Annotated in this window: 36 protein-coding genes and 1 pseudogene; 8 read left to right on the top strand and 29 right to left on the bottom strand. The window is 62.8% G+C overall.

What is annotated here, in order from left to right; translation table 11 throughout:
• The first annotated feature begins 487 nt into the window (after positions 1-487).
• Positions 488-1,516, top strand: coding sequence for a transporter (locus GY725_16835; protein ID MCP4005858.1), 1,029 nt, complete (start codon positions 488-490; stop codon positions 1,514-1,516).
• A gap of 12 nt (positions 1,517-1,528) precedes the next feature.
• On the opposite strand, the gene GY725_16830 is transcribed toward GY725_16835, so the two are convergent.
• Together GY725_16830 and GY725_16825 are read right to left on the bottom strand one after the other, a co-directional pair.
• A complete protein-coding gene (locus GY725_16830) occupies positions 1,529-2,431 on the bottom strand; it encodes a fatty acid desaturase family protein (GenBank protein MCP4005857.1) in 903 nt (300 codons plus the stop codon).
• An 18-nt stretch (positions 2,432-2,449) separates the two neighbouring features.
• Positions 2,450-3,319, bottom strand: coding sequence for a PaaX family transcriptional regulator (locus tag GY725_16825; GenBank protein ID MCP4005856.1), 870 nt, complete (start codon positions 3,317-3,319; stop codon positions 2,450-2,452).
• A 158-nt stretch (positions 3,320-3,477) separates the two neighbouring features.
• Between GY725_16825 and GY725_16820 the strand changes: the two genes are divergently transcribed.
• On the top strand, positions 3,478-4,344 hold the full coding sequence (locus GY725_16820; GenBank protein ID MCP4005855.1) for a class I SAM-dependent methyltransferase: 867 nt from the start codon (positions 3,478-3,480) through the stop codon (positions 4,342-4,344).
• Positions 4,345-4,497: 153 nt separating this feature from the next.
• Positions 4,498-7,221, top strand: a pseudogene (locus GY725_16815) (hypothetical protein).
• 379 nt (positions 7,222-7,600) lie between these two features.
• Here GY725_16815 and GY725_16810 read toward each other — a convergent pair.
• Positions 7,601-8,146: a hypothetical protein gene (locus GY725_16810; protein MCP4005854.1), complete on the bottom strand. Its 546-nt coding sequence runs from the start codon at positions 8,144-8,146 to the stop codon at positions 7,601-7,603.
• A 331-nt stretch (positions 8,147-8,477) separates the two neighbouring features.
• Here GY725_16810 and GY725_16805 point away from each other — a divergent pair, with 331 nt between their 5' ends.
• Complete coding sequence (locus GY725_16805) at positions 8,478-9,311, top strand: trypsin-like serine protease (protein MCP4005853.1); 834 nt, start codon at positions 8,478-8,480, stop codon at positions 9,309-9,311.
• Positions 9,034-9,663, top strand: coding sequence for a trypsin-like serine protease (locus tag GY725_16800; protein MCP4005852.1), 630 nt, complete (start codon positions 9,034-9,036; stop codon positions 9,661-9,663). Before GY725_16805 ends, GY725_16800 begins: the two co-directional genes overlap by 278 nt.
• Before the next feature lie 208 nt (positions 9,664-9,871).
• Here the strand turns inward: GY725_16800 and GY725_16795 are convergent, their stop codons facing one another.
• On the bottom strand, positions 9,872-12,958 hold the full coding sequence (locus GY725_16795) for an AAA family ATPase (GenBank protein ID MCP4005851.1): 3,087 nt from the start codon (positions 12,956-12,958) through the stop codon (positions 9,872-9,874).
• A gap of 146 nt (positions 12,959-13,104) precedes the next feature.
• Between GY725_16795 and GY725_16790 the strand changes: the two genes are divergently transcribed.
• Entirely contained in the window at positions 13,105-13,467 is a 363-nt protein-coding gene (locus GY725_16790) for a histone (protein MCP4005850.1), read from the top strand.
• Here the strand turns inward: GY725_16790 and GY725_16785 are convergent.
• From GY725_16785 to GY725_16680, 22 genes are all read right to left on the bottom strand, one after another.
• Positions 13,464-13,841 carry a MerR family transcriptional regulator gene (locus tag GY725_16785; protein MCP4005849.1) on the bottom strand — a complete coding sequence of 126 codons (378 nt, stop codon included), beginning with the start codon at positions 13,839-13,841 and terminating at the stop codon, positions 13,464-13,466. The genes GY725_16790 and GY725_16785 overlap by 4 nt on opposite strands.
• A complete protein-coding gene (locus GY725_16780; protein ID MCP4005848.1) occupies positions 13,841-14,143 on the bottom strand; it encodes an integration host factor subunit alpha in 303 nt (100 codons plus the stop codon). The genes GY725_16785 and GY725_16780 overlap by 1 nt, the downstream gene beginning before the upstream one ends.
• Before the next feature lie 24 nt (positions 14,144-14,167).
• Complete coding sequence (locus GY725_16775) at positions 14,168-16,576, bottom strand: phenylalanine--tRNA ligase subunit beta (protein MCP4005847.1); 2,409 nt, start codon at positions 16,574-16,576, stop codon at positions 14,168-14,170.
• Positions 16,573-17,565: a phenylalanine--tRNA ligase subunit alpha gene (pheS, locus tag GY725_16770; GenBank protein MCP4005846.1), complete on the bottom strand. Its 993-nt coding sequence runs from the start codon at positions 17,563-17,565 to the stop codon at positions 16,573-16,575. The genes GY725_16775 and pheS overlap by 4 nt, the downstream gene beginning before the upstream one ends.
• A 13-nt stretch (positions 17,566-17,578) precedes the next feature.
• Entirely contained in the window at positions 17,579-17,932 is a 354-nt protein-coding gene (gene rplT / locus GY725_16765) for a 50S ribosomal protein L20 (protein MCP4005845.1), read from the bottom strand.
• Between the two features lie 12 nt (positions 17,933-17,944).
• Positions 17,945-18,142, bottom strand: a complete 198-nt coding sequence (rpmI, locus tag GY725_16760; GenBank protein ID MCP4005844.1) for a 50S ribosomal protein L35 — start codon at positions 18,140-18,142, stop codon at positions 17,945-17,947.
• Positions 18,135-18,860 (bottom strand): translation initiation factor IF-3, encoded by a 726-nt coding sequence (locus GY725_16755; GenBank protein ID MCP4005843.1) that lies wholly within the window; start codon positions 18,858-18,860, stop codon positions 18,135-18,137. Before GY725_16755 ends, rpmI begins: the two co-directional genes overlap by 8 nt.
• A complete protein-coding gene (thrS, locus tag GY725_16750) occupies positions 18,847-20,781 on the bottom strand; it encodes a threonine--tRNA ligase (protein ID MCP4005842.1) in 1,935 nt (644 codons plus the stop codon). The genes GY725_16755 and thrS overlap by 14 nt, the downstream gene beginning before the upstream one ends.
• 273 nt (positions 20,782-21,054) lie before the next feature.
• Positions 21,055-22,242 carry a hypothetical protein gene (locus GY725_16745; protein MCP4005841.1) on the bottom strand — a complete coding sequence of 396 codons (1,188 nt, stop codon included), beginning with the start codon at positions 22,240-22,242 and terminating at the stop codon, positions 21,055-21,057.
• Entirely contained in the window at positions 22,227-25,709 is a 3,483-nt protein-coding gene (dnaE, locus tag GY725_16740; protein MCP4005840.1) for a DNA polymerase III subunit alpha, read from the bottom strand. The genes GY725_16745 and dnaE overlap by 16 nt, the downstream gene beginning before the upstream one ends.
• 307 nt (positions 25,710-26,016) lie before the next feature.
• Positions 26,017-27,573: a glutamine-hydrolyzing GMP synthase gene (guaA, locus tag GY725_16735; protein ID MCP4005839.1), complete on the bottom strand. Its 1,557-nt coding sequence runs from the start codon at positions 27,571-27,573 to the stop codon at positions 26,017-26,019.
• Complete coding sequence (guaB, locus tag GY725_16730) at positions 27,574-29,043, bottom strand: IMP dehydrogenase (protein ID MCP4005838.1); 1,470 nt, start codon at positions 29,041-29,043, stop codon at positions 27,574-27,576.
• Positions 29,044-29,162: 119 nt separating this feature from the next.
• Positions 29,163-29,600, bottom strand: a complete 438-nt coding sequence (locus GY725_16725; GenBank protein ID MCP4005837.1) for a cyclic nucleotide-binding domain-containing protein — start codon at positions 29,598-29,600, stop codon at positions 29,163-29,165.
• Positions 29,597-31,138 carry a DUF4388 domain-containing protein gene (locus GY725_16720; protein MCP4005836.1) on the bottom strand — a complete coding sequence of 514 codons (1,542 nt, stop codon included), beginning with the start codon at positions 31,136-31,138 and terminating at the stop codon, positions 29,597-29,599. Before GY725_16720 ends, GY725_16725 begins: the two co-directional genes overlap by 4 nt.
• Position 31,139: 1 nt before the next feature.
• Positions 31,140-32,951 carry a response regulator gene (locus GY725_16715; protein MCP4005835.1) on the bottom strand — a complete coding sequence of 604 codons (1,812 nt, stop codon included), beginning with the start codon at positions 32,949-32,951 and terminating at the stop codon, positions 31,140-31,142.
• Between the two features lie 113 nt (positions 32,952-33,064).
• Positions 33,065-34,444 (bottom strand): tRNA (N6-isopentenyl adenosine(37)-C2)-methylthiotransferase MiaB, encoded by a 1,380-nt coding sequence (gene miaB, locus GY725_16710; protein ID MCP4005834.1) that lies wholly within the window; start codon positions 34,442-34,444, stop codon positions 33,065-33,067.
• 581 nt (positions 34,445-35,025) lie between these two features.
• Complete coding sequence (locus GY725_16705) at positions 35,026-36,438, bottom strand: VWA domain-containing protein (protein ID MCP4005833.1); 1,413 nt, start codon at positions 36,436-36,438, stop codon at positions 35,026-35,028.
• A 50-nt stretch (positions 36,439-36,488) separates the two neighbouring features.
• Positions 36,489-37,475, bottom strand: a complete 987-nt coding sequence (locus GY725_16700) for a MoxR family ATPase (protein ID MCP4005832.1) — start codon at positions 37,473-37,475, stop codon at positions 36,489-36,491.
• A 3-nt stretch (positions 37,476-37,478) separates the two neighbouring features.
• The gene (locus GY725_16695) at positions 37,479-38,072 is read right to left on the bottom strand and encodes a hypothetical protein (GenBank protein MCP4005831.1); all 594 of its coding nucleotides are present in this window, start codon (positions 38,070-38,072) and stop codon (positions 37,479-37,481) included.
• 1 nt (position 38,073) lies between these two features.
• Positions 38,074-39,360 (bottom strand): bifunctional 3,4-dihydroxy-2-butanone-4-phosphate synthase/GTP cyclohydrolase II, encoded by a 1,287-nt coding sequence (locus GY725_16690; protein MCP4005830.1) that lies wholly within the window; start codon positions 39,358-39,360, stop codon positions 38,074-38,076.
• A 77-nt stretch (positions 39,361-39,437) separates the two neighbouring features.
• Positions 39,438-42,755 (bottom strand): AAA family ATPase, encoded by a 3,318-nt coding sequence (locus tag GY725_16685; GenBank protein MCP4005829.1) that lies wholly within the window; start codon positions 42,753-42,755, stop codon positions 39,438-39,440.
• Positions 42,756-42,849: 94 nt separating this feature from the next.
• On the bottom strand, positions 42,850-46,251 hold the full coding sequence (locus GY725_16680) for a carbamoyl-phosphate synthase large subunit (protein MCP4005828.1): 3,402 nt from the start codon (positions 46,249-46,251) through the stop codon (positions 42,850-42,852).
• Between the two features lie 104 nt (positions 46,252-46,355).
• On the opposite strand from GY725_16680, the gene GY725_16675 reads away from it, so the two are divergent.
• Positions 46,356-47,183, top strand: coding sequence for an SDR family oxidoreductase (locus GY725_16675; protein MCP4005827.1), 828 nt, complete (start codon positions 46,356-46,358; stop codon positions 47,181-47,183).
• A 15-nt stretch (positions 47,184-47,198) separates the two neighbouring features.
• Complete coding sequence (locus tag GY725_16670) at positions 47,199-47,600, top strand: DUF1330 domain-containing protein (GenBank protein ID MCP4005826.1); 402 nt, start codon at positions 47,199-47,201, stop codon at positions 47,598-47,600.
• 33 nt (positions 47,601-47,633) lie between these two features.
• On the opposite strand, the gene GY725_16665 is transcribed toward GY725_16670, so the two are convergent.
• From GY725_16665 to GY725_16655, 3 genes are all read right to left on the bottom strand, one after another.
• Entirely contained in the window at positions 47,634-48,311 is a 678-nt protein-coding gene (locus GY725_16665) for an MglA protein (protein MCP4005825.1), read from the bottom strand.
• A gap of 128 nt (positions 48,312-48,439) precedes the next feature.
• Positions 48,440-49,441 carry a methylmalonyl Co-A mutase-associated GTPase MeaB gene (meaB, locus tag GY725_16660; GenBank protein ID MCP4005824.1) on the bottom strand — a complete coding sequence of 334 codons (1,002 nt, stop codon included), beginning with the start codon at positions 49,439-49,441 and terminating at the stop codon, positions 48,440-48,442.
• On the bottom strand, positions 49,438-50,657 hold a 1,220-nt coding region (locus GY725_16655), incomplete at its 5' end, for a methylmalonyl-CoA mutase (protein MCP4005823.1). The genes GY725_16655 and meaB, both read right to left, overlap by 4 nt.

Here is a 50,657-nt window from a genome sequence, read left to right as displayed (position 1 = left end):
GCGAGAAGCGGGAGTCGCCGCCTGAGCAAGAAGCGTGATCCGATCGCAGATCCGTAGATCTGCAGAGGGTCGCGCGACGCAGCGCAGGCGGATGCATCGCGCTTCGCAGCCGCAGCCTCCCTGTGCAGAGGTTCCCTAGCTCGCAGTTCTTGCCATGGTTGCGTGCGGGTCGCTGCAGATTCGCACTTTCGCAGGAGAAACCGTCGTTCGGAGCGGCTGGCGTAGCTAACGCCAGGTCGAGGACCGGGCGGTGATTCCCCTTGCAAGAGTGTGACGGGAGGCCACCGCCGTAGCCCCGTGGTGAAAAGTGCGGGCTCGCGGTCTGGCCTCTGGCCAACCGCTGGCGAATTCACCGCTGTCGAGTTTCCACCTACTGAATCGGAAACCGGCAGACGTGCTCGATCAGAACGGGTCCATGGCCGTATCCGAGGATACGCCCGTGGGTTCCCATGGCGCGAGATCTCTGCATCTCGCGGAAGAAGGAAGCATGAAGATCTACAGATTCCTCTCGTACCGGACAGCCTTGCTGACGGTCCTTCTGAGCCTTTCCCTGACACCGACCCTGGCCCACGCGGCCGTTCACGCCCATCACTCCAATGACCACGGACCGATCGGAGTGATGGGCGATCACCTGCACCACACCGGTGAGCTGATGGTCTCTTATCGCTACATGCGCATGAGAATGTCCGGAAACCTCGACGGAACCGATCGCGAGAGCACGAGTCAGGTACTTGGCGACTACATGATCGCACCGAGAAGCATGACGATGGAGATGCACATGCTAGGGGCCATGTACGGCCTGACACCGCAAGTATCGCTGATGGCGATGTTGCCCATGGTCCGGCTTGAAATGGACCACGTGCGCAGGATGGGTGCCGGATTCAAGACGTCATCCGACGGTCTGGGAGACATCAAGGTGAGTGCGCTCTACCAACTCTGGGTGGATGATGACCACAGCGCTCACCTGCATCTCGGACTGAGCCTCCCGACCGGCTCGATCACTCACAAGGATCGCACTCCGTCGGGCCGGGTTCGGCTTCCCTATCCGATGCAGATCGGTTCCGGAACCGTCGATCTGCTTCCGGGAATCACCTATCGCGGAAAGCGCGACGAACTCTCATGGGGCGGACAGGCTCAACTCACGGGTCGACTCGGAACCAACAACAAGGACTACCGTCTGGGCAACGCCTACGAGGTCACAGCCTGGCTCTCGCGCCGATTGATCCACACGGCGAGTGGCTCCGTGCGCCTGGCCTGGCGCGAATGGGACGACATCCACGGCCGCGATAGCGCACTGACTTCCACGATGGTTCCAACCGCAGATCCGCGACATCGCGGAGGCTCCCGGCTCGATCTGCTGATCGGCACGAACATCGCTCTTCAGGGCGCACTCGAAAACCATCGTCTGGCAATCGAGGTCGGACGTCCGATCTATCAATCCCTCGACGGTCCCCAATTGGAGACCAAGTGGATGTTCACGCTCGGATGGCAGTATTCGTTTGGAAAGGGACTCTGACTCCGGCTTCCCCTACGCAACCACCACCTTTGACAGGAGCGCGTCGTAACCGCGAGGAAACTCCATCGCGTCGTAGGCCCCCTTGGCCTTCAAGAACTGATGAAACTCCTCCAGGTGATAACACGGAACACCCGCGTGAAAGTGATGCTCCAGGTGGTAGTTCAAATGAAAGGGAGCGACGAACAAGCGCTCCCAGGCGCGCACGTAGGTCGTGCGAGTGTTCTGGCGCGGGTCCAGATCGAATAGATCCGGGACCCCGCCGTGCTCGGCGACCTGGCGCAAGCGGGCGATCAACATATAGGAGGTCAGATACGCGACCGGCCACATCAGATAGAGCAATCCGTGGCCCAGAGCGTAGAGCACGCCAAACATCGCCGAGTGGACCAGCACATGACCCAATAGCGCGTTGCCATTCCATGGCGCACGCAGGATCCCTCCTCGGCCGCGACGCCAGGTTGCACGCAGCGCCTTCCAACCCGTCTGGCCGGTCAGGTCTCTCGCGACCTTGCGCAGGAAGCTTGTTCGCGAGATCGGATAACTTTGATAGTTGGGCAGATCCGGATCCTTGTCTGTACCCGCAAACGCGTGATGTCGCTGGTGCCCCTGGGCGTAACGCGGTAGATCCGAAAGGATCGGATAGGCACAGAGCCACTGGCCGATGATCGCATTGGCCCGGGGGCCCGAGAACAAGATCGAATGCCCACAGTCGTGCATCAACGCGGCAAATGCGAGCTGGCGCCCGCCGAGCAGGGCGATGCCGATCAGAACCGTGAGTGCAGAGGGCCAGAGCGCAACGCCGGTGAAGATCGCCGCGATGAAAAGCCAGTTGAAGGCAATTGCACCGGCCGCCTTCCAGCTGCTCCGCGCGGTGAATCGCTCCAGATCCTCGGGGGTAGCTACGTCGCTGATCTTCATCTTGTTCTTCTCCTATACCTATACGGGCGAAAGGCCCGACGCCATCTGCCCGACCGCCGCCGGGCTCCGTTCAAGTTCAACCGATTCCCCGGCCCAGGCACTCCAGTAGCGGCGCCCGAGGCGGTCGTAGCGCTGCATCGCTTTGACCAGAGCACGCCGTGCCTTCGTATCGATAATCGGAGTCGGCAGTAGCGGGTCGAGAACGATCTGACGAACCGCTTCACCGCCCAGGCGGAAGGACTCCGACATGGCCTCCTCATTCGACAGGCCGGGCATTCGCTTTGCGCTCGCCTCGAGCGACGCACAGGTCTTCCGGTAACCGACCTCCAACGCTCGAGCGTTCCAGAGTTCGCGTGCGAGCGTCTCGGTCTCGGCATCGAACTCCGAAAGCTGAAACACCGGACCGTGCCCAGCACCGAGCGTATCGAGACGCTGGCGCATCGCATCGACGCCACCATTGAGGTTGTTCGGGCGAACGTGAAGCGTTCGCGTGAGCGGGCGAAAGCCGATCAGATGCAGCGCCCTCTGGCGTCGGCGTGTGGCGCCCCGATCCGCAGAACTCGACGCCGCTTCGAGCGCAACCCACGAGCCGTCCCAGGGGCCAATCTGCTCTTCGATCGAACGCCACGAAAGAACGTGCCGATTGACAGGGCCTGCGCTTGCTCCAAGCCTGTAGAGCCCGCGTTCATCGGACTCCACGAGTCCGCGCTCTCGCAATCGGACCAGAGCAACGCGCATGCTGTTCTCGGCGATCCCGAGAATTCCGGCGGCGTGAATCAAGGAACCCACGGGCACGGGATAGCGGGCGGGCATGGTCGAGAGGAGATCGATCGCGAGGCTTTTCGCGGAGATCACCGCGCGTGAGGCTTGCTTCGATCGCTGGACCATGGTTGTCCGGAATATTACATACCAGGACCGCTTTTGTCAATTGCTGTAATATCCAGCCACCGGACCGAGTATCTGCCTTCCGGAGACGCTAGTGTGCTCCCACAGCGATCCCTCGCTTTCTGGCGGCGGGAACTTCACGACCCGCCAGCGATAGAGCCATGCCCGAGTCTCACACCTGCCCACTCTGCACGAACCACGCCCTGCCCATTTTTCGCAAGGGAGAATTTTCGATTCTCGAGTGCGGTCGTTGTGAGCATCGCTTTGCGGATTTCGCTGCCCCATCGAGCCACGTCTCGTCCGTGTACGACGATGACTACTTCACGGGTGGTGGCGTGGGTTATCCCGACTATCTGAGCGAACGACGCTCCCTGACCCGTCGGGGCAAACGCTATGCGCGATTGATGAAATCACTGGGGCCACCGGGGAGTGTCCTCGACGTCGGCGCCGCCGCGGGCTTCATCCTCGACGGCTTTCGCGCCAACGGATGGACGGCGAAGGGAATCGAGCCTAATCGCAGGATGGCGCAGTTTGCTGTGAGCGAACTCGGACTCGACGTGCAAGCCGCGAGTCTGGAATCCTTCGAAACAAACGAGCGCTACGACCTCGTCTGCGCAATCCAGGTTCTCGGACACTTCGTCGACCCGCACACAGCGGCGGGCCACCTGTCTCGCCTGACGCGCGCGAAAGGCTACTGCCTGATCGAGTCCTGGGATCGCAAGAGCCTGTCCGCGCGGATGTTCGGCTCGGGCTGGCACGAGTACAGCCCCCCGAGCGTTCTCCACTACTACCATCACGACGGACTGGTGAAGCTGATGGCCGATCACGACCTGACCCTGGTGCGCTGGGGCCGAATGCCCAAGTGGATCGAAGCGGGCCATGCCAAATCGCTTCTGCGTCTCAAGCTGGGAGAACTGCCCGGTGGATCGAGCCTCGCCCGTCTCGCCGATGTGATCCCGGAAGGACTGAGCCTCCCCTACCCCGGGGACGATCTGAAGTGGTGGGCGTTTCGCAAGATCGAGTCTTGATCAAGACTCGCGTTCCGCGGCGAGCTTCTCAGGCATTGAGTCCCCGAAAATGGCGCGTGCGGACGGTTTTCTGCTTCTCGCTGGCCAATTCGCTCTTTCCTTGACCCTCAGGGCACCGAGTGGGACGATGGCACCACTTGGAAGGGGAAATCGATGACCAGACTCGTCTGCTGGCTGATCGCGGGCTTGCTTGCGTTTAGCGGCTCTGCCGCCGCCCAGACTTCATTTCTGACGTTCGAGAGCGGCCACGTCCGACCTCTGGCCCTGTCTCCGGACGGTAGCCAGGTCTTCGCGGTCAACACGCCGGATAATCGTCTCGAGGTCTTCGACGTCGCCTCGGGTTCCCTGACGCACGTTCAGTCGATCCCGGTGGGTATGGAACCTGTGGCTGTGGCCGCGCGCACCAACGACGAGATCTGGGTAGTCAATCACTTGTCCGATAGCGTCAGCATCATCGACATGACGCAGACCCCACCCCAGGTCGTGCGCACACTATTGGTCGGTGACGAACCGCGCGACATCGTATTTGCCGGCACCAGCGGCAACCGCGCCTTCATCACCACCGCGCATCGCGGACAGCACCGGACGGATGCCTCACTCGACCCCGTAACGGGGCTCGGCTCGGACGATGGCGACCCGCAACTCAAGACGGCCGGTGTCGATCGCGCCGATGTGTGGGTCTTCGACGGAACAAGTCTCGGCAGCACGATCGGCGGCACGCCCGTCGGCATCGTGACCTTCTTCTCGGACACACCCCGCGCGCTGGCGGTGAGTCCGGACGGCAATACCGTCTACGCAGCTGCCTTCCACTCGGGCAACCAGACTACGGTGATCGCTGAAACCGTGGTTCCCGACGGTTTCGGTGCGGGCGGCGTTCCCGGGCCCAGTAATAATGCGGCCCTGGTCACCGCTCCCGAAACAGGCGTGATCGTCAAATACGACGGTGTGAACTGGCGCGACGTGAGCGGCACCATCTGGGACAGCAACGTCAACCTGAACCTGCCCGACCACGACGTGTTCTCGGTCAACGCGAATACCCTGGCTCCGGGTTCGATCCAGGAGTTCGATTCAGTTGGCACGATCCTGTTCAACATCGCGGTCCACCCGACGACCGGCAAGCTCTTCGTCACGAATACGGAACTGCCCAATGACGTGCGCTTCGAAGGCCCGGGCAACCACGGCGGCACGACCGTTCAGGGGCATCTGTCCGAGTCGCGCATCACGGTGATCGATCCGAATAGCGGAGTGATCTCGCCCAGGCATCTGAACAAACACATCAACTACTCGTACCTGCACACCGACCCGAACAGCTTGATCGACCCCAATCAGATCGACCACAGCCTGGCCACGCCGCTGCAACCGATCATTTCGAGCGACGGCGCGACGATGTACGTGGCGGCCTTCGGATCCGGAACGATCGGTGTATTTCCGGTCAGCAGCATCGACGATCCGAACTTCACCGCAAACTTCGACCCGACCACGGAGAGCGCGAATTACATCTCCACGAGTGGTGGCCCCACCGGCCTGATCCTGGACGAGACGAACAACCGCCTCTACGTGATGACGCGTTTCGACAACTCCGTGCAGGTCATCAACCCGAGCACGAAGGCGACGCTCGAGACGCACGCGCTGCACAACCCGGAGCCATCGTCGGTACTCGATGGCCGTCCATTCCTATACGACGCACGCATCACTTCGGGAAACGGCGAGGCCTCGTGCTCGAGTTGTCACATCTTCGGGGATCTCGACAGCATCGCCTGGAATCTGGGCGATCCGGACGGCGGAGTTTCGACCAACAGCCAACCCTCGGCCACGATCTTCCTCGACGGATTGAAAGGGACGTCCTTCCACCCGATGAAGGGTCCCATGACCACCCAGACCCTGCGCGGCCTGGCGACCCACGGCGCCATGCACTGGCGCGGCGATCGGGTCGACGGCTTCTTCGGTCTGGATCCCTGCACCGAGGCAACGGGCGCGCCGTGCGCTGAAGATCCGGCATTCCGCAACTTCATCGTCGCATTCGAAGGTCTGGTCGGACACGACGGCGTGATCGATCCCAACGACATGCAGTTGTTTTCCGATTTCGCACTGCAGATCGTGCTGCCTCCCAACCCTGTGCGCGCACTGGACAACTCGCTGAACTCTTCGGAACAGGCCGGCTTCGACGTGTTCTTCAGTTGCGGCCCCGGCGCGACCGAGTGCGGCCCCCTCGACCCCGATGCCACGGACACGGTAGAAGACTGCGACGGTTGCCACAGCCTGGACCCAGCCAGTGGATTCTTCGGATCCGGCGGTGAGCAGACCTTCGAGGGTGAGACCCAGACCTTCAAGGTCGCCCATATGCGCAACCTGTATCAGAAGATCGGCATGTTCGGACTCTCGACCGGAGGTTCACACCAGGGAGACCAGGTGCGCGGCTTCGGCTATCTGCACGATGGCGCAATCGACACAGTCGAGAGCTTTGTCTCCAGCGCCGTTTTCACACTGGATCCCAATGAGGTCGGGCAAGTGTCCGACTTCGCACTGGCCTTCGATTCCGACCTGGCGCCGATCGTCGGGCAGCAGGTAACGCTGACTTCGACCAACTCCGGAGTCGTCGATCCCCGCATCGACCTTCTGATCGCTCGCGCGGCGACTTCCTTCGATTCGCTGATCCTGGGTGGAACCGTCACGGAGTGCGATCTGATCGCGAAAGGCAGTGTGGGCGGCGTCGAACGCGGCTGGGTGCGCGAGTCGGGCGGGTTGTTCCGCAACGACCTGGGCAACACGATCGACGACCCAAATATGCGCTTGCTCGCCAGTTCCGAGGGCCCTCTGACCTACACCTGCACGCCTCCGGGTTCCGGACAACGCATGGGTATCGATCGCGACGAGGACCTGGACTTCGACGGAGTCGACAACTGTCCGTCTATTTCGAATCCCACCCAGGACAACTTTGACGGCGACACGATGGGTGACGCCTGCGATCCAGACGACGACAACGACAACCTGCTCGACGAGGTCGAGACGTTTACGCTGATCTACGTGGACCCGAACAACACGGGAACCAATCCGCTCGACATGGACACCGACGACGACGGCTTCGACGACGGCGTCGAAGTAGCGGCGGGCTCCGACCCGACCGATCCGCTCTCGATGCCCAGTATCACCAGCATTCCCGTACTGCCCGGCAGCATCGCGATCGTGTTCCTCGGCTTGTTGCTGGGTTTGCTCGGACTGAAGCGGCGGCGAAAGGCGTTCCGGCTGGACTGATCGCTCAACGAACGATGATCACATAGCGAATCAGGGGAAAGGGGTCGGCCTCTTTCGTGCGGATCTGCACCATGTAGCGACCGGGCACGAGGAAATCGGGGGCGACGTCGAGGCGTACGGTCTTGCGATCGGTTTCGTTCACCTTTGAGGTCGTCTCGATCTTGCGCCCGTCCTCGGCCAGGATCAGAGTTTCCAGAGGTTCGGTGTCCGGAGAGGCTTCGTTGAGTTCCAGAACGACTGCGAACGCTTGGTCCACTGGAATCCGCGCGGCCTCCAGTGTCACTCGGCCGTGCGGTGCGAGCGTCAACTGGTCTACAGCCTCCCCGGAATCAGCGCTCTTGGTGCGCGCTCCCTGCACCTTGCTCGCCACCTCTCCGGTCGTTGAGGTGCCGAGTTCTGGAGTTTCCCGCACCTGTGCGACGGGCTCGTCCTCACCGGGAGAGAGCATCTGCCAGCCGAACCAAAGAACCAGAAGGACGACGGCCGGGCCGACCACGCCCGCAAACTTGCGCAACGAGCCGCTCTGATTTTCAGGACTCTGCCCGCTCACTCGATTCCCTCCTGCGAAATCCGAGCAAGAAGGAGTAACGCGCTTTCTCGCGCGGGAACAGGCGGAGACGAGCCCAGCTGCGTATCCGTCCGGCCCCGGTTCACAGAAGGAGGAAGAATGAACCGAGACCGGACCCGCTCATCGCCCGGGCACCCCTCTGGAAATGCTTGACACCCGGACCGGCGACATGTTGCTCTGCTCTGCAGATTCGACGATGCGGAATGCGGAAAGAGATGTTCTGCGGACCGCACTTCGACCGGACGCCTGGTGCGCGTCCAGTTCCACTTCCGGCCACTTCCGGCCACTTCGTTTGGCCATTACGGGGTGTGCGATGCGAGTCCGAACACATAAGGCGATCCTCTGCGCGGCCTTCGCCGGTGCGCTGCTGGTTTCGGCGGGAACCGCCCGCCCGCGCTCGCCCCAACCACAGATCGTCAACGGCACGGAGACGCAGACCTTCGAGACGACCGCAGCGCTGCTCGAAGGCAGCGATCCGTTCAGTGCGCAGACGGTCTGCAGCGCGACTTTGATCGGTTGTGACGAGGTCCTGACGGCAGCGCACTGCGTATGCGACGGCCTGGGCTCGACCTGTCAGGGCGCGAGTGCGCCCGATCCTTCGAACTACACGGTGTTCCTGCAGCACGCCGGTCTGTTCGCGGTCGATAGCGTCACAGTGCATCCAGATCTGTATTTCCCGGACGACGACGTAGCGGTCCTCAAGCTCTCCACAGCGGTTACAGGCATCCGCCCGACACCCATCAACACCATTCAGACGCCCCCGTTGGGCGCCAGTGGCACGATCGCGGGTTTTGGCCGCACGGGGGGAGGTATTGGACGAAGGAATCAAGAGAGCCGGCAGCGTGACGACTGCTTCGTGTACGCCGGGCGTGTCGAGCACAAAATCCGTCTGCTGGAACTTCGAAGCTCCCATCGGGCCGCCCGGGAGCGACTCCAATACATGCACCGGCGACTCTGGCGGGCCGCTGTTCGTAGACTTCGGCGGCGGTGCGGTCCTGGCCGGAGCGACCTCGGGGGGCCTCGCGGCGGACTGCCAGGCGAACGACCAGTCCTTCGACATGAACGTCTTCAATTACGCATCCTGGATCCAGAACAACACTGGAACGATCGGACAGACGAGTTGCGGGGTTCTGCCTCAGGTCGGTGATTCGGAGGTCGCCGTCAGCTCGTTCTCTGGAGATCTCAGTGCGGGAAACCCGCAAGAGACCCACTCCATCGTCTTGCATCCGGGTAGCGAAGAATTGCGCATAACCATCAATGCAATCGACGACGGTACGGCTGACTTCGATCTCTACGTGAAGGCCGGATCGCCTCCTACAACGAGTATTTTCGATTGCGGGATCACCAACTCGCGTCAGTTCGACGCCTGCCTCTTCGACAAACCCACGGGCGGCAACTGGCACATCCTGGTTTCGCGCGCGGCCGGTGCGGGTCGCTATCAGCTGACCGCCAGTTCGTTTGATATCACCAGCATTCCGGCGTTCCCATACACGGAATAGCGTCGCCTTCGATCCTCGAATACCTCGCCGTGCTGGATGCTGAAATAACACCTGGCCTCCCTCTATCGGTGAGTGGGCCTGCGCGCAGCTCGGTGATCCAAATAGCCGGAATCATTAGGGAACCATTCGAATCCTGACAAGTGGATGCTCCGCGGGCGACCCGAACGATCAGAATCTGATGCCCGACGGATGACGCTCGAAAAACGGCTCAGGAGATCGAGAGAACGCGACGCTCGAGACTTCGCATTCCCAGATCCCGGGCCGTCCCGAGCGCTCGAGCCGCGAGCGCCTCTGCTTCCAGTCGGTCCCCATCGCGATTCCGGATCATCAGCATTCGCGCACGCTCATTCTGCGCCCACGCCATCCACGGACGGGCCCCCGCGAGGGATTCCATTTCCTCAGCCGCCAGGAAATGCCCGCTTGCGATATTGAAGCGACGCAGAACCGTCGCCAGCACGCCCAGGTAACGCTGAACCGAACCCATGTACAGAACGGCCCCGCTCGTTACGTAGCGATGTGCGTAGGGTGAAAGAATCTCGTACAGAGCCAGGCAGCGGGGTTCGTCGCCCAGCAAAGCACAGGTTTCCGCCAGAAGCGCCATCTCGCACAACCAGCTGATGTTCTTGTAGATACCCGTGAAGTCCCGTGCTGCCAGCCGGTCGACCTCGCCACGAGCCAGTCCCGGCTGATCCAGGTCGCAGTAACCGCGAGCCAGCGCGCAGCGGAACAAGGGAACGGATGTGTGGTGCTCGGCGAGATTGCGCGCAACTTCGACGTATTCCTCCGAGGCCCCCTGAAGTCCTCGCAGTGAGAGCACCTGCATTCCGAAGCCGGTGTTTCCAACCTCGTCCTGCATCCGCCGAGATCGGGCAAGCAACTCATCGACAAAGCCCTCTGCGGCCTCGAATCGGCCCGACATGATGGCCCGCGTCGCTTCGAAGAAGGGAATGAACTCATGAGCCTCGGGCGCGCACATGTCGGAGGTCAAGCTCACCAGTTTGCGGAGTTCCAGATCGAAGGTCTCGAACTCTCCCGTGGAGAACAACGCGATCATGCGTTGCACTCGCGCGTCCAGGTACTCGCGCTTGACGCCGACCTGCTCGCCCAGGCGGACGGCTTCTTCTGCCAGATCGATGCTGTGCTCGATGAGGTCCGGTCCCAGATTGGTGATGAGCGCGACGCTCAGAGTGAACAGAAGCGTCGGTGGATCATCGAGGCGTCGGGCCATCTCGAGCGCCTCTTCGACGAGTTGCGCGACGCGCTGGGGAACGCCAGACCAGTACAGAGATCCGGCCAGGCTCGAGAGTGTCAGTGCGCGTAAGGAACTATCGCCCTCGTCGAGCGCCTCGAGGGCTTCCTCGAGCAAGGAGACGATGCGCTCGTCGACGATCGCTCGCGCCAGCGGCATATACGAATTCGACACCCCGAGCGCGACCCGCGCCAGGCGCTCCGGGTCTTCGAGGCGGCGCGCCAGAACCGACGCGCGTTGAAGCGTATCGCGCGCCGACGATACATCGCGCGAGTGCATCTGGGCATCGCCGAGGTCCAGCAGTAGATCGCATTGCTGGCCCTCATCGACCGATTCGATCCGCTCCGCAAGGTGGAGCGCACTGGAGAGGAAGCGACAGGCTTCTTCGAAGGCGCCACCGTCCGTCGACCAGCGACCGGCAGCAATCGCGTAGTCGAAGGCCTTCTTCTCCCCACCCGATGCGGCCGCCTCTGCGAAGTGGCGGGCGAGTTCGGCGACTCGCCCACCTTCTCCGGGAGAAACCATGCCTTCGATCGCTTCGCCCAGGCGGCAATGGGAAGCTGAGCGTTCGCTCGCAGCCAGATCCGCGTATAGCGTATCGCGCACGATCCCATGGGCGAATTCGAAGCGCCCGGGATCCTCGCGATCGACAATAACGATTCCGGCCCGCTCGGCCTCGTCGAAATACTCGCGCAGCTTCGCCTCATCCATCATCGATGCCCGGGCGAGGGTGGCGGAGTCGAAACGGCAGCCCATGACCGAAGCCTCGATGAGAGCCGTGCGACAGTCTTCAGAAAGGCCGTCGAGTTGGCGCAGGGTTGCCTGACGCATCCCCTCGGGCAATCGCACCTCGTGATCGGGATCGAGCCACGAGTTCTCGGCATCTCCGGCCACGAGCGGAAGCATCTGCTTCAAGAAGAACGGATTGCCGCCCGTATGCCGGTGCAGCACGGCAACCAGGTCTTCGCTCGCCGGCGGTCCCGGCAGTTGCGCGGCAAACGCCCGGACGTCCGCGACAGTCAACCCACCGAGTCGGAACTGCTGTGCGGACCCGCTGCGACTCAACTCAGCCACCATGCGCGCCCGCTCTGCTGAGGTGTTCAGCTCCGCTTCACGGTAACTGCAGATCATCAGGATCCGGGAGTCGAAAATCTCGCGAGATAAGAACTCGAGCAGGCGCAACGAGCCAATATCGGCGCGCTGCAGATCGTCGAGAAGCAGAACCAGAGGTCGTTCCTTTGCGGAGCGCTTCAGGAAGTAGGTGATTGCCTCGAATACGCGAAAGCGCTCCTGGAGAGGCTCGAGGGCAGGCGCTTCGGCGAGATCATCGAGAATCTCGTGAAGGTCGGGAACGACGCGCGTGATCTCGGCGGCGCGGCGCCCCATGAGCAGTCGCGTGGCTCGCCCACCGCGAGAGCGCGCCTCATCGCATACGATTTGCATCCAGGGGTAGAAGGCCGGAGTTCCCTCGACCTCCCAGCATTGCCCGAGGCGGGCGACCGCACCCGCTTCAGAGGCAATGGACGCGACCTCTTGGGCGAGGCGACTCTTGCCGATGCCGTTTTCGCCCAGCAAGAACACCAACCGCCCCCGCCCGGCGAGCGCTGAATCGAGTGCTAGCCCGACTTCCGCCAGTTCGGCACTTCGGCCTACGAACGGATCATCGGGGGCCACAGGGGCTATGGAGACCTCGGAGATCGAAGCGCTCCCGGCAACCGTTCCAGCGCTCGTGCGATCGGTCACTTCGGCTACGAAGCGATAGCCTCGCCCGTACACGGTCTGGATGATCGACTGGCGGGAGGGGTTGTCGTGCACGGCCTTTCGCGCGAGGGAGATGCAGCGCGTGAGGGACCATTCCCCGACGATCCGATCGGGCCAAAGCCGGTCGAGGAGTTCGCGTTTCGAGACCACCCGATCCCGAGCTCGGATCAGATAGGCCAGAACCTCGAAAACCTTGGGTTCCAGCTCGACCGGCTGGCCTTGCCGGCGAAGCTGGTAGCGGCTCTCGTCCAACTCGCAGTCGAGAAACTCGTAGAGAACAGACATCCCATATGTTTGTAGTGGTTCGAACCGTTCAGGTGACGGAAAATTTGCGGCAAAACGCCCGCAAACATCGCGCAGCGCGTCGTCGGAGGTATATTCCCAGCCGATTTTGAACCGGAATCCGCCGGGGTACGAGAACAGGGGGGAAAATGGCAGCGAAAAGACGGAAGAAGACAGTCAAGAAGAAGACCAGCGCGCGAAAGAAGACGGCCTCTCGCAAGAAGAACACTGCGCGAAAGAAGACGGCTTCTCGCAAGAAGACCAGCGCGCGAAAGAAGACGGCTTCTCGCAAGAAGACCAGCGCGCGAAAGAAGACGGCTCCTCGCAAGAAGACCACCGCGCGAAAGAAGACGGCTCCTCCCAAGAAGACCAGCGCGCGAAAGAAGACGGCTCCTCCCAAGAAGGCTGCAGGTGTGCGCAGGCGGGCCGTTCCAACGAGCGGCGTTCAGACGAATCCGATCGCGGCCGCGCTGGCACGGCGACGCCAGACGCTCCTCGGTTCTGGGAACTAGTTAGGAGCGATCAGCTCGCGTAGGGAAACCAACTCTGCGCGAATCTGCGACAGAGCACTCGTGCGCAGACGGATCTGCTGAGGATCCGTTTGCGCGCGCTGCTCTCGTGCGAGTTCGACCAGACGCTTGCGCGCGCCCTCGATCGTGAAGCGCTCGTCGTAGAGCAGATGCTTGATCGTGAGGATGGTCTCTATGTCCTTGCGCCGATACATGCGTTGCTTGGAACGAGACTTCGGCGGAGCCATGGCCGTGAATTCCGTCTCCCAGAAGCGCAGCACATAGGGTTTAATGGCCGTTATCGTCGCGACTTCACCGATCCGGTAGTAAGTCTTCTGCGGAATCTTCTCGAGCTGTCGTCGAATCTCATCAATCATCAGGACAACTCCTCCGGCGAGACCGGGTTTTCGTTGAGGGCCGTCTTGAGCACGAGGCTCGGCTTGAAGGTCAACACTCGTCTGGCCTCGAGCTGAATCTCTTCGCCCGTCTGTGGATTGCGCCCCTTCCGAGCGTTCTTCTCACGGACGACGAAGTTGCCGAAGCCCGAGAACTTCGCCTTCTCACCATTGACGAGCGCTTCCTTGATCACGTCGAAGACTGTCTCGACGAGTTCCGCCGATTCCTTCTTCGAGAAACCGACTCGCTCATAGATCGTCTCGACGATATCGGCTTTGGTCATGGCTCTCTCCTCTCACCCGGCGGTCTAGCGTTGTTCGCCGCCATAACGGTTTGACAGCATCTGAACGACCCTCTCGGTACTTTTGGAAACCTCGGCGTCGGTCAGGGTTCTGTCCGCTCTCTGAAACACCATTCGGAAGGCCAGGCTCACCTTGCCTTCTGGAATACCCTTGCCCTCGTATCGGTCGAACAAACTGACCTCTACCAGGTGGTTCCCACCCGTTTTGCGGATTTCGTCCAGGATTTCGCCCGCTGGCTGATCCGTTCCCACGACGACCGCAATGTCGCGTTGTACCGCGGGATGGGAAGAAACGTCGCGGAAGCGAACTGGACGGACTCCGAGTCCCTCCAGCTCTTTGAGATCGACTTCGAAGATCGCAGCAGGCACGTGGATGTCGTAGTGCGCTGCGACCTTTGGATGGAGTTCTCCCACCCGCGCGTTTGGCGATTTGCCTACGGAGAATTCACCGCTCGCGCCCGGATGCAGGTAGGTCGCACTCGTGCCCGAGTGGAAGCGCGCGCGAAAGCCCAGTTCAGCCAGCAGGCGCTCGACGATCCCCTTCGCTTCGAAGAACACGGACGGAACCTGTGCCGGTTCCCAGAGGCTCGAACGCTGGCCCCGGGTCAGCACGCCCGCGACCGTGTTGCGTTCATTCGGGAGTTCCCGGCCATCTTCGTCGAGGAACAGGCGACCGACCTCGAACAACCGCACTCGATCCACCTGATGAGACAGATTGCGCAAAGTGGCGCGCAGAATTGAGGGCAGGAAAGTCGAGCGCAAGACGCCTTCTTCTTCGCTGATCGGGTTGACCAGCCGCACCACGCGCCGTCGAGGATCGTCTTCGGCCAGCAGGAGCGCGTCGAGATCCCCCGGCTGCATGCCCGGGAAGGAACGCATCTCGAGCATGCCGCTTCCCACGAGGCTGTCGCGAACACGAGCGGAGATCACCGCTTCGCGTGGGCGGGACACGGGCTCGATTTGGGCCATCGGCAGGGTCGTTTCGATCTGGTCGTAGCCGTAGATGCGCGCCACTTCCTCGACGATGTCTGCCGGAATCGCCAGGTCGTTGCGATGGCTAGGGATCGAGCAACACAATCGACCTTCACCGGAGAGAGAGGCTCGAATTTCGAGGCGCGCAAGCAGTGCTGTGATCTCTTCCGTGGAGAGTTTCGTTCCCAGGAGACGGTTTACCCGCTTCGGGTCCAGCTCTACTTCATCGCAATGCTGGAAATCCCCTCCCCTGGCCTCCACGCGCCCCTTCGAAACACTGCCTCCCGCGAGTTCCGCCAGCAGGGTCGCGCAGCGATCCGCGGCACGGGCAATACCCTGGCCATCCACTCCGCGCTCGAAGCGATACGACGCGTCGGTCTGCAACCCCAGTCGGCGCGCCGTGCGGCGTACACGCGCGGGCTGGAAATGCGCCGATTCAATCAGTACATCGCTCGTCGAGTCGCGAACCTCCGTCTCGGATCCGCCCATCACACCCGCGATGGCAATCGCGCGTTCGGCGTCGGCGATCACCAGGTCACTCACCGAAAGTTCGCGCGTCTGATCATCGAGCGTGAGGATCTTCTCACCCTGCTTCGCAGCACGCACACAGATTTTCGAGTCGCGCAGAGTCGAAAGATCGAAAGCGTGCAGCGGTTGCCCGAACTCCAATAGGACCAGATTCGTGACGTCGACCACGATATTGATCGAGCGCAATCCGGCCGCCTCGAGTTTCGCCACGAGCCATTCGGGGGACGGGCCGACTGTAATACCGCGCACCACGCGGCCGACGTAGCAGAAGCAGCCATCGGAGTCTTCGATCTCGATCGAGATGTCTTCCGAGGTAGCGCGGCCGACCTCGGCAACGGCGAAGTCCGGAATGCGCAGTTCACCCCCGTAGTGCGCGCGCACCTCGCGGGCCATTCCCAGCATCGACACCCAGTCGCCGCGATTCGGGGTGATCTCCACATCGAGTACGATATCGCCTGCGGGGACGACTTCCGTGAGAGGCGCCCCAAGGGACGCCTCGTCGGGCAGAACCTTGATGCCTTCGTGGGAATCGCCCAGACCCAGCTCGCGATCCGAACAGATCATGCCGCGCGACACCACACCGCGGATCTTGGTCTTCTTGAGCTTGGTGCCGTCGGGCAACCGGGATCCAGGAGATGCGACCGCGACCTTCTGGCCGCTGGCTACATTGGGTGCACCACACACGATATCGACGGGTTCTCCATCTCCCAGATCGACCTTGCATACAGAAAGACTGTCGGCATCGGGATGCTTGGCGCGTTCCAGGACGTGACCGACCCGCACACCGCTCAGATCCGGACCCGTGCGCTCGATGCCTTCGATTTCCAGGCCACCGACCGTCAAACGCTCGGCGAGCTCTTCCGCCCCAACGGGAAGGTCGATGTACTCCGCGAGCCAGCCGAGAGCAAACTTCATGCGATCTGCTCCAGCACGCGTACATCACCGTCGAACAAACGATGGATGTTGGGAATCCCAAAGCGTTGCATGGCCGTGCGATCCACACCCATGCCAAACGCGAAACCCTGCCAGCGCTCCGAATCAATCCCGCAGTTGCCCAGCACCCGCGGATGAATCATTCCGCAGCCACCCCATTCGAGCCAACCATCCTGCCATGAAAAATCGATCTCGGCGGACGGCTCGGTGAACGGGAAAAAGTGTGCCCGGAAGCGCAGCTTCACGTCCGCACCCATCATGTGACGCGCGAAGGCGAACAGCACTCCCTTCAGGTCGCCGAACGTGACGTTCTCGTCGACGAGAAAGCCTTCGATCTGGTGGAACATGGGGGAGTGCGTGGCGTCGTTGTCGTAGCGGTACACGCGTCCCGGTGCGATGAAACGGAAAGGCGGCTCACGCCCGGCCATCGCGCGGATCTGCACGGGTGAAGTATGCGTGCGCAGCACTGGACCCCCCTCGACGAAGAAGGTGTCCTGTAGATCGCGCGAGGGATGATCTTCGGGGATATTGAGGGCTTCGAAGTTGTTGTACTGCGTCTCGACTTCTGGACCGTCTTCGATCGAGAAGCCCAGGCCGGCAAAGAAATCCGCCATCTCGCGTTCGATGACGGTGAGCGGGTGATAGTGACCCCGAGACGGTGCCGAGCCCGGAAGCGTTACGTCGAGACGATGCTCGGCAAGCACGCGGTTCTGGTTTTCGCTCTCCAGTTCCTGTTGACGCGCTTGAGCCCACTCCTCGATGCGCTCTTTGCTGGCATTGACCGCCTGGCCGAAAGCGCCTCGTTCCGCCGGTTCGATCGATCCGATGCGGCGGAGCATCTCGGAGACCGAACCCTTGCGACCCAGGAAGCCAGCGCGCACCTCGCGCAACGCCTGGGCGTTGGGTGCCCCGGCGATCGCTGCGCGCGCCTGCTTCTCGAGTTCGGCCAGATTCTCGAGTTCGGTCGACATTCCAGAATCCGCCTCAGGCGGCCTTCGACTTCGCGACTTCGACCAGCTCGGTGAACGCCTGCGGCTCCGCGACGGCCAGATCCGCGAGAATCTTCCGATCGACTTCCACACCCGCCAGCTTCAACCCGTGCATGAAACGGCTGTAGGTAAGCCCGTTCGAGCGAGCTGCGGCATTGATGCGGGCAATCCACAGGCGGTGGAACTGTCGCTTTCTCTGGCGTCGATCGCGATAGGCATAGATCAGGCTCTTCTCTACAGCGAGCCTCGCAGGTCGGATCAGCTTGCTGCGCGAGCCGCGAAAACCCGAAGCCAGCTTGAGGATCTTCTTGTGGCGTCGGTGCTTCGTGACACCTCGTTTGATTCTCATTTCAATGTCCCTCTACAGGTAAGGAAGCTGTCGCTTCAAACGCGGCGCATCGACAGCAGCGACGATCGTCGTCCCGCGTAACTGCCGCTTCCGCTTGCTGCTCATCTTGGTCAGGATGTGGCGTTTGAACGCCTGCGAGCGGCGCAGCTTTCCGGTACCGGTCTTCCGGAACCGTTTCGCCACCGCGCGTCGCGTCTTGATCTTAGGCACCTTCGGCCTCCTCGCTCTTCGTCTCTTCGACCTCGAGCGGAGCTTCAGCGTGTTCTGCTGGCGCCCGATCGGATCGTCGTGCTTTCTTGTCGGATTTGTCCTCGGCGGCTTCTTCGCCGCCTTCGGCCCCTCGCTCGGCTTCTTGTTGCTGTTTGAGCTTGTCGATCGCGGCTCGGTCTGGCGCGAAGATCATGCTGAGCATGCGCCCTTCCATCTGAGCCCGGCTCTCCGGTTTTGCGATCTCCGCCAATCTCTCCGTCACGCGAACCAGAAGCTCCCGCCCGATGTTCTGGTGAACGATCTCTCGGCCGCGGAACATCACTGTGGCTTTCACCTTGTCGCCATCCATCAGGAAACGCGTCGCGTTCTTGAGCTTGAAGTCGAGATCATGCTCATCGATCCGCGGTCGGAACTTCACTTCCTTCAACTGGCTCTGGTGTTGGGTCTTCTTCTGTGACGAAGCCTTCTTCTGGAGCTCGTACTTGTACCGCCCGTAGTCCATGATCTTGCAGACCGGCGGTTGTCCATTCGGGGAAATCTCGACAAGGTCCAAGCCGATCCGCCCTGCGATATCGCGGGCGGCATCTGTGGGCATCACACCGAGCTGCTGCCCATCTTCGTTCACGACCCGCACTTCTGGAACGCGGATCGCACGATTGACTCGAATCTTGTCCTTTTCGGGTGCTACTTCTCGCCAACGGCGTCTACGAAATCCCACGCGTTCGAATCTCCTCCTCTATCTTGCTTCTGAACTCATCGACCGGAAAACTTTCCTGGCCTTTCTTGTGTCGACGGCGAACCGTCACACTTCCGTCATCTGACTCGCGATCTCCGACGACAAGGATATACGGAATCTTCTGTGTCTCCGAGCCGCGTACGCGATAATTCAACGTCTCATTGCGCGCATCGAGCTGCGCTTGCACGCCTGCATCCTGGAGCGTGCGAGTCACCTTCTGTGCATAGTCTGTGTGCTTGTCCGATACCGGCAGGACCGTAACCTGCACAGGCGCAAGCCAGAGTGGCAGATCGCCACCGGTGTGCTCCAGATAGACCGCGATGAAGCGTTCCAACGAACCCAGGATGGCGCGATGCACCATCTTTGGCTCGTGCTCCTTGCCATCGGCGCCCACGTACTTGAGCTCGAAGCGCGAAGGCATCGCCATGTCGATCTGCACCGTGGCCAACTGCCAGGAGCGCTTGAGCGCATCGCGGAAATTGAACTCGATCTTCGGAGCGTAGAACGCTCCCTCGCCGGGATTGATGCCGCACTCGTAGCCGGCGCGCTCGACCGCATCGACGAGCATCTTCTGGACGCTTTCCCATTCGTCGGGATCCCCGATGAACTTCTCGGGCCGGGTCGCCACGGCGATCTCGACTCCACTCAAACCAAGATCGCGGTAGATCTCCGCGGTCATCTCCATATGCCGATCGATCTCGTCGCGCAATTGATCGGGGGCGCAGTAGATGTGTCCATCGTCCTGGGCAAACGTGCGCACTCGCGTCAGACCGTGGAGAGTCCCAGAGCGCTCGTTGCGGTGCAGCCGGGAAAACTCGGCGAGGCGCAGTGGAAGCTCGCGATAGGAACGCGGTCGTGCGCGGAAGATCAGGCAATGTCCCGGACAGTTCATCGGCTTGAGACCGACTTCCTCACCTTCGTCGGCTCCCGGCATCAGGAACATGTCCTCGCCAAAGTTCTCGTAGTGACCGGAAACCTTGAAGAGTTCTGCGGAAAACAGCTGCGGCGCCATCACCTCGTCGAATCCGTACTTCCGATAGAGCCCGCGCACGTATTCGACCAGGTTGTTGTAGAGCCGGAGGCCCTTGGGCAGGAAGAAGGGTGAACCCGGTGCCCATTCGTGGATCAGGAAGAGGTCGAGTTCCTGTCCGAGGCGCCGGTGATCACGTTTGCGCGCCTCTTCCTGCAGACGCTCGTGCGCCTTCAGTTCCTTCTTGTCCTTGAAGGCGATGCCGTAGACGCGCTGGAGCATCTGCTTGGATTCATCGCCACGCCAGTAGGCCCCCGCGAGCTCGGTCAACTTGAATGCGCCGATCTGGCCCGTGCGCTGGACGTGGGGTCCGCGACACAGATCGGCGAAGGAGCCGTTTCGGAATACCGTGATCGTCTGATCGTCGGGAATATCGTCGATACGCGAGACCTTGAGATGCTCGCCCATCGATTCGAATAACTGCTTGGCCTGCTCGCGCTCGATCTCGTCGCGCTCGAACGGCAGGTCTTCTTCGATGATGCGGTTCATCTCCGCTTCGATGCGCGGGAGGTCATCGGGACCGATGCGTGTGGGAATATCGAAGTCGTACTGGAACTTCTCGCTGTGGTCGCTGCGACCTACATCGATCTGAGTTTCCGGCCAGAGTCGCTTGACCGCATCCGCCATCACGTGCTCGGCCGAGTGTCGAATCACTTCGCCACCATCGGGGTCGCGCGCGGTGATCACGCGGAATGCACCACCGCGCCGAAGCGGCGCGCGCAGATCGCAGTATTCACCTTCGAGTTGTGATGCAAGCGCGGCCTTACCAAGACCGGGACCGATCTTCTGCGCAACCTCGAGCGAGCTGGTGCCGTTCGGAACCGTTACGACGGTGCCGTCGGGAAGCGTCAAATCAATTTCTTGCGCACTCATCTGCTCACGCAGAACGAGACCGAGCCAGTTCGGCAGTCTCGCCCCCACAGCAACGCTCGCACGGACCGGCGGCTTCGCCCTTCAAACAAGGGAGTCGTCCGGACTAAATACAGACCTGGATGTAAAGGTGTGAAAGGAGATCAGATCAACCTCGAAGCGTTCCCCTAAACCGGCGAATTCAATACCAATTTCGGGTTTCGGTGTCAATTTGATCGGGCCGAGCAAGATGACTCTGGGGCTGCGCGGCGCGCAGCGCCCCGACCGGACCCGCCACTATTGAACTCCAGAGGGATCCTGGGGCATCGCTGGCGCGCTCACAGGCTCTACTCGAAGCTCGACCCGGCCGGCCTCCACCAGCACCGGCTCGAGCCGGAATCCCGAGAATTCCAGGGCCGCCAGGCGGTCCTGGAGGGCCCCAGGAGACAGCGCTCCCTCGACCCGCAGAAACGCGGTTCCGGGGCTCATTTCCATCAGAGCGGCTCGATCGGCGCCCAAATCGCGCTTCAGGGCCCCTCGGACGGCCGTCACCTGCAGGAGATTCGAAACTCCGAACAGACGCACCTCGACCGCCCCGCTCTCTTCCGCAAGGGCCTGCCAGTTGCGATCGAGCTGCAAGATCACGTTGTCGACCAGCTGCTCGCGCACCGCTCCGACGCCCCGGGCAAAGGCTTCCTCGCTGTGATCGTGGTAGCCGGCGCCCTCGAAGCGGGCCAATGCCAGCTCGGTGCCATCCCCGACCCGGACGGCCCTGACCCGAACCTCGGCCACTCCGCCCTTGACCCGGCTGCCCGTGTCTTTCGGCCGCCAGCTGAGGGCGACGTCGAGCGCGACATCTGCTCCCAGATCGCGGCCCAGCGCGAGTGCGCTCTCGGGCTGGATCTCGCGATTGGCCCGAAGAGCCGGCTCGACCACGACCAGCCCCTGTTGCGACAGGCGGTCCTGCAGGAAGCGTTCGAGCGAGACCAGCGGCGCGGGGCGCGGGTCGCCGGAAATGCCCCGGTCCAGGCGGAGGAACAAGACCACCGAGGGTTTCTCGCGCGGGGATTCCAACAGTCCCAGAGTCTCCAGGTACGCGCGCAGCTGACCCGCGTCGACCGTCGCGCGCACCGGTAAGACAACCTGCTCGGAATCATCTTCGAGCGACATCTCCTGCCGGAGTGCACCGGCGACGCGATAGCTCAACACGAATTCCGGAGCGCGCGGGCGCAGGAGCTCGCGCAAGTCGCCCCCATGCTCTCCCGCTTCGGGGGGTAGAAAGCGCAGGCCCACCAGGAAAACCGCTTCGACCATGGCTTCGGCGAAGGCGCGGTCGCGCGGCGAGCCACCGCGTTCGACCTCTGCGGGCACGATTCCATCGACTTCGATCGTCACTGGCTCAAGGGCGTGTGCGACGGGGCTCGCAACCCAAGCAAGTCCGACCAGGAAACAGATCCGCCCGAGGCGCGTCAGGAAACGAGACATGCCACCACCCCCTCCCCAAACAGACTCTCCACGCGGGTCACGAGTTCATCGCTGACCGATACCCGGTGCCGCTTCAGGTCCAGAATGGCCTCCGCGCCATTGGGAAGTTTGAGCTCCACGCCAACGGGTACGGGTCCGGGCACGAGATCGAGCAGGCTGCGCAGTTTCGCGAGCCGCTCGGGAGTCGCGCCCTCACCCGGAATTCGCAACTCGAGGCGCGTGGTGCAGCGGCTCCAGGCTTCCTCCAGCGGAATCACCTCGTCCACGTGAAGCTCCGGTCGTTCCGATTCGCTGGCGAGGTTGCCCTTGAGAAACAGGCGCGCCTCGGCCCTCAGAAGCGGTGCGAATTTCTCGTAGGTCTTCGGAAAGAACACGGCGCCGAGAGTACCGCTCATGTTCTCGAGTTGCGCGCGGGCCATGAGGTCGCCTTTACGAGTCTTCTGTGTCTTGAATCCGACCAGAATTCCACCGAGCCAGGCATCCTTGCGCGCGCCGGGATCGGTAGGCGAACCGTCGAGCGGGAAGCGCGAAAAGAGGTCGAGAACCCGGCCGTGGTCCGCGAGTGGATGTCCGGTGATATAGAAGCCGAGCATTTCCTTTTCACCGTCCAGGCGCTGCGCTGCGGGCCACTCGGTGACTTCGGGCAGCTTGGGAACCGCGCCCGCCTCTGCATCGCCAAAAAGGTTGCCCTGGCCGAGCAGGCGATCGCGCTGGGTGCGCTGGCCTCGCTCGATCGCACCCGAGAGCGCCTCCCAGAGCGATGCTCGCGTCGCCTTGGTGAAGTCGAAAGCTCCGCAGCGAATCAGGCTCTCGATCACGCGCTTGTTCGTACTCTTGGTGTCGATGCGCTCGCAGAAATCGAACAGGGTTTGAAACGGACCCTCTGCACTGCGAGCCGAGACGATCGCCTCGACCGCCCCATCGCCGACGTTCTTGATGCCCGCCAGGCCGAAACGGACCGCGCGACCCTCGTCGGTCACACTGAACTCGGCACGACTCTCGTTGACACACGGCGCCTTCATCTCGATGTCCCGGCGCGCGGCGTCTTTCATGTAACGATCGAGCTTGTCTCCGTCCTTCCACTCACAGGTCATGCAGGCCGCATAGAACTCGGCGGGATAGTGCGCCTTCAGGTACGCAGTCTGATGAGTGATCAACGCGTAGGCCGCAGAGTGAGCCTTGCCGAAGCCGTAACCCGCGAACTGGAAGATCAGATCGAACAACTGTGCCGCCTGCCTTTGCGGATGGCCGTTGGCGACGGATCCTTCGACGAAGCGCACGCGCTGCGCCTCCATCTCGGATTCGATCTTCTTGCCCATGGCGCGGCGCAGCAGATCACCCTCGCCGAGCGAATAGCCGGCGACCTTGTTGGCGATCTGCAGAACCTGATCCTGATACAGAATCACGCCATAGGTTTCGGACAAGACCTCTTCGAGAGCCGGAATCAGATAGCTGACCGGCTTGCGGCCGTGGCGACGTTCGATGAAGTCGTCGACCATGCCCGACTTCAAGGGACCCGGGCGGTACAGCGCGACCAGGGGGATCACATCCCTGAAATGGCGCGGCTGGGCGCGCGCCACCACGTCGGTCATTCCGGTCGATTGCCCCACCTGAAACACGCCATCGGTATCGGCGGCGCAGAGCAGATCGTAGGTCAGGGTATCGGCGAGATCGGTGGTCTCGATGCAGAAGTCCGGGTCGTGGTGTGTGCGTATGCGATCGACGGTGTCCTGGATGATCGTGAGCGTGCGCAGCCCCAGAAGGTCGAACTTGATGAGCCCCACCTTCTCGGCGTTGCGGTAGTCGAACTGGACGACGACTTCTTTCGACTTGGGATCGCGATACAACGGCGCGGTATCGAGTAACGGCTTCGAAGAGATCACGATCCCCGCCGCGTGGCGCCCCGGATTGCGAATCTGCCCCTCCAAGGAGCGGGCGAGATTGAACATCTCGGTCAATTGCGGACTGGACTCGATCTTCTTGCGCAGTTCTTTCGACTCTTCCAGAGCTTCGTCGAGTCCGATTCCGAGTGTGTCGGGAATCAGCTTGGCCACGGGATCGACGTCGGCGAACGGCATGCCCAGCACCCGTCCGCAGTCGCGAATCGCCGCCTTGGCCTGCATCGTTCCGAAGGTGACGATGCCCGCGACCTTCCGACCGTCTTCGCCTTCGCCGTTGTACCGGTCTTCGACGTAGCGGATCACCTCGGCGCGCCGGTTCATGCAGAAGTCGATGTCGATGTCGGGCATCGACATGCGCTCGGGGTTCAGAAAGCGCTCGAACGGGATCCGATACCCGACCGGGTCGATGTCCACGATACTCAGCGCATACGCGACCAGAGAACCCGCCGCCGAACCGCGGCCGGGACCGACCGGAATCCCGCGTTCGCGCGCGAAACGGATCATGTCCCAGACGATCAGGAAGTAGCCCGGGTACCCCTTCTGATTGATCACATCGAGTTCGTAGTCGATGCGGGTTCGATACTCTTCGTGCTCGCCGCTCAAGGGTTGATCGGGTTCGAGGTTCAGCCGGGACTTCATGCCCCGCTCCACCATCTGGCGCAGATGGCTCTCGGTGGTCTGCCCCGCCGGTACGTCGAAGTCGGGCAGATAGTTCTGCCCCGTCTCGAGTTCGAAATTGCAGCGCTCGGCGATCTCGATGGAATTGGTCACCGCCTCGGGCACGTCGTGGAAGACCTCGAGCATCTCGTCAGCATCCTTGACGTAGAAGCCCTGGCCGTCGAAACGGAAGCGATCGGGATCGTCGAGCAGCTTGCCGGTCTGAACACAGAGCAGCGCTTCGTGCGAGTGCGCATCGTTGCAGGCCAGGTAATGACAATCATTGGTGGCCAGAAGAGGCAGTTTCAGATCGCGGTGCATGGCGAGCAGTTCGGCGTTGACCTTTTCCTGTAACGGAATTCCGTGGCGCTGGAACTCGAGATAGAAACGGTCCTTGAACAGGCGCGAGTAGGTCTCGACCAGTTCCCAGGCCCGATCCATGTTCCCGTTGTTGATCGCCGACGGGATCGCTCCCGAGAGGCAGCCCGAAGTGGCAATCAGACCCTCGGAGTGCTTCTGCAGAAGCTCCATGTCGATCCTTGGCTTGTAATAGAACCCTTCGAGGAATCCCTTCGAAACCAGTCGGATCAGATTTCCGTAACCGGTGGCGTTCATCGCCAGCAGGATCATGTGGTTGATCCCGTTGAAACCGCCCGTCGAGGCGTCCTTCTCGAAGCGCGAACCCTGAGCCACGTAGACTTCGCAGCCGATGATCGGCTTGATGCCGTGCTTCACGCAGGTCTCGTGAAACTCCACGGCGCCGAACATATTTCCGTGGTCGGTCATGGCCACGGCGGGCATTCCGAGCGCAGAACAGCGCTCGACCAGCTTCTCGATCCCGATCGCACCGTCCAGAATCGAGTACTGCGTATGCAGATGCAGGTGCGCAAAGCGCGAAGCGTTGCCCAATTCTCACCCCCGTCACCCCAAGTCTAGCGTGAGGATCCCGCGCCTGCGCGGGGGGATGGTCCCGGAGAGCCTCGAACGCCCGGATCGCGCACTCAGAAGCCCCGATCCTCACCCCGGAAGGCCGAAGACCCCGCAAAAAGAGAGAGACCCAAGCCACGCGACCCCCGGTCCGGCGTGACGTTTCCCGGAGTGAGCGTCAAGAGCGAAGCAACCTACCCCACAGTGACTCATCCATCGCCAGACCAGCGAAGCGAACGAAGGGATTGTCACGCCGGCCCCGGGGAGTTCGAAGCTCTCAGATCCCGCCCTACTCCCACTCGATCGTCGCCGGGGGTTTCGAAGAAATGTCGTAGACGACGCGATTGATCCCCGAGACCTCGTTGATGATGCGAGTCGAGATCTTGGACAGGACCTCGTGGGGAATCTCCGCCCAGTCCGCCGTCATTGCGTCATTCGAGCCGACGCAGCGCACGGCAATCACGTACTCGTAGGTTCGACCGTCTCCCATCACGCCGACGGAGCGCACCGGCAAGAAGACCGCAAAGGCCTGCCAGAGCTGGTCGTACAGGCCCGCCGCGCGAATCTCTTCCACGACGATCGTGTCGGCTCCGCGCAACATTTCGAGGCGTTCGGGCGTGACCTCTCCGACGATGCGGATCGCGAGTCCCGGACCCGGAAATGGATGACGCCGCGTCATCTCGGCGGAGATGCCGAGCTTTTTGGCCACTTCGCGCGCCTCGTCCTTGAACAACTCGCGCAGGGGTTCGACCACTTCCAGGTGCATTCGCTCGGGCAGCCCGCCCACGTTGTGATGGGACTTGATCGTGGCCGAAGGTCCCCAGACCGAAATCGACTCGATCACGTCGGGGTACAGGGTCCCCTGCGCCAGGAAGCGAGCGTCGCTCACCTGTTTGGCCGCCCGCTCGAAGACTTCGATGAATGTGTGGCCAATCGAGATGCGCTTGCGTTCGGGATCCTCGACACCGCGCAGGCGATCGAGGAAGAGCTTGGACTCGTGACAGACTTCTAGCGGAATCTGCAGATCGTCGCGGAACATGCGGACGACCTCTTCGACTTCGCCCGCCCGCAATAGCCCGTTGTCGACAAAGAAGCAGTGCAGACGGTCGCCGATCGCTCGCTTGAGCAGCGCGGCCACCACCGTCGAGTCGACCCCGCCCGAAGCCCCGCAGATCACGTGACCGTCCCCGATGCGCTCGCGCAACGCCTGGGTCTCGGTCTCGATGAACTCGTCCATCGTCCAGTTGCCCGAAAGTCCGACGACCTGCTCGAGGAAGTTCCCGAGCATCCGCGTACCGTGCTCGGTATGCATCACCTCGGGGTGGAACTGTACGCCGTACCAGCGTCGGCCGAGGTCGCGCACCGCGGCAAACGGGCTGTTCTCCGAAGTACCCAGGACTTCGAAGCTATCCGGAATGCGCATGACGCGGTCGCCGTGACTCATCCAGACCGAGTTCGAACGGGGAACTCCGGCCATCAGCGGATCGTCATCGATCTGTAGATCGAGCTGGGCGCGACCGTACTCGGCTTCGTCCGCTGGCTGCACGAGGCCGCCGGCGTGTTGCACGAGCAGATGCATGCCGTAGCAGATGCCGAGCACCGGAATGCCCAGATCCAGGATGTCCTCGTTGACGGTCGGGGCGTCGGGATGGTGCACGCTGGCCGGTCCACCCGACAGCACGAGCGCCTGCGGTTTCGCCTGCACGATGCGCTCGGTCTCGACCCAGGGAGGCACGATCTCGCAGTAGACGTGGTGTTCGCGAATGCGGCGCGCGATCAGCTGCGTGTACTGTCCACCGTAGTCGACGATGACGACTCGGTCCGACTCCGGCCTGGGTGCCGTCAACTACTTCTCGAGCCAGTAGTTGGGAGGCTCCTCGGTGATGATCACATCGTGCGGGTGCGACTCGCGCAGGCCCGCAGCGGTGATCTTCACGAAGTGGCTCTTGGTTCGCAGTTCTTCGAGATTGGCCGCACCCACCAGGCCCATGCCCGAGCGCACGCCACCGAGTAGCTGATACAACGAGTTGCCTAGCAGACCCCGGTGCGGCACGCGCGCCTCGACTCCTTCTGGCACCAGCTTCGCTGCATTGTCCACGTCTTCCTGGAAGTAGCGATCGCGACTGCCCTGGCGCATCGCAGAGAGCGATCCCATCGCGCGGTAGACCTTGTAGGAACGGCCCTGGTGCAGAACCACATCGCCCGGACTCTCATCCGTCCCGGCAAACAGCGAGCCGATCATGACCGTATCGGCGCCCGCTGCCAGTGCTTTGGTGATGTCTCCGGAATACTTGATTCCACCGTCGGAAATCAGGGGAATGCCGTGACGCTGGCAGACTTCCGCTGCTTCCAGCACTGCGCTGAGCTGCGGTACTCCCACACCGGCGACGATCCGCGTGGTGCAGATCGAGCCGGGCCCCACACCGCAGCGAACCGCGGAAACATGCGATTTGACCAGCGCCTCCGCGCCCTCTGCGGTCGCGACATTGCCTCCGATGATCTCGATATCGGGGAACTCGACGTGCAGTTCTTCGATCGCGCGCAATACCGCTTCGGCGTGTCCATGCGAGCTATCGACCAGCAAGACGTCGGAGCCTGCTGCGATCAGCGACTCGGCGCGCTCCAGGCGATCCGCGGCGACGCCGACCGCCGAGCCGACCAGCAGGCGCCCCAGACCGTCCTTGCTGGCGTTGGGATACTGTTGGGCCTTCTCGATGTCCTTGATCGTGATCAGGCCGCGCAAATTATTGTGATCGTCGACAACCAGGAGCTTCTCGATGCGGTTCTCGTGCAGAAGATCCATGGCGCGTTCGCGCGTCACGCCGACCTTGACGGTGATCAGGCCTTCACTGGTCATGATCGTCGACACCGGACGGTCGAGGTTCTTGACGAAACGCAGGTCGCGATTGGTCACGATGCCGGCGAGCTTTCCATCCCGCACGACCGGCAACCCGGAAATGCGGTGGTGCTGCATGACGTCGAGTGCGTCCTGAATCGTCTGCTCGGGCTCGAGCGTGATCGGATCGACGATCAAGCCGGATTCGGAACGCTTGACCTTTTCGACCTCGGACGCCTGCTGCTCGATCGACAGGTTCTTGTGGATGAACCCGATGCCACCTTCCTGCGCCATGCAGATCGCCGTGCGGTGCTCGGTGACGGTGTCCATGGGCGACGAAACCAGCGGCATGGTCAGTCGAATGCTCGGGGTGATCCTCGAAGTCAGATCCACATCGTTGGGATGGACCGAAGATGCACCAGGCACAAGAAGGACGTCATCGAATGTGAGCCCGTCTTTGATTCGGGCTTGCTCCAACACGCCCCTCCCGGTTCAGAAGTGGCAGCGCAAGATAGGCGTGAAGCACCTACTCGTCAAGGTGGCGTGCGATGGATTCCTCGACGCTGAAGCCGGCGCCAGGGCTGGCTCGGCTGGAGTCCTCAGTCGGACGTGGCCGCCTTGTCTCTCCGATCGGCCAGTACGGTTCGAACATGGCCCGAGAGCGAGCGCAGGACGCCTTCAAGAAGGGCGAGAGCCGCGCTCGGAAAATCAGCTCGCAGGCGCAGGTAGCTCTCTCTGCTGAGAGAGCCGATCCGACACGGCTGCTGCGCGACGGCATCACATTCGCGGCGACTGATCTGTACCAGACTCACGGCCCCCAGTACCTCACCCGCCACGAGATGGCCCAGGACCCGCCTTTCCGACTCGATGCGCAAGACTCCGTCGATCAGGAAGAACATCTCGTCGGCCGCCTGGCCCGACTGGAACAGCAACGAACCCTCGTCCAGTTCGCGCTCTTCGACGAATTCCGCGAGTTCCTCCCGGTCGTCGGCGCTCAACTCGCGGAGCAGATCGAAGACATCGAGGGCTTTTTTCACGGCACCAACCGGGCAAACGCATTGCGCAGGGCGCTGCGCCGCTCTCTGGGCGAGGTCGTGGGAAATACAAAGAAGCTGCCGCCGTCGAGATGCTCGAGTTGCTGGCGCGCGGTCTCGGAGAGTGCGGCCCCGGGCGGATCCGAAATCAGGAGATGTACGACCGCACCCGGCTGACGCCGGGTCAGAGCGGAGAACACCGCCTCGGTTTCTTCGAGGGCGGCGCCGAAGGCACCGGCCGGTAGCACGATCGCCCCGAGCATCGAGTAGGCGGCGACGTCCCAGAGCGGTGCGTAGACCGGCTCGGCGGGAATCGAGATGAAGCGCAGACTCAGCCCGTCTTCGAGCAGCATGTGTCCCAGCGGACCCAGGCGGCCAAAGCGCTCCGGGTCCCGCTTCAGACGCGCCTCGACCTGAAAGTTCGAGTGTTGCTCGAGGGCTTCGATAAAGCTGAGCACCAGCGCCCGATCTCCACTGGCCACAGGCACCTTCAGGATCGAGCCGCCGCGGGGTCGTTGGGCCGCGGCCCATTCCTTCATGCGCCGGATCTGGGCATCGGTGAAGAGCGAGGGCAGGCTCGGATCGTAGGTTCCGTCGAGCGAACTCCCCGTGTCGACGGCGAGCCGGCCCTGAGCCAGCAGGTCGGCCAGCACTCGCATGACCTGGTAGTCGGGAAATCCGCAGTGGTCGACGACCTGATCCACGCGATGGTACGCCTCAACCGCGTCGATCACTTCGCGCGTCAGGGGGTGACTCACCGAGGGGATCTCCGTCCGCAGTACGGCCAGACGAAGGCGCGTATCGGGCCCGGGCATGTCGCGCTGCAGCTTGTCCCACTCGTCTTTTTGCCGCATGCCCTCCATCAGCAGGACGCGCGTCGGCTTGTCGATTCGATCGGAGTCAGAGACGTCACCGGGCAGGAATTCGAAGCGACCTTCGGTCCAGGCCAACAAGCGGTACAGGGCCTTCTCACCCACGACGCCGCTGCCATCGGCCAGCGGGATCACGGCATCGGCGACCTGCCCCTTGTGCACGACGATGTGGGCGGCGACCGGCATGTTCGGACGTACGATTCGCAGGGTTCCACTGTTCGAGTTCATCTGGAAGATCTGCAGCAGATCGACGACGCCGATCTGCGAGAGCTTGCCCTCGATCTCGGTGTGGGTGCGCATCTCGCCGAAGCGCTGAGTGCGCTCGAGCACGGCGGAAATGTGATCGAGCACGTCTTCGGGATGCCAGGGGCTGACGACCGTGGCGTCGCGCGAATCCATCGTCATGGGCGCGTCGAGTTCGTCGTTGACCAGGAAGATAAAGCTGGTCGCGCGTGTGCGCGGATTGCCGCGCAGAATCTGCGACAGCCGGTAACCGTCGATCACGGACAGGTCGATCGGGCAGATGACGATATCGGGAATCCTCTCGAGCGCGATCTCGAGCGCCGCCGCCCCGTGAGTGGCCCGTTCGACCAGGTGTCCGCGGGCGATACACGCATCGGCGATGCCCTTGAAACGAATCGGATCGTGATCGGCTATCAGTGCACGCACGCTAGACCCTCACCCCGAAACCGACTTCCGTCCGGAGTCGGAAGGTCATGTGCTCCACGAGCACGGGATCGGAGGAGTGGAAGACCGGGCGAGCGCCGTCGCTGCGACGCGCCCCTGCCACCAGGGCATAGGGCGGCCCCTCTCCGTACCGCACCACCCAGGTCGTCTCGACCGAAACGTCGGGCGGAAGCGGCAGGCCGGTCACGGACGGGCCGTTCGGAATCGTGTCGCCATCGGTGGCGATGAATACGTCGGTGGCGGTCTCGGTGTCGCCGAGGAAGGTCAGAGGCGCCATGAATGCGCTGCGCTCGCGCCCGGGGGCCAGGAAGAGCAGGCCGCGATCGCGGGGGCGACAGGTCAACTCGCCAATCAGCAGTTCCGCGGTTTCGGGAATGAACTCCGGCGGCATCCAGGGAGCCTGCGCGAGCACTCGTTCACCGATCTCGGCCAGGGGCGTATTCGCGCGAATGCCCAGCGTGTGCACGATGCTCTCGCGTTCAGCGGTCGCGCCCGCCCCGGCTGCGGCGAGCAGGTTTTCGAAAGTTTCGCCATCGACTGGATAGCTGGCCACTCCGACCGTGGGCTTGGCGTCCACGCCAGACTCAGCAAAGACGTCGGCCAGGCGCTGGGCAATGCGGCGCTTGAGCACCACTCCCCCCAGGGGATCGGTGTCGGTCACCAGGATCCAGAAGCGCCGGGAGTTCTCACTGGTCAGGACGTCGGTACTGCGCAGTGTCCGCTTCACCGCGGAGACCAGAGCAGGCAGTACCTCCTGGCCCGTCACCGGGTCAAAGCCCTCCAGAGCCACCGACAGAATAGACAGACGCCGACCAAAGCGGTGCGCCTTGTAGACTTCGATCTGGGCTACCTCATCGAAAAAGGTCCGACCCGGCAGACCCGTGGCGGCTTCCCTGAAACTGGCCACGCGCAGGCGCTCGAATTCCGAGGCCTTCTCGAGCGCGAGAGCCCCGACCTCACCGAGTTTGGTGCAGGCATCGAGTTCCCGAACCCCGAAGCCTCCGGCCGCGCGGCGGGACAGCCGCGCAATACCCGTCAGGCGGCCCGCGCGATAGCACGGCACGTAGAGGCGCTCGGCACAGCGCGTCTCCGCTCCTTCGCCCGGCGGTGGATCGAGAACGCCGCGACCGGAGCGCAGCTCCTGGTCGACGCTCTGAGGCTGCCCTGGCCAGTGCTCGGGCTCGTACTCGCCGTTGAGCTGTCCCCGCGTGCAGGCCCGCACAAACGCACCTTCGGCGCCGCGCTTGACCCAAAGAACTCCGTCTTGCGCGGCGCTTTCCAGACACAACTGCTCGAGCAGGGCCTGTGCCGTCTCCTCTGAAGTACGCAGCGCCAGAAGACCGAGAGCGCGCTCGATCAGCGAAACGCGGCCCATGAACTCCAGATTCTCGGTCAGCAGCCGGTCCATGTCGGTGTGTGTCTTGCGCTGCTCCAGCGCATTGCCGACGGCCTGAAGCAGCGACTCGCGACCGATCGGCTTTTGAAGATAGTGCGCAGCGCCGGCCTTCATGGCCTCGGGCACTCGATTGGCGTCGCCCGCGCCGGTCACGGCGAACACGACCAGATCGGGGAAGCGCTCGCGCATCTCCCGGATGAACGCGTTCGGTTCGCCCTCGGGCATGACCAGGTCCAGGATCACCAGATCGAAAGGGCCCTGCCGCTCGAGCAGAGCCCGAGCGGTCGCCTGTCCGTCCGCGGAACAGACCTCGTAACCCTCCTCACCGAGAAGGCCTTCGAGGAAGTTCCGAAAATAGAGCTGATCGTCGATCGCGAGGATTCGCGCCTTGGCAGCCAAAGATTCTCCCCGGGCCGCGGAGAGAGGACACGGCCCTGCCCCTGTCTTTTCGGACCGCGCGGGGAATTCTTTCGCGCTCGGTGCGGCTTTCCTACCCGAGTTGCACCGGCGTTCTAACGCAACGGAAGTGAACCGCTGGCGCAATCCCCTTCCGCCACTCCGAGCAGCGAGTGCGGCGTGGCTGCGGTGACGTCGATGTCGCATAGAACCCCGCGAACCATTGGGCTCGTGGCGGTGAAGTTGACGACGCGATTGTACGGATCGCGCCCCTGTCGTCGTTCCCCGCCTCGCCGACTGGCGCCGTCGACCAGTACGGTGGTGCGTGAGCCAACTCGCGCCTGGTGAGCCTCCAGGGTCAGACGCTTTTGCAGAGCCTGAAGCCGCTCGAGCCGGTCCTGAGCTTCGTCGGGCTCGACAGACTGGAGGCCGCGGCGCTGGGCCGGTGTCCCTGGACGTTCTGAGTACTTGAAGGAATAGCTATCCACGAAACGGACTTCTGACACAAGGCTCAGCGTTTCCTCGAACTCGCTTCGGGACTCGCCCGGAAACCCGACGATCAGATCGGTGCTGATCGCGAGATCCGGTCGGGCCGTGCGCAGAGCCTCGGCCGTGCGCAGATAGTCTTCGCGCGAGTAGCGTCGACTCATCGCCTCCAGCACTCGCGTCGATCCGCTCTGCACGGGCAGATGGATATGCGGGCAGAGTTCGGGAACCTCGCCGTAGGCGCCGATCAGATCCTCGGTCATGAAGATCGGATGCGGACTCGTGAAGCGGACGCGCTCGATACCGGCGATTTCGGCCACTCTCCGGATCAACGTCGCGAAGCGCAACTCGCCATCGACCCGACCCGGGCGCGCGCGACCGTAGGCGTTGACGGTCTGCCCGAGCAGCGTGAGTTCGATGACACCCCGATTGGCCAGCGCCGACGCCTCGGCCAGGATCTCTTCGCTCGAGCGACTGACCTCGCGCCCGCGCGTGGCAGGTACGATGCAATAGGTGCAGAAAAGGTCGCAACCCTCCATCACTGTTACGAAAGCCCGCCCGGAATTGCCGGCCTGAAACTCCGGGTGTCGCTCCGGCAATTCGAAGCGGGCCTGGCGATCGTCGTCGTAGTCGACTCGCAGGCTGCGCTCGCGGGCGATGGCGCTCTCGACCATGGACGGGAGGTGCACCAGGTTTTGGGGCCCAAACACGAAATCCAGTTTCGGGAAGCGCTTGAGCAGCGCCCCGCCCTCCTGTTGCGCCACACAACCGCCCACGCCGACGATCAGGTCAGGACGCTCGTCCTTCTGGGCCAGCAGGGATCCAAGCTCCGAATAGAGCTTCTGCTCGGCTTTGTCGCGCACGGAGCAGGTGTGGATCAAGACGACATCTGCGCCATCAACAGAGGAGACCGCTGCATAACCCTCGTGGTGCAGCAGATTCGCCATCTTCTCAGCGTCGTGCTGATTCATCTGACAACCGAAGGTCCGTATGTGAAATCTTCCCGGCATTTCGTGCGCAGCTTAGCTCAGCGCTCCCTCAAAACGCCCTCCGCGGGCAGAACTCCTGGCCACTCGTCTGCTCGACCCCACCGGCAACAAGGGGTCCGACCGGACGGCTGAGAACCCGATTTCTTTATCTTTTTCACGAATTCCAGTTCCAGGACCCGTGTGACTCCCAGGGCCGCCCCCCCCCAATTTCCGTTTGGAATCCAACCCACTTCGGCCAGAAACTCAATAGAATCGCGGGCTCCCGAGCCCACCCTTCGATTGAAACTGGACCCCGAAAAGCGATTGACATCCCTGAAAGCCAGTGCATAATGTCATTCAGCGTCGGGTGAGGCAGCTTTGAGCAGGCCCGACCGGAGGAAACGATTCTTACGGAGAAGGCGGTGGAGACGACATTTCTGCTTTGAAATGTCCAACCTCTCACCCCCCACAAGTCACCACCGCCTCTCCGACCCATCAACGGCCCTCGACTGAAAAGTCGGGGGCCGTTTTTCGTTGGTCGTTCCGGCGCTTTGCTCGGGTGTTCTCGCGTGCAACGCGAAGCCTCGGTATGCGAGCTTCAAGCGTCACCTTCGGTCCCGAAATCACAGGATGAGCTTGTCCACCAATCTCGAGAGTTGCTTGAGGTTTCGACACTCCTCCGCAACATCGGTGTAAGGCAGGTACTTGTCCATGACACTGTCCCCGAATCCCCAGGCACCCGGTGATTCGGGATTGATCCACAGAACGTTCTTCGCCTTGTTGTGCACATCGCGCAGGCACCAGGCCCGCGGATCGTTGTAGTTGTTGCGGGCATCACCGATCACGACCACGGTCGTGCGCGAGTCCACCGATGCGAGGAAGTCTCTCCAGAATACGTGGAACGCCATGCCGAAGTTCGAGCGCGTGTACGGATTGATCACGTCTCCGCCGTCGAGCGCCATGTCGATCGCTTCATAGATGTCGTGATCCTTGAACAGCGGGGTGACTTCGCCGAGTTCTGCCACGAACACGAAGCTGCGGATCTTGGTGAAGGCGTCCTGTAGGCCCCAGATGAACTGCAAGAAGAATCGGGACACGTTCGCGACCGAACTCGACACGTCACACAGAACCACCAGCTTGGGCTTCTCTTTCTTGCGCTGGCGGAAGACCAGCTCGAAGGGCACCCCTCCGTGGGCCATGTTCTTGCGCATCGTCGTCTTGAGGTCGAACTTGCCGCGCTTCTGACGCTTGCGCCGCATGGTGATGATGCTCTTCATCTTCTGCGCCAGGCGGTTGACCACCTCGCGCAGCCTGCGCAGATCTTCCTCGGTCAGGTTGTAGAAGCTCTTCTCCTCCAGGCTCTCCCTGCGGAAGCGCTCCAGATAGTCGTGATTCTGCTTGTCGAGTTCGCGCTCGGCGTACTGGCGCACGGCCTTGCGCATGGCGTCCTGGACCGCGGCTAGAAGCTCCTCGAGCTGCTGCAGGCGCTCCTCGGGGAAGCCCTCTTCCCGCAACTGCTCGATCAGATCGCGCAGCTCGCCCCCGGCGGACTCCATGTTCATCTGCTCCATCATGCGCCGGCTGAAGAAGCCGATCTGCAGCATGTTGCGGATGTTCTGGATATCGGCGCCCTCACCGGCCTCACCGATCATCTGCTCGAGCGCGCTGGGATCGATCGAAAGCAGCGCCTGGGCCAGTTCCGAGAGATCGACGTCCATGTTCTCGAGCATCTCGCGCAGCTGCTCCAGCAGCTCTTCGGGGTCGAAGTCCCCGGACATTCCGGCCATGGCATCGGAGAGCTGATCCCGGAGCTGGTCGTGAAACCCCGACCAGTACAGATCGAAGAGACGGTCGTAGGTGTCGATATCGTCGGAGCGCTTGACCATGGTGGTGCGCAACGCGTCCTTGAACAGCTCGCGATCCTCCAGCGGCATCTCGTCGAGCGCCGTGAAGGCATCGAGCGATTCCGCCACCGAAACGCGGACGCCCGCCTTTCGCAACAGGTTCGTGAACTCGACAATCTTGTTCTGCATCATGGCTGGCGGCCCTCGAAGGGAACGGCAGACGGCCTGGAATTGGCCGTCGACTAGTGAAGGATGCTTTTTTTGGTGCCGGACGAGTCGTCCGAAACGACCTGTGGCTTCTCGGCCTGCGCCTCGGCCGCCTTCTTCTGCAGCAAGGCACCGAGTTCGCTCTGCGCCTTGGCGATATCGCCCTGGTGCTTGAGAATGACCGCGAGCGTGTCGTTGACCATGTCGGAATCCAGAGATTCGGCGTTGAGCACCATCAGTGCGCGCGCCCAGTCCAGGGTCTCTGCAATCGAGGGAGTCTTCTTCAGGTCGAGTTTGCGCACCCGCTGGATCAACTCGACGATGTCCTCGACCAGACGCTTGCCAATGCCGGGCACCTTGAGTTCGAGGATGCGGATCTCCTCTTCCTCGGACGGAAAGTCGATGTGCAGGTGCAGGCAGCGGCGCTTGAGAGCATCGGTCATCTCGCGCGCGTCATTCGAGGTCAGGAAGACCAGCGGCATGTTCACCGCCTTGATCGTGCCGATCTCGGGCACGCTGACCGTGAAATCGGACAGGATCTCGAGCAGGAAGGCTTCGAACTCCGGATCGGACTTGTCGACCTCGTCGATCAGGAGCATCACAGGCTCCTCGCTCGTGATGGCCTTCATCAGCGGGCGCGGAACGATGAAGCGTTCGCTGAAGAACACATCGTCCTGGCCGCCGATGCGCTCGGCCGCCTCCTCGAGGCTCGTGGCGCCTTCGATCACCTCGCTGACTTTGTCGCGCAACATCTGGGTATAGAGCAACTGCTTGGAGTACTCCCACTCGTACAGCGCCTTGCTCTCGTCCAGACCTTCGTAGCACTGCAGGCGGATCAGTTCGCGTCCGAGGGCTGCGCCCACGACCTTGGCGAGTTCGGTCTTGCCCACGCCTGCGGGCCCCTCGACCAGAACGGGCTTCTGTAGCTTGCTCGCCAGGTAGACCACCATCCCGATGTTCTTTCCGGCGATATAACCCTGTTCCAGAAGGCGCTTCTGTACGTCTTCGACTGTGTCAAACATCTTTCATCCTCCAGCTTGCGCTCGCGGCAGCTCCGCTTCGGTGTTCTCCGACTGCACGGCATCCACCGCGCGAGCCAGAAGTTCCTCGAGCCACTCCCGCCGCATTCTTTGGTAGCGAATTCCGTAGTCGACGATCATGCACCGGTAGACATCGGGCTCCCGGAGTTCTAGATCCTCGAGAACTTTCTTGAGTTGTTCCTCGCAACGCGAGACTTCGTCGATCTTTCCGCGCACCCGGGCCGCGACGCGGCTCGATTCCAGATGGCGGAAGAAATTGCACTTCTGCAGGAAGTCCTGCTTCCAGAAGAAGTCGAGTTTCTCGGGCGCTTCGCAACGCTCCTCGCCTCCAAGCCAGGCGAAGAAAGCCGTTCGCCCCGAATCGGTGACGCGGTACAGGTGCTTGTTCGGGCTGCGCTCCTGCTTCACGACCTCTTTTTCGATCCAGCCCAGACCCGCCAGACGGCCGAGCGTCGGATAGAGCCGCCCGTCGTTGACGTCGAGTTCCTCGCAGAACTGCTCCTCCAGGGACTTCTTGATCGAGTATCCGTGGCTGGGGGTATCCAGCAGGACGCCGAGAATCGTGTACGCGAACGACATTTCAGCCCATCAAGCTCAAGAGATGCCCGAGCTTTTCCTGTTTCGCGCGCAGGTAGTCCATGTTCTTGGAATTGGGCTGCGCTTCGATCGGCACCGTCTCGACGATCTCCAGCCCGTAGCCTTCCAGGCCCGCCCGCTTCGCCGGGTTGTTCGTCAGCAGTCGCATTTTCGACACGCCCAGGTTGACCAGGATCTGCGCACCCACACCGAAGTCTCGCGCGTCCACGGGAAAGCCCAGGCGCACATTGGCTTCGACCGTGTCGAGACCTTCGTTTTCCTGGAGTCCGTAGGCGCGAATCTTGTTGGCCAGTCCGATGCCTCGACCCTCTTGCCGCATGTACAGAAGGACTCCCGAGCCTTCCTCCTGGATGCGCTTGAGCGCGGTCTGCAATTGCTCGCCGCAGTCGCAGCGCAGCGAGCCGAATGCGTCACCGGTCAGGCACTCACTGTGAACGCGCACGAGGGTGGAATGTTCGCGATGGATCGTGCCGCACACGAGTGCGACGTGGTCCACGTGGTCGATCTCGTTCTTGAACACCAGCGCGCGAAAATCGCCAAAACTCGACGGAAGAGTCGCTTCAGCTGCGAGTTCTACATGAGTCTCGGTGCGCAGTCGGTACTTGATCAGATCGGCGACCGTCAGGATCTTCAGGTCGTGTTCCTTCGAGAAGCGCTTGAGGTCTGGCATACGCGCCATGGTTCCGTCGTCATTCATGATCTCGCAGATCACGCCGGCGGGCTGGAGTCCGGCGAGGCGCGCCAGATCCACCGAGCCCTCGGTCTGGCCCGTGCGCCGCAGGACGCCCCCAGGCTTCGCGATCAGCGGAAACACATGGCCCGGCCGGGTCAGCCCCCTCGGGCCGGATTCGGGGTCCATCGCTACCTGGATGGTGCGCGCCCGGTCCGCTGCCGAGATGCCCGTCGTGACGCCCTCGCGAGCCTCGATCGAGACCGTGAACGCGGTGCCAAACGGCGTGTCGTTCTTGGAATCCGGCACCATCATGGGCAGATCGAGCGCCAGGGCCCGTTCCGGCGTAAGGGTGAGACAGATCAGGCCCCGCCCGTACTTGGCCATGAAGTTGACATCTTCCGCCGTACACTTCTCGGCCGCCACCATCAGATCGCCCTCGTTCTCGCGATCCTCGTCGTCGGCCAGAATGATCATCTTCCCGGCGCGCAGATCGGCCAATGCCAATTCGACCCGCTCGCGGACTTCGTCCTGATTCTGGGCTGGAGCGGCTTCTGCCTGCCCCGCCGAGTGCCCTTTCGGGCCGCCTAGGTTCGCCATCGTCCTCCCGGCGCAGGGGTATACCTAGACAGTAGGTACCCCGCTGAGGCGAGATTACCCGGCGGCCGATTCCCGTGTCAAACGAGTCGATCGACCTGGGCCACCCGCAGACTGCGCCCATCGGCCACGAAAGCCCGCCGCGCAGCTTCGAGCAGCGACCTGCGCGTGTCGTCGTCACCGGCGAGTCGGGCGAGTTCGGCGCGCGCGAGGTCGAGTTCGGGCTGGAAGATCTTCATATCCGAGGTGTCGATCAGCGGCTGGATTCGCTCTGCCATTTTCTCACAGTGGGGTACGGCCCGTGCTCCGAGGATCAGAGATCGGGTCTCGAGCCACGAGATCGACTCGAAGAGGTCTTCGGCAGCCCCGCTTTCTTCGAAAAACCCTTCCTCACCCGAATTTCGCTCGAGGTAGACGAGGGCCTCCTCGACACGCCCACAATGGAACAGGCCGCTGGCACGGGAGTGAACGGCGACGCCCTCGGCGAAGCTCACGATTCGCTGGAATGCGGCGAACGCATCGGCGACCTGGAGCAACTCTTCGCCGCGCTTTTGAGAGCGCAGCACGAGCCCGAGGGTGACCAGGGGCAACTGCCCGTAGGTAGGGCCGAGAGTCTCCGCGTACTCGACACCGCGACGCGCGGCCGCCTCGGCCTTGCCCAGATCTCCGCACAGGTACGCCAGGTTCGCCTGATAGGACGAGAGCGAACACGATACGAGACTGTCCCCATCCTCGAGCGCCAGCCTGCTGGTTTCGAGCAAGCCTTTTTCGGCCTCGGCGAAATGTCCCTGCAGACCTCGTGCGTACGCGCTCTGCGCCGAAAGGAAGAGCTGACTGCCGTAACCGTTGAGGCGTCCTGCTTTTGCGCGATCGGGCCCGCAGCGGGCGAGCCCGGCTTCGCTCACTTCCAGACAGCGGTCAAGATTGCCGGCCGTCAGGTACGCCCAGCCGAGCCGCTGGTGGACCATCGCGAACAGTTCCAGGTCCTCCGTGTCGGCGACCAGGGGCAGCGCCTGCTCGAGGGTCTCGAGTTGCGCCTCGGCGCTTTCCAGACGCAGAAGCAGAAAAGAGTAGCTGCCCAGCAGGATCACCTGGGCGCGCACATTTCCGCTGGCGCGGGCGAGTTCCATCCCCTCGCGCTGGATCTCGGCGGCTTCCTCAATCTCGATCTCCGAGCCCCATCCGGCGAGCAGGATCCGGGAGATCGAGTGTTCGTGAAGCGCACGGGCTTCGGGCCCGTCGAGCTGCCGGCACAGCGCCCTGACCTTCCGCCAGGTGCGACTGGCGGGTTCGGGATCGAGATGGGCGAAATCACCGGCGGATTCCGCAAAGCGCTGCGCGGCGGCCAGAGTTTCTCCAGCCTCTTCGAGGTGCTGGGCGATCAGGGCTACATCGGCATTGCGCTCGGCAAGTGCGGCCGCGGTCGCGCGATGGAGCGAGGCTCGCTTCGTTCGAAGCTGTGTTCGATAGGCGACTTCGTGGGTGAGCGGGTGTTTGAACGCGTACTCGGTCTCCGGATAGACGGCTTCCTCGGTGATGAACTCCGAAGAGCGAAGCACCGCCAGGGCCTCGCCGAGTTCGCTCTCCTCACAATCGAGCACCTTCGCGAGAACGAGTCCGCCAAACTCCCGACCCACGACCGCGGCCGCCTGCAACACTTCCTTCTCGCGCTCGCCGAGTCGGTCGATGCGCGCCGCCAGCACGCTGTGAACCGTCTCGGGAATCGCGACCTCACCCGCATCCGATCGCAAGCTATAGGCCCCGCGATCGCCCTGCAGGACCTCCGCCTCCAACAACCCCTGCACGAGTTCCTCGGCGAAGAACGGGTTGCCGCCTGCGCGTTCGAGAATGCGCGCGCGCAGTGCGGCCAGGCTCGAGTCTGTGCCGAGCAGCCGATCGACGAGCAGGGCCGAGTCGGCGGCCGTGAGTGCGCGCAGGGGAATACGCAGGTAGTCCGAGGAATCCATCCAGTCCGCTTCGTACTCGGGCCTGAAGTTGCACAGCAGGACGGTTCGCGTACCCGCCGCCGCCTCTGCCAGTTGGGAGATGAACAGATCGGTCTCCGGATCCGCCCAGTGCAGGTCGTCGAGCAGGAAGAGCGCGCACTCTCGCTCGCTGCGGGCGCGGGTGATTTCGCGCAGGAAGGCCGCCGTCTGCTGTTGTCGAACCTCCGGCTCGAGCCTGGGAGCGGGCCGCTCCGGATCGGGAACCCCGCAGTCCTCGAAGACCAGCGGCAACATCTCCTGGAAACTCGGGTTCAGCAGAACCAGGGTTCCGGCGATCTTGCGTCGCGCCTCGGCCGGGGTGTCGTGCTCCGAAACTCCGAGAAAGCTCTGGCTCAACTCGCGCCGGCCCACGCCAGAAAGACTCATTCCGTGGGGCGGGCAGTGGGCGGTGTAGATCGGAATACCCCGAGCGGTGGCGCTTTCCACGAACTCGGCACACAGGCGACTCTTGCCGATGCCCGCTTCGCCCACCACGCCCACGATCTGGCGTTGGCCCGCATCGGCGCGATCGAGGGTGCTCTCGAGCATCTGCAACTCGTCGACACGGCCCACGAAGGCGGTAAAGCCACGCGCCCGGGAACGCTCGAGCCGAGTGCGCAGGGCGCCGACCTCTTCGAGTTCGAACAGAGCGACGGGATCCTTCACGCCCTTTACCTGTGTGGTTCCCAGGTCGCGCAACTGGAAGTAGCCCTCCACCAGTCGCGCCGTTTCGCCGCTCAGACACGCGCGGCCCGGCGCGGCGAGCGTCTGGATGCGCGCCGCCAGGCCCACGACATGCCCCTGCGCGGTGTAGTCCATGCGCAGGTCGTCGCCGATCGTGCCCACCACGACCTCGCCGGAATTCAAGCCGATGCGTACGGCAAAGCTATGACCCTGTCGGCGCAGTTCGTCCGCGTACTCGTCGACCGCCGCGCGGATGCGCAGCGCCGCATAACAGGCGCGCTGGGCGTGGTCCTCGTGCGCGAACGGCGCGCCAAACAGCGCCATCACCCCGTCCCCCGTGTACTGGTTGACCGTGCCTTCGAAGCGGTGGATCCCCTCGGAAAGGATCCGGAAGAAGCCGTCCAGGATGCGATGCCACTCCTCCGGGCCGACGCCCTCCGCGAGATCCATCGAACCCTTCACATCGGCGAACAGAACCGTCACCTGCTTGCGCTCCCCTTCGAGCGCGCTGCGCTGCCGCAGAATTCGCTCGGCCAGATGGCGAGGCGTGTACTCCCGAGGAGAGCGTTCAGGTGCCTGCGCAGGCGCTGCGGAAGCACCCGTCGCCACTGCGGAGTCGCCCAACGCCGCGCCGCACTGCCCGCAGAACGCAAAGCCGGCTGGATTCTCTCCTCCGCAGCCGGGACACGCCGACGCGAGCGAAACACCACAACCGCCACAGAAGCGCATCCCGGGCGGATTTTCGAACTGGCAAGCAGAGCAATTCACGCGCACAGGGTACCGCGAGTCAAGCGGGAGCGTGAGCCCGGGTCCCTACCGGCCCCTACCAGGTGTCGATCATCGGTCGCTTCTTGCCAGTTCGCGGCGGCGGTTTTGGGGCCGCGAGCAGCGCCATCGTGATCCACTCCCTGCTCGCGGCGGGATCGATCACGTCGTCGATCTCGAAGAAGGTCGCGGTACTGACCGCCTTTCCGTTCTCGTAGAGTCGGGCCACCATCTTCTCGTACAGGGCGATGCGTTCCTGCGGATCTTCGATGGCTTCGAGTTCCTTGCGGAAGCCCAGCTTCACGAAGCCCTCGAGACCCATGCCACCAAACTCGCCGGTCGGCCAGGCGACCGTGAACAAGGGCACCCGGAAACCGCCGCCCGCCATGGCCTGAGCGCCCAGGCCGTAGCCTTTGCGCAGGACGATCGTCATATGGGGAATATCCATGCTCGCCGCAGTCACGAACATGCGCGAGGCATGGCGAACCGTCGCATCGATTTCGGCCTGGGGTCCGACCATGATCCCGGGCGTGTCGCACAGGAAAAGCAGCGGAATATCGTGCGCATCGCATAACTGCATGAAGCGAGCGCCCTTGTCCCCGGCGTCCGCGTCGATGGCCCCCGCGAGGTGATGCGGATTATTCGCAATCACGCCGATCGGCCGACCTTCAATGCGCGCAAGAGCGGTCACCAGTCCATCGCCCCAGCCGGCGCGGATCTCCAGCACCGAGTCGACGTCGCATAACTTCTCGATCACCTGGCGCACATCGTAGATGCGCAGCCGGTTCTCGGGAATCAAATGACGCAGTTCGCGCGGATCGTGCGCCTGCCAGTCGTCGAGCGGACCCTGGAAGTAGGACAGATACTTCTTGGCGACTTCGACGGCTTCCTCTTCGTCCTCGACCAGGATGTCGATCACGCCGTTGGGGTACTGGACGTCGACCGGACCGACGTCTTCGGGCCGGAAGACCCCGAGGCCACCGCCTTCGATCATTGCCGGCCCGCCAACGCCGATGTTCGATCCTCGGGTCGCGATGATGACGTCACAACATCCCAGCAAGACGGCATTTCCGGCAAAACAGCGACCGTTTGTGATGCCGACCAGGGGCACGAGCCCACTCAGCCGGGCGATGTAGTAGAAGGCCCAGCAGTCCAGGCCCGAACCGCCGATTCCATCGGTGTCGCCGGGGCGTCCTCCGCCGCCCTCGGCAAACAGGACCAGGGGCAGGCGATTGTTCTCTGCGACCTCGAACAAGCGGTCCTTCTTGCGGTGGTTCTGCGCGCCCTGGGTTCCGGCCAGGACCATGTAGTCATAAGACATGACGACCGCCTGACTGGCCTCGTCGCCAAACAGCGAGCCGTTGACACTGCCGATTCCCGCGACCATGCCATCGCCCTGTGTATTGGCGATCAGGTCTTCGAGGGAGCGACGCTTGCGTTGCGCCGCAACCATCAGGGGGCCGTACTCGACGAAGCTGCCTTCATCGACCAGTTGCGCCAGGTTCTCGCGCGCGGTGCGATTCCCGCGACCGTGACGCTTGGCCACGGCTTCGGGTTTGTTCTCGTCGTAGCCGACGGCGTGGCGATCGATGACCTCCTGAAGGTCCTCGCGAATCGCGTCGATGTCGACCCGCCCCACGGCTTGCGCACGATCGACGTCGACTTCGGCTTCCTCGACAAAGATCAGGGGATGGCCTTCGAAGACCGCATCGCCCTCCCGCACGTCGATCCGACGCACGAGGCCGTCGCAGTTCGCGCTCACGACGTGCTCCATCTTCATGGCTTCCATCACCAGCAGGGCTTGGCCGGCCGCAATCGCATCGCCTTCGGCGACGTCGACCGAGACAATCGTTCCCTGAAGCGGAGCCGAGACCGCAAGACTGCCTTCAGGGCCCGCGATCGGCGAAACTACCGGAGTCGGCGCGGCGGTAACCTGTGGCGCCGAAGATTCCGGCGCCGTTTCGCCGTCGACCGAGCCGTAGCGCAGCACGGCCAGCGGGTCGCTGCCGACCTTGACGCCCGCGAAGCCGGGCGCCGGGGCGGTCTGCGCAGTGCCAGCGGAAAGCCTCTGCTCGTGTTCGGTGACGGTTTTCGCGAGTTCGGAAGCGTGTTCCTCGATGTAGCGCGTCGTGACCTGATTCGTCTCAATCTCCGAGCGTTCGAGCAGCGCTTTCAGATAGCCGAGGTTCGTCGGCACACCATCGATGCGGAACTCGGCCAGGGCGCGGCGCATGCGTCGAATCACATCGGCATAGCTGCCCGAAGGCGAGTGAGCGATCAGCTTGGCGAGCAGGGAATCGAAGCTGGGATTCGTGGTGTAGCCGACGAAACCGCAGGAATCGCTCCGGACGCCCGGCCCGCTCGGCGCTTCGAACGCGAGCAGAGTTCCCGAACTCGGACGCGCCCGACCTTCCGGGCTCATGGTCTCCGTATTGATGCGGCACTGAATTGCGTAACCGCGGGGCGGGGAAAGCTGATCCTGCGCCAGCCCGAGTTCGGCGAGTCCGGCTCCGCAGGCAATGCGCAGTTGACTCTGCACCAGGTCCAGCCCCATGACTTCCTCGGTGACGGTGTGCTCCACCTGCAGGCGGGCATTCGTCTCGATGAACGCGGTGACCGCCGAATCATCGGCATCGACCAGGAATTCGAACGTGCCCAGGCTGAGATAGTTGGCGTGCCGGGCCATGCGCAACGCCGCGCTCGCCAGCCGCTCGCGGATTTCGTCCGCGAGCGTCGGGCTCGGTGCGATCTCGACCAGTTTCTGGTTCTGGCGCTGGAGCGTGCACTCGCGCTCGCCCAGTTGACTGACCTGCGAACCGTCGCCAATGATCTGGATCTCGATGTGTCGGGCTCGTTCGATCAGGCGTTCGACATAGACGTCGGAATTTCCGAAGGCCGCACGCGCCTCTCCCTGGCAGCGTTCGTAGGCCGCATTCAGGTCATCCCCCGCGCGCACCGGGCGCATGCCTCGACCGCCCCCCCCCGCAACGGCCTTGATCATCACCGCACCGTGCTCATCCAGGAAAGCTCGCGCCTCGTCCAGGCTGGTGGCATGCCCGGTGGCCGCGATCAACGGCACATCGAGCTCCTGGGCGAGCGCCCGGGCGGCCAGCTTGTCTCCGAAGAGTTCCAGTTGCCCGGCCGTGGGCCCCACGAAGGCGATTCCCGCGGCCTCACAGGCGCGGGCGAGTTCGGCGTTCTCGCTCAGAAAACCGTAGCCCGGATGCAGCGCGTCGCAGTCGTTTTCGAGCGCCGCCGCAACCACTCCCTCCACACTCAGATAGGCGCGCGCACCGCGCCCCTGGAGTGCGACGGCGCGATCCGCAATCCGCGTGTGCAGGGAGTCGGCGTCGTCTTCGCTGTGGATCGCCACACTCTCGATCCCCAGCTCCGCCGCCGCCCGAGCCACGCGAATCGCCACCTCGCCGCGATTCGCGACCAGCAACTTCTTCAGATCCATCCCTTCGCATCTCCTCGATTTCCAGAGGCCCGACGGCTTCCGGTTTTGACATCGTAAGTGACATGAATATAAAAAGGGGGGAACGCCAGATCAGGAGAGCGAAGATGGAAATCAGGGACCGCATTGCAGTCATCACCGGAGGAGCCAGCGGAATCGGACGCGGCCTCGCGGAGCGTTTTCACGCCGACGGAGCCCGACACATCGTGGTCGCCGACCGGGACGAAGCCGGAGCACAGGCCGTCGCCAAGGAAGTCGGCGGAACGGCGTTCGGCATCGACGTATCCGATGAGCGCGCGATCCGCGAGCTGGTCGAGCAGACCGAGAGCAACCAGGGTCCCATCGACCTGTTCGTCTCCAACGCCGGCTTCGTCACGATCGGTGGGCTCGAAGCTCCGGTGGAAGACCTGCAACGCATGTGGGCAGTCCACGTGCTGGCGCATCTGTACGCGGCGCGAGCCGTCATCCCTGGAATGGTAGAGCGCGGTGGCGGCTACCTGCTCAACACGGCTTCCGCAGCGGGCCTGCTCTCCCAGTTCGGGTCCCTGCACTACGCGGTCACCAAACACGCCGCAGTCGCGCTGGCTGAATGGATCGCAATCACACACGGACATCAGGGCATCAAGGTGTCGGTGCTCTGCCCGCAAGCGGTAGAGACGAACATCGGCTCCAACAGTCCAGACGCCGACAAGATGAAGGGCGCAGGCGGCGGAGTCGCCGCTGGGGATGGCGTACTACAACCCGTGGACGTCGCCCAGGTCGTCGTTGACGCGTTGCGAGAAGAGCGTTTCCACGTACTGCCTCATCCCGAAGTCCGCGAATACGTGAAGCGCAAGGGCGCCGACGTGGATCGCTGGATCGGCGGCATGCAGCGCTGGCAGGGCAGTATGTTTCCCAAGGACCTGCACCCCGCAAACCTGCTCACCCGCAAGTAGTCAGAAAGCGAGCCCATGCCCATTTATCCGCGACCCGAACAGATCCAGGCGTTGCTCAAATCGGACTTCGAGGGACCGGTCGACATGCTCAATCTGCTCATCTTCAAGGAGCGGGCGGAGTACGAAGACGGTCGGGAAACCAATCTGACCGGCCAGGAAGCCTACGCATTGTACGGCGAGAAGATGATGCCGTTCGTCGCCTCGCACGGTGGGAAGTTTCTGTACGGCGGCGCTGCACGACACTTGATGATCGGAGATGGGGATCTCGAGTGGGATAGCGTCGCGGTCATGCAGTACCCGTCGAAGGAAGCCTTCGTGAAGATCGCGACCGCGCCGGAAGTCGCCGAGTTTGGCGTTCACCGAACGGCTGGATTGGCCCATCAGCTCCTGGTGGCCTGTTCCGGAACTTTTCTCTGATCCAAGGCCGGGTCTCGGCGCAGAGCGAGCCCGCTAGGAATTCGTCTCTTGCTTGGGCTCTTCGAAGTGCTTTAGCACTCCGTGGAGGAATTCGGCTTCGCTGATGCCGAACTTCTTGCCGAACGAGTGGATCTTGTCGAGGTGGCGGTACAGACGCACGAGCAGCGCTTCGCAGGTCTCGATCACGCCCTCCCCCTTTGCGGCAACGGCCGGGACAGTCGGAATGCCCGTGCCATCCCAGGCCTGGCGGACTTCTTCGAGAGTCTTGATGTCGTCCAGATCGCGCTTGTTGAACTGTACGACGAGTGGGATCGTGTTCACGTCCAGACCATTGGCGCGCAGGTTCGACTCCAGGTCCCGGTACGAATAGGCATTGGCCGCAGCCGAAGAACGCTGCGAATCGGCGATGAAGGCAACTGCGTCCACACCCGCCAGAACCACGCGGCGGGTCGAGCGATGCAACACCTGCCCGGGGACCGTGAACATCTTCAGCTTGATCTTGTAGTCACCATCGCCACCCAGCTCTACGGGCAGGAAGTCGAAGTAGAGCGTGCGATCGTCCTGTGTGTCCAGCGTGACCATCTCGCCGCGCGCATGCTCCATGAGCTTCTTGTGAATCATGCGCAAATTTGTGGTCTTCCCCGACAGCGCGGGGCCGTAGTACACAATCTTGAGTGTGATCTCGCGCGTGTCGAGGTTAAGCTGAGACATCTCACCCGTACCAGGGATAAACCATCGATCGTATCGGCGGACCCAGGCAGCGGATTGAGCAGGCCGAGCGCGTTTCAAGAGGCATTTCGAAAAGCATTCCGATACTTGTTCGGAAACTCGCTGCGAATTCAGCTAGACGCTGTACCCGACACGAATCCGTCGAGCAGCAATCGAGCTGCCCGCGGAGGCGTGAGTTCGCGCGTTTCAACCTGACGCTCGATCTCGGGCAGACGACTTGCCACCTGCGGGTTGCCGCGGAACTCGGCATGCAATCCCTCCTCGAGCAGACGCCAGAGCCAGGATCGGGCCTGTGTGCGACGCCTTTGCTCGAGTTCGCCAGATTGCGACAGGACCGCCCGGTGCTCCTCGACGATCTTCCAGAACTCATTGATGCCATCACCCGTCAAAGCGCTCACCAGGAGCACTCGCGTGACCCAGTTTTCCGATAGCGAGTGCAAGAGCGAGACGGCTTGCTCGTGATCCGCCCGGGTGCGCTCGGCGGCGAGTTTCTGCTCGCCGTCGGCCTTGTTCACGACGAGAACATCGGCGAGTTCCAGCACGCCCTTCTTGATGCCCTGAAGCTCGTCACCGGCTCCCGGCTGGAGCAGAACGGCAAACAGATCGACCATGGAGCGCACTTCGACCTCGGACTGCCCCACACCGACGGTCTCGACGATCACCACATCAAAACCGGCAGCTTCGCAGACCAACATGGCCTCGCGTGTACGGTGGGCGACGCCTCCCAGTGTACCTCCCGATGGCGTGGGTCGGATGAAAGCTGCGGGCTCCCGCGAGAGGCGCTCCATGCGCGTCTTGTCTCCCAGGATGCTACCGCCGCTTACGGGGCTCGAGGGATCAATGGCCAGAACGGCGAGCGTGAGTCCGCGACTCACCAGTTCGAGTCCCAGAGTCTCGATCAGGGAACTCTTTCCGACGCCGGGCGCTCCCGTGATGCCCAGGCGCAGCGCTTGACCGGTATGCGGCACGAGCGCGTCCAGTACGTCCTGCCCCAACTCGCGGTGATCTGCGCGCTTGCTCTCGAGCAATGTGATGCAACGCGCGACCGTGCGCCGGTCCCCGGCGCGCACGCCCTCTACATATTCACGTGGGCCCAGCAGGCCCCGGCTCATGAGTGCCGGTCTCGGACGGCCTGCAGTACGTCCCGCGCCGCGCCGGGAATCGCCGTGCCCGGACCGAACACTTCTGCGACGCCCGCTTCCCGGAGGAATTCGTAGTCCTGCTTCGGGATCACACCACCGCACACCACGACGATATCGCCGCCGTCTTGCGCCTTCAGTTCGCGGATCAACTCGGGGACCAGGGTTTTGTGACCGGCGGCCTGGGTCGAAACACCGACCACGTGCACGTCATTCTCGATCGCCTGGCGAGCGACTTCTTCTGGTGTCTGGAACAACGGCCCCACATCGACGTCGAAGCCCAGGTCGGCGAAGGCCGTCGCGATGACCTTCGCGCCCCGATCGTGTCCGTCCTGGCCGAGTTTCGCCACCAGGATGCGGGGCCTACGGCCCTCTGCATCTGCAAACTCGCCAATCTCCTTCTGGAGTTTGTCGAAATCCGCGTCCCCTCGATAAGCCGATGCGTACACACCTGAAACACTACGGATCTGAGCGCGGAAGCGCCCGTACACCCGTTCCAGAGCCTCGGAAATCTCACCCAGCGTCGCGCGAGCGCGCGCGGCTTCGACCGCGAGCGCCAGTACGTTCTGGTCCTCGCCGGCCGCTCCCTTCTCCAGCGCGCGCATGGTTTCGCTGTAACGCGCTTCGTCTCGTGTCGCGCGAATCCGCTCGAGACGCTCGATCTGGCGCTCTCGCACTTCGCGATTGTCGATGTCCAGGAGTTCGACCTCGGTTTGCTGGTCGATCTGGTACTTGTTGACCCCAACCACCGTGTCTTCACCGCGGTCGACGCGAGCCTGGCGGCGTGTCGCCGCTTCCTCGATGCGCATCTTGGGCATGCCCGCTTCGATCGCCCTGGTCATGCCGCCCAATTCCTCGATCTCGTCGATCAGTTCCTGCGCCTCGGCGGCGATCGCATGCGTCAGACTCTCGACGTAGTAGGAACCGGCCAGAGGATCGATCACCTTCGTAATGCCGGTCTCCTCCGCCAGAATCAACTGCGTGTTGCGCGCGATGCGCGCAGAGAATGGCGTGGGCAAGGTGACGGCTTCATCGAAACCGTTGGTGTGCAGTGACTGGGTCCCACCCAGCACGGCGGCCATCGCCTCGATCGTCGTGCGCACTACGTTGTTGTAGGGGTCCTGTTCCGTGAGGCTCGCCCCCGACGTCTGCGAATGCGTGCGCAGAGTCATCGAACGCGCGTCCTTGG

The organism is bacterium, from assembly GCA_024226335.1.
Taxonomy (GTDB): Bacteria; Myxococcota_A; UBA9160; order SZUA-336; family SZUA-336; genus JAAELY01.
This window is presented reverse-complemented; position numbering and strand designations above follow the sequence as displayed.

Excerpts from the sequence above, each read along its gene's own strand:
- GY725_16835 (MCP4005858.1), top strand. The coding sequence starts at position 488 with ATGAAGATCTACAGATTCCTCTCGTACCGGACAGCCTTGCTGACGGTC.
- GY725_16830 (MCP4005857.1), bottom strand. The coding sequence starts at position 2,431 with ATGAAGATCAGCGACGTAGCTACCCCCGAGGATCTGGAGCGATTCACC.
- GY725_16825 (MCP4005856.1), bottom strand. The coding sequence starts at position 3,319 with ATGGTCCAGCGATCGAAGCAAGCCTCACGCGCGGTGATCTCCGCGAAA.
- GY725_16820 (MCP4005855.1), top strand. The coding sequence starts at position 3,478 with ATGCCCGAGTCTCACACCTGCCCACTCTGCACGAACCACGCCCTGCCC.
- GY725_16805 (MCP4005853.1), top strand. The coding sequence starts at position 8,478 with ATGCGAGTCCGAACACATAAGGCGATCCTCTGCGCGGCCTTCGCCGGT.
- GY725_16795 (MCP4005851.1), bottom strand. The coding sequence starts at position 12,958 with ATGTCTGTTCTCTACGAGTTTCTCGACTGCGAGTTGGACGAGAGCCGC.
- GY725_16790 (MCP4005850.1), top strand. The coding sequence starts at position 13,105 with ATGGCAGCGAAAAGACGGAAGAAGACAGTCAAGAAGAAGACCAGCGCG.
- GY725_16785 (MCP4005849.1), bottom strand. The coding sequence starts at position 13,841 with ATGATTGATGAGATTCGACGACAGCTCGAGAAGATTCCGCAGAAGACT.
- GY725_16780 (MCP4005848.1), bottom strand. The coding sequence starts at position 14,143 with ATGACCAAAGCCGATATCGTCGAGACGATCTATGAGCGAGTCGGTTTC.
- GY725_16775 (MCP4005847.1), bottom strand. The coding sequence starts at position 16,576 with ATGAAGTTTGCTCTCGGCTGGCTCGCGGAGTACATCGACCTTCCCGTT.
- pheS (MCP4005846.1), bottom strand. The coding sequence starts at position 17,565 with ATGTCGACCGAACTCGAGAATCTGGCCGAACTCGAGAAGCAGGCGCGC.
- rplT (MCP4005845.1), bottom strand. The coding sequence starts at position 17,932 with ATGAGAATCAAACGAGGTGTCACGAAGCACCGACGCCACAAGAAGATC.
- thrS (MCP4005842.1), bottom strand. The coding sequence starts at position 20,781 with ATGAGTGCGCAAGAAATTGATTTGACGCTTCCCGACGGCACCGTCGTA.
- GY725_16745 (MCP4005841.1), bottom strand. The coding sequence starts at position 22,242 with ATGTCTCGTTTCCTGACGCGCCTCGGGCGGATCTGTTTCCTGGTCGGA.
- miaB (MCP4005834.1), bottom strand. The coding sequence starts at position 34,444 with ATGCCGGGAAGATTTCACATACGGACCTTCGGTTGTCAGATGAATCAG.
- GY725_16705 (MCP4005833.1), bottom strand. The coding sequence starts at position 36,438 with ATGATGCAGAACAAGATTGTCGAGTTCACGAACCTGTTGCGAAAGGCG.
- GY725_16700 (MCP4005832.1), bottom strand. The coding sequence starts at position 37,475 with ATGTTTGACACAGTCGAAGACGTACAGAAGCGCCTTCTGGAACAGGGT.
- GY725_16695 (MCP4005831.1), bottom strand. The coding sequence starts at position 38,072 with ATGTCGTTCGCGTACACGATTCTCGGCGTCCTGCTGGATACCCCCAGC.
- GY725_16690 (MCP4005830.1), bottom strand. The coding sequence starts at position 39,360 with ATGGCGAACCTAGGCGGCCCGAAAGGGCACTCGGCGGGGCAGGCAGAA.
- GY725_16685 (MCP4005829.1), bottom strand. The coding sequence starts at position 42,755 with ATGCGCTTCTGTGGCGGTTGTGGTGTTTCGCTCGCGTCGGCGTGTCCC.
- GY725_16680 (MCP4005828.1), bottom strand. The coding sequence starts at position 46,251 with ATGGATCTGAAGAAGTTGCTGGTCGCGAATCGCGGCGAGGTGGCGATT.
- GY725_16675 (MCP4005827.1), top strand. The coding sequence starts at position 46,356 with ATGGAAATCAGGGACCGCATTGCAGTCATCACCGGAGGAGCCAGCGGA.
- GY725_16670 (MCP4005826.1), top strand. The coding sequence starts at position 47,199 with ATGCCCATTTATCCGCGACCCGAACAGATCCAGGCGTTGCTCAAATCG.
- GY725_16665 (MCP4005825.1), bottom strand. The coding sequence starts at position 48,311 with ATGTCTCAGCTTAACCTCGACACGCGCGAGATCACACTCAAGATTGTG.
- meaB (MCP4005824.1), bottom strand. The coding sequence starts at position 49,441 with ATGAGCCGGGGCCTGCTGGGCCCACGTGAATATGTAGAGGGCGTGCGC.